Annotated in this window: 45 protein-coding genes and 1 pseudogene (2 of these 46 running past the window's edge); 29 read left to right on the top strand and 17 right to left on the bottom strand. The window is 72.1% G+C overall.

Annotated features, from left to right (window positions below; translation table 11 throughout):
* Together N8I87_RS04515 and N8I87_RS04510 are read right to left on the bottom strand one after the other, a co-directional pair.
* On the bottom strand, positions 1-310 hold the 5' portion of the coding sequence (locus N8I87_RS04515; RefSeq protein WP_263205672.1) for a hypothetical protein. The gene continues 242 nt to the left of window position 1, outside the view; the window shows 310 of its 552 coding nt (coding positions 1-310); it begins with the start codon at positions 308-310; its stop codon lies off the left edge, out of view.
* Between the two features lie 193 nt (positions 311-503).
* Positions 504-1496 (bottom strand): fibronectin type III domain-containing protein, encoded by a 993-nt coding sequence (locus N8I87_RS04510; RefSeq protein ID WP_263205670.1) that lies wholly within the window; start codon positions 1494-1496, stop codon positions 504-506.
* A gap of 350 nt (positions 1497-1846) precedes the next feature.
* Between N8I87_RS04510 and N8I87_RS04505 the strand changes: the two genes are divergently transcribed.
* Positions 1847-2545 (top strand): glycoside hydrolase family 75 protein, encoded by a 699-nt coding sequence (locus N8I87_RS04505; RefSeq protein ID WP_263205668.1) that lies wholly within the window; start codon positions 1847-1849, stop codon positions 2543-2545.
* A gap of 218 nt (positions 2546-2763) precedes the next feature.
* On the opposite strand, the gene N8I87_RS04500 is transcribed toward N8I87_RS04505, so the two are convergent.
* The 4 genes from N8I87_RS04500 to N8I87_RS04485 form a co-directional block, all read right to left on the bottom strand.
* Positions 2764-3174 (bottom strand): PTS sugar transporter subunit IIA domain-containing protein, encoded by a 411-nt coding sequence (locus tag N8I87_RS04500; RefSeq protein ID WP_263205666.1) that lies wholly within the window; start codon positions 3172-3174, stop codon positions 2764-2766.
* Positions 3167-3766, bottom strand: a complete 600-nt coding sequence (dhaL, locus tag N8I87_RS04495; protein WP_263205663.1) for a dihydroxyacetone kinase subunit DhaL — start codon at positions 3764-3766, stop codon at positions 3167-3169. Before dhaL ends, N8I87_RS04500 begins: the two co-directional genes overlap by 8 nt.
* 46 nt (positions 3767-3812) lie before the next feature.
* Positions 3813-4805, bottom strand: coding sequence for a dihydroxyacetone kinase subunit DhaK (gene dhaK, locus N8I87_RS04490; protein ID WP_263205661.1), 993 nt, complete (start codon positions 4803-4805; stop codon positions 3813-3815).
* Positions 4806-4912: 107 nt separating this feature from the next.
* Positions 4913-7234 (bottom strand): SpoIIE family protein phosphatase, encoded by a 2322-nt coding sequence (locus tag N8I87_RS04485; RefSeq protein WP_263205659.1) that lies wholly within the window; start codon positions 7232-7234, stop codon positions 4913-4915.
* A gap of 327 nt (positions 7235-7561) precedes the next feature.
* Here N8I87_RS04485 and N8I87_RS04480 point away from each other — a divergent pair, with 327 nt between their 5' ends.
* Complete coding sequence (locus N8I87_RS04480) at positions 7562-8008, top strand: pyridoxamine 5'-phosphate oxidase family protein (RefSeq protein WP_263205657.1); 447 nt, start codon at positions 7562-7564, stop codon at positions 8006-8008.
* A gap of 7 nt (positions 8009-8015) precedes the next feature.
* Here N8I87_RS04480 and N8I87_RS04475 read toward each other — a convergent pair whose 3' ends face one another.
* Positions 8016-8426, bottom strand: coding sequence for a pyridoxamine 5'-phosphate oxidase family protein (locus tag N8I87_RS04475; RefSeq protein ID WP_263216297.1), 411 nt, complete (start codon positions 8424-8426; stop codon positions 8016-8018).
* A gap of 493 nt (positions 8427-8919) precedes the next feature.
* On the opposite strand from N8I87_RS04475, the gene N8I87_RS04470 reads away from it, so the two are divergent.
* The 3 genes from N8I87_RS04470 to N8I87_RS04460 all read left to right on the top strand — a co-directional run bounded on the left by N8I87_RS04470 (position 8920) and on the right by N8I87_RS04460 (position 11594).
* Positions 8920-10668, top strand: a complete 1749-nt coding sequence (locus tag N8I87_RS04470; protein ID WP_263205655.1) for a sensor histidine kinase — start codon at positions 8920-8922, stop codon at positions 10666-10668.
* 113 nt (positions 10669-10781) lie between these two features.
* Positions 10782-10937, top strand: a complete 156-nt coding sequence (locus N8I87_RS04465) for a hypothetical protein (RefSeq protein ID WP_263205653.1) — start codon at positions 10782-10784, stop codon at positions 10935-10937.
* A 42-nt stretch (positions 10938-10979) separates the two neighbouring features.
* Positions 10980-11594: an Rv1733c family protein gene (locus tag N8I87_RS04460; RefSeq protein WP_263205652.1), complete on the top strand. Its 615-nt coding sequence runs from the start codon at positions 10980-10982 to the stop codon at positions 11592-11594.
* Positions 11595-11889: 295 nt separating this feature from the next.
* Here N8I87_RS04460 and N8I87_RS04450 read toward each other — a convergent pair whose 3' ends face one another.
* A complete protein-coding gene (locus tag N8I87_RS04450; RefSeq protein WP_263205650.1) occupies positions 11890-12255 on the bottom strand; it encodes a DUF6479 family protein in 366 nt (121 codons plus the stop codon).
* A gap of 117 nt (positions 12256-12372) precedes the next feature.
* Between N8I87_RS04450 and N8I87_RS04445 the strand changes: the two genes are divergently transcribed.
* The 8 genes from N8I87_RS04445 (at position 12373) to N8I87_RS04410 (ending at position 22517) form a co-directional block, all read left to right on the top strand.
* Complete coding sequence (locus tag N8I87_RS04445) at positions 12373-12741, top strand: four-helix bundle copper-binding protein (protein WP_263205648.1); 369 nt, start codon at positions 12373-12375, stop codon at positions 12739-12741.
* Between the two features lie 146 nt (positions 12742-12887).
* Entirely contained in the window at positions 12888-14066 is a 1179-nt protein-coding gene (locus N8I87_RS04440) for an acyl-CoA dehydrogenase family protein (RefSeq protein WP_263205645.1), read from the top strand.
* A gap of 9 nt (positions 14067-14075) precedes the next feature.
* The gene (locus tag N8I87_RS04435; protein WP_263205643.1) at positions 14076-14945 is read left to right on the top strand and encodes an oxygenase MpaB family protein; all 870 of its coding nucleotides are present in this window, start codon (positions 14076-14078) and stop codon (positions 14943-14945) included.
* A gap of 116 nt (positions 14946-15061) precedes the next feature.
* The gene (locus tag N8I87_RS04430; protein ID WP_263205640.1) at positions 15062-17290 is read left to right on the top strand and encodes a serine/threonine-protein kinase; all 2229 of its coding nucleotides are present in this window, start codon (positions 15062-15064) and stop codon (positions 17288-17290) included.
* A 59-nt stretch (positions 17291-17349) separates the two neighbouring features.
* A complete protein-coding gene (locus N8I87_RS04425) occupies positions 17350-18912 on the top strand; it encodes a phytoene desaturase family protein (RefSeq protein WP_263205637.1) in 1563 nt (520 codons plus the stop codon).
* 5 nt (positions 18913-18917) lie between these two features.
* Positions 18918-19751, top strand: coding sequence for a class I SAM-dependent methyltransferase (locus N8I87_RS04420; RefSeq protein ID WP_263205636.1), 834 nt, complete (start codon positions 18918-18920; stop codon positions 19749-19751).
* Positions 19752-19857: 106 nt separating this feature from the next.
* On the top strand, positions 19858-20970 hold the full coding sequence (locus N8I87_RS04415) for an NAD(P)H-dependent flavin oxidoreductase (protein WP_263205634.1): 1113 nt from the start codon (positions 19858-19860) through the stop codon (positions 20968-20970).
* Positions 20967-22517 (top strand): acyl-CoA synthetase, encoded by a 1551-nt coding sequence (locus N8I87_RS04410; RefSeq protein ID WP_411577193.1) that lies wholly within the window; start codon positions 20967-20969, stop codon positions 22515-22517. The genes N8I87_RS04415 and N8I87_RS04410 overlap by 4 nt, the downstream gene beginning before the upstream one ends.
* Before the next feature lie 92 nt (positions 22518-22609).
* Here N8I87_RS04410 and N8I87_RS04405 read toward each other — a convergent pair.
* Positions 22610-23083: pseudogene (locus N8I87_RS04405) on the bottom strand (penicillin acylase family protein); the annotation flags it as partial.
* 110 nt (positions 23084-23193) lie between these two features.
* On the opposite strand from N8I87_RS04405, the gene N8I87_RS04400 reads away from it, so the two are divergent.
* The gene (locus N8I87_RS04400; protein ID WP_263205633.1) at positions 23194-24690 is read left to right on the top strand and encodes an acyl-CoA synthetase; all 1497 of its coding nucleotides are present in this window, start codon (positions 23194-23196) and stop codon (positions 24688-24690) included.
* Between the two features lie 15 nt (positions 24691-24705).
* Here the strand turns inward: N8I87_RS04400 and paaK are convergent, their stop codons facing one another.
* Positions 24706-26004, bottom strand: a complete 1299-nt coding sequence (gene paaK, locus N8I87_RS04395) for a phenylacetate--CoA ligase PaaK (RefSeq protein ID WP_263205630.1) — start codon at positions 26002-26004, stop codon at positions 24706-24708.
* A gap of 179 nt (positions 26005-26183) precedes the next feature.
* Here paaK and N8I87_RS04390 point away from each other — a divergent pair, with 179 nt between their 5' ends.
* Positions 26184-27020, top strand: a complete 837-nt coding sequence (locus tag N8I87_RS04390; RefSeq protein ID WP_263205628.1) for an alpha/beta fold hydrolase — start codon at positions 26184-26186, stop codon at positions 27018-27020.
* Positions 27021-27074: 54 nt separating this feature from the next.
* Here the strand turns inward: N8I87_RS04390 and N8I87_RS04385 are convergent, their stop codons facing one another.
* Complete coding sequence (locus N8I87_RS04385) at positions 27075-28910, bottom strand: alkaline phosphatase family protein (protein WP_263205626.1); 1836 nt, start codon at positions 28908-28910, stop codon at positions 27075-27077.
* A 156-nt stretch (positions 28911-29066) separates the two neighbouring features.
* Positions 29067-30686, bottom strand: a complete 1620-nt coding sequence (locus tag N8I87_RS04380) for an acyl-CoA synthetase (RefSeq protein ID WP_263205624.1) — start codon at positions 30684-30686, stop codon at positions 29067-29069.
* Positions 30687-30874: 188 nt separating this feature from the next.
* On the opposite strand from N8I87_RS04380, the gene N8I87_RS04375 reads away from it, so the two are divergent.
* From N8I87_RS04375 to N8I87_RS04340, 8 genes are all read left to right on the top strand, one after another.
* Complete coding sequence (locus N8I87_RS04375; protein WP_263205623.1) at positions 30875-31675, top strand: crotonase/enoyl-CoA hydratase family protein; 801 nt, start codon at positions 30875-30877, stop codon at positions 31673-31675.
* A 22-nt stretch (positions 31676-31697) separates the two neighbouring features.
* Complete coding sequence (locus tag N8I87_RS04370; protein ID WP_263205622.1) at positions 31698-32666, top strand: Zn-ribbon domain-containing OB-fold protein; 969 nt, start codon at positions 31698-31700, stop codon at positions 32664-32666.
* A 14-nt stretch (positions 32667-32680) separates the two neighbouring features.
* A complete protein-coding gene (locus N8I87_RS04365; protein WP_263216295.1) occupies positions 32681-33730 on the top strand; it encodes a thiolase family protein in 1050 nt (349 codons plus the stop codon).
* Positions 33727-34893, top strand: coding sequence for a thiolase family protein (locus N8I87_RS04360; RefSeq protein WP_263205620.1), 1167 nt, complete (start codon positions 33727-33729; stop codon positions 34891-34893). Before N8I87_RS04365 ends, N8I87_RS04360 begins: the two co-directional genes overlap by 4 nt.
* An 82-nt stretch (positions 34894-34975) precedes the next feature.
* Positions 34976-35218 (top strand): DUF397 domain-containing protein, encoded by a 243-nt coding sequence (locus N8I87_RS04355; protein ID WP_263205617.1) that lies wholly within the window; start codon positions 34976-34978, stop codon positions 35216-35218.
* A gap of 151 nt (positions 35219-35369) precedes the next feature.
* A complete protein-coding gene (locus N8I87_RS04350) occupies positions 35370-36272 on the top strand; it encodes a universal stress protein (RefSeq protein ID WP_263205615.1) in 903 nt (300 codons plus the stop codon).
* 165 nt (positions 36273-36437) lie between these two features.
* Positions 36438-39350, top strand: a complete 2913-nt coding sequence (locus tag N8I87_RS04345) for an ATP-binding protein (protein ID WP_263205613.1) — start codon at positions 36438-36440, stop codon at positions 39348-39350.
* Positions 39351-39399: 49 nt separating this feature from the next.
* On the top strand, positions 39400-39897 hold the full coding sequence (locus N8I87_RS04340) for a hypothetical protein (RefSeq protein WP_263205611.1): 498 nt from the start codon (positions 39400-39402) through the stop codon (positions 39895-39897).
* 9 nt (positions 39898-39906) lie between these two features.
* Here N8I87_RS04340 and N8I87_RS04335 read toward each other — a convergent pair whose 3' ends face one another.
* Positions 39907-41886 carry an N-acetylmuramoyl-L-alanine amidase gene (locus tag N8I87_RS04335; RefSeq protein WP_263205610.1) on the bottom strand — a complete coding sequence of 660 codons (1980 nt, stop codon included), beginning with the start codon at positions 41884-41886 and terminating at the stop codon, positions 39907-39909.
* Positions 41887-42148: 262 nt separating this feature from the next.
* Entirely contained in the window at positions 42149-43288 is a 1140-nt protein-coding gene (locus tag N8I87_RS04330; protein WP_263205608.1) for an aminoglycoside phosphotransferase family protein, read from the bottom strand.
* A gap of 257 nt (positions 43289-43545) precedes the next feature.
* Here N8I87_RS04330 and N8I87_RS04325 point away from each other — a divergent pair, with 257 nt between their 5' ends.
* Entirely contained in the window at positions 43546-45042 is a 1497-nt protein-coding gene (locus N8I87_RS04325; protein WP_263205607.1) for a DNA-binding protein NsdB, read from the top strand.
* A 54-nt stretch (positions 45043-45096) separates the two neighbouring features.
* On the opposite strand, the gene N8I87_RS04320 is transcribed toward N8I87_RS04325, so the two are convergent.
* Entirely contained in the window at positions 45097-46536 is a 1440-nt protein-coding gene (locus tag N8I87_RS04320) for a PP2C family protein-serine/threonine phosphatase (protein ID WP_263205605.1), read from the bottom strand.
* A gap of 361 nt (positions 46537-46897) precedes the next feature.
* Between N8I87_RS04320 and N8I87_RS04315 the strand changes: the two genes are divergently transcribed.
* Positions 46898-47311 carry an SsgA family sporulation/cell division regulator gene (locus tag N8I87_RS04315; protein WP_263205603.1) on the top strand — a complete coding sequence of 138 codons (414 nt, stop codon included), beginning with the start codon at positions 46898-46900 and terminating at the stop codon, positions 47309-47311.
* A gap of 139 nt (positions 47312-47450) precedes the next feature.
* On the top strand, positions 47451-49514 hold the full coding sequence (locus tag N8I87_RS04310; RefSeq protein ID WP_263205601.1) for a phosphocholine-specific phospholipase C: 2064 nt from the start codon (positions 47451-47453) through the stop codon (positions 49512-49514).
* Here the strand turns inward: N8I87_RS04310 and N8I87_RS04305 are convergent.
* The gene (locus tag N8I87_RS04305; protein WP_263205599.1) at positions 49504-50529 is read right to left on the bottom strand and encodes a Gfo/Idh/MocA family protein; all 1026 of its coding nucleotides are present in this window, start codon (positions 50527-50529) and stop codon (positions 49504-49506) included. The two genes, N8I87_RS04310 and N8I87_RS04305, sit on opposite strands and share 11 nt — an antisense overlap.
* A 59-nt stretch (positions 50530-50588) precedes the next feature.
* A complete protein-coding gene (locus N8I87_RS04300; protein ID WP_263205597.1) occupies positions 50589-51683 on the bottom strand; it encodes a baeRF3 domain-containing protein in 1095 nt (364 codons plus the stop codon).
* 110 nt (positions 51684-51793) lie between these two features.
* Between N8I87_RS04300 and N8I87_RS04295 the strand changes: the two genes are divergently transcribed.
* The 3 genes from N8I87_RS04295 to N8I87_RS04285 form a co-directional block, all read left to right on the top strand.
* On the top strand, positions 51794-52261 hold the full coding sequence (locus N8I87_RS04295; protein ID WP_263205596.1) for a hypothetical protein: 468 nt from the start codon (positions 51794-51796) through the stop codon (positions 52259-52261).
* 194 nt (positions 52262-52455) lie between these two features.
* A complete protein-coding gene (locus N8I87_RS04290; protein ID WP_263205593.1) occupies positions 52456-54192 on the top strand; it encodes a fatty acyl-AMP ligase in 1737 nt (578 codons plus the stop codon).
* Between the two features lie 190 nt (positions 54193-54382).
* Positions 54383-57671 carry the 5' end (the start) of a type I polyketide synthase gene (locus tag N8I87_RS04285; RefSeq protein WP_263205591.1) on the top strand. The gene runs 10871 nt beyond the window's last position, so 3289 of the gene's 14160 nt are visible here — the first part of the coding sequence; the start codon lies at positions 54383-54385; the stop codon falls past the right edge of the window.

Genomic DNA, 57671 nt, shown 5'->3' with positions numbered 1-57671 from the left:
AGCAGACGACCACGACGGTGTACGTCCCGGGGGCGATGCCCGACCAGGCGGCCGACTGGCTGACGGTCGTGCCCGCGAGGGCCGCCTGGCGGCCCTGCGCGAAGTTCGCTTGATTGCTGCCGAGCAGGGACGCGTTGCCCCAGCTGCCGTTGATCTGGGTGCAGGCGCTGGTGACGACCGACACGGTGGATCCGATGGTGCTCACGGAGATCCCCGAGGCCGCGGCGGACGGCCCGGCGAGCGCAGTCGGAAGGGCGGCGGCGGCCGCCAGGGTCAGGCCGGAGCGGAGGAGAAGACGATTAGTGCGCATTGGGCTGCCCTCCGGCGGCACGGTCGGCGGAACGTCCCATGCGCCGCCGAGGGTCGGGAAACGCCCGTGCTGCCTCGTCAGTAGCCAATGCGCCCCGGGCCCGTCCCGCATGCGGACCGCCCCCGACCGGGTGACGGATGCCTCCGTCAGGGGGTGGGCGCGGTGGCCGAGGACGCCTGCGGGCCTTCCGCCGTCAGGACCCGGCGCCGCCGCGCGCCCCCGTCGTCACCGTCCGCTCCGCGGAGAACCCGCCCCACGTACCGTCCGGCAGCCGCGCCCGGATCCGCACCCGGTGGATGGCCCCGGCGTCCCGACCCGCGTAGAAGCTGTACCTCGCCCGGCCCCGCGGCGGTGTACCGCCCCAGACCAGGGACGTCGCCGGGCTGCCGTCGAGTCGGATCTGGTACTCCGTGATCACCCCGTCCGTGCGGGGCGGGAGCCAGGACAGGTCGATGTAGTACGCGCCGTCGGCACGGTGGGTCGTCGCACGGAATCCGGTGGGTGCCGTGTTCCGGCCGTCGTCGGTGCCCGGTGTGGTGAGCCGGACCGGGGCGCTCGCCGGGGAGAGGTTGTCGGCGGCGTCACGGGCGCGGACGGTGAAGGTGTAGTGGGTCGCGGGGCGCAGCCCGGTGACGACCGTCGCGGTCTGGCCGCCGCCGACGCTGTGGATCCTCGTCGTGCCCTGGTAGACGTCGTACGAGACCACCGCCCGGTCGTCCGCCGACGCCGCCCAGGACAGCTGGACCGCCCGGGCGGCGACCGTGCGGCCCGCCGCATCGCGCGGGCGGGTCGGCGGTGAGTGGTCCGCCGTGACGACAGCCGGGGTCGTCGCGCGGACCTCCCGGCTGCTCGGGCCGAGGCGCCCGTCCTTGTCCCGGGCCCGCACGGTGAAGACATACATGGTGGACGGCCTGAGCCTGATGACGTCCACCATGTGTTCCGAACCTGGCACTTCGTGGACCTTCGTGGTGCCGCGATACACCTCGTACGCATGGATGCCGGGGCCGTCGGTCACCGCGTTCCACATGACGTGGACGCTGGTGGCGCTTCCGGCCGTGGCGGTGAGGCCCGTCGGCGCGCCGGGCATCCGCCCGCTCTCGCCGTCGGCCGCACCGCCCCATCCACAGGACGCGACCAGCAGCAGGACAGCGGCGGCCACGTATGGCGGAACGTCAACGCGTCGCACCGCTCTGCCTCCCCGAGGACGGCATGATGACCCGTGACAGCAAAGGTCCGGACCAATATGACCCCGTCGATGCGATCGCAGCAAGAGGGCGGCCGCATTGGTGACGACCCGGGAAAGTTACGTATGCTGAGGTTCCTCTCGGCTGAACTCCCGCAGAGGGCAGAGGAGTTCATGCCTGTGGCGCGGAACGCTGTCGTCGCTGGTCCCGCGCCGACGCGGGTGGCCGGGGTGGCCTGGGCCGACATCGGCTCAGGCCCCCGGCCCCTGTCGTTGATTGACGGGACATCAGATTTACCCGTACCGGATCGGGCCGGGTGGCCGTCAACGTCCCGAGGAGAGGTTTCCGCATCGTGCGTGTCCAGTCGCTGACGCTGGCCGCGGCCGGCGCCGTCCTGCTCGTCCCGGCGTCACTTCCCGCTCCCGCCTCCGCAGGCCCACGCCGGGAGCCGCCGGCGCGCGGCGTGGGCCTGGTCCGCGCAGCCGACCTGCTGGCCCGGGTGCGGCACTGCAATCCCGTCTCGCGCGGCCGCTACCGCACCGACGAGGGGGCGTCCGCCACCGTCCGGGTCTGCGGCACCCGCGGTGCCGTGTTCTGGAAGGCCGACATGGACATCGACTGCGACGGGCGGTCCACCGTCCACTGCAACCGCCGCACCGATCCGATGTTCTTCGCGGCCACCGCCTTCCAGCAGTCCGACGGCCGCCATCTGAACGCCGAACGCCTGCCGTACATCGTGGTTCCCGCCCCGAGCGCCGTCTGGGACTTCCGTGCGCACGGCGTCCGCGGCGGTGCCGTCGTCGCCGTCGTCTACCGCGGCCGGGTCCAGTACGCCGTCGTCGGGGACACCGGCCCGCGCGGCATCATCGGCGAGGCCTCGTACGCCACCGCCCGGGGCCTCGGCATCAGCCCCGACCCACGCCGGGGCGGGGTTTCCTCGGGCGTCACCTACATCGTCTTCAAGGGCTCCCGGGTCAGGCCCATCGAGAGTCATGCGGCGGCCGTGGCGACCGGCCGACGACTGGCCGGCCGGTTCGTACGGGGCGGCTGAACCACCCCCGCCGCTGTCCACGGGCACGCGGCTCACGCCGCCGAGGCACGGGCAGAGTTCGACAGCCGTGTGCACGGCCGCGCTGAACCCTGCCGCCCGGATCATCGGCCGCCGATTGTCGGTGGCAGTCCGGCGAGCTCGGCGGCCCGACGAAGTCCCTCGCGGTGCCTCACCGCGCCTGGCGCAGTGCCCCGGACAGACCCCCGGAGCTTCCGGCGTCACACCTTCCGGTAGCCGTACGCCTCCGTGGCCGCCGCCTGAACCGCGTCGAGGCCGGCCCCGGTGGCCGCCGTGACGACCGCGGCCACCGCGCCCTCCACGAACGGGGCGTCCACCAGACGTGTGCCGTCGGGCAGTTCGCCGCCCTCCGCGATCAGCGCCTTCACGGTGAGCACCGCGCTGCCCAGATCGGTGAGCACGGCGATGCCGGCGCCCCGGTCGACCGCGGCGGCCGCGGCACGGATCAGCTCGGCGCTGGTACCGAGCCCGCCGCCCTCGGTGCCGCCCGCCGTCGCGACGGGCACCGCCGCGGCGCCGCCCGCGAGACCCTTCGCCAGCTCGGCGACGGACGAGGCCACTTCGGCGCTGTGCGACACCAACACGATCCCGACCAGTTTCTCGTCACTCACCTGCGGCCTCCGCGAGCGCGGCGATGAGCAGCGCCGAGCTGGTGGCTCCCGGGTCCTGGTGTCCGATGCTGCGCTCGCCGAGATAGCTCGCCCGGCCCTTGCGGGCCTGCAGCGGGATCGTCGCCACGGCGCCCTCCTCGGCCGCGGCCCGAGCCGTGGCGAAACCGTCGCCGAGCGCGTCGACGGCCGGTACCAGGGCGTCGATCATGGTCTTGTCGCCGGGCGCGGCGCCCCCGAGGGTCATGACCCCGTCCACGCCCGCCCGCAGCGCCTCGGCCAGCTGCCCGGCACTGACCTCGGAATCATCCCCGAGCGCCTTGCCCGTACGCCGCAGCAGCGTGCCGTACAGGGGCCCGGACGCGCCGCCCACCGTCGAGATCAGCAGGCGTCCGGCGAGGGTCAGCACGGCACCCGGAGTGTCCGGCGCCTCCTTCTCCAGCGACGCCCGCACGGCGGTGAACCCGCGCTGAAGATTGCTGCCGTGGTCGGCGTCCCCGATGGGTGAGTCGAGAGCGGTGAGCCGTTCCGCCTCGCGGTCGACGGACGCGGCGGTCGCCACCATCCAACGGCGGAAGAAGTCGGCGTCGAGCACTGAATCTCCTTGCGTGGTAGGAACGTTGGTCGCCGCTGCCGCCGTGTCACATGCCCCAGCGCAGGGCCGGGGTCTTCACCGGCGCGTCCCACAGCCGCAGCAGTTCCTCGTCGACCTGGCACAGGGTGACCGAGGCGCCCGCCATGTCCAGGGAGGTCACGTAGTTGCCGACGAGCGTGCGGGCCACGGTGACGCCGCGCTCGCCGAGCACCCGCTGCACCTCGGCGTTGAAGCCGTACAGCTCCAGGAGCGGGGTCGCGCCCATGCCGTTGACCAGGACGAGGACGGGGTTGCGCGGGGGCATGTCCTCCAGGATCGCGTGCAGCGCGAAGTCGGCGATCTCGCCGGAGGTCATCATCGCCCGGCGTTCCCGGCCCGGCTCGCCGTGGATGCCGATGCCCAACTCCAGCTCGCCGGACGGCAGGTCGAAGGTGGGGGTGCCCTTGGCCGGGGTGGTGCAGGCGCTGAGGGCGACTCCGAAGCTGCGGGAGTTCTCGTTGACCTGGCGCCCGATCGCCTCGACCCGCTCCAGCGGCTGTCCCTCGGCCGCGGCGGCGCCCGCGATCTTCTCCACGAACAGCGTCGCGCCGGTGCCGCGGCGACCTGCCGTGTAGAGGCTGTCGGTGACCGCCACGTCGTCGTTGACGAGCACCTTCGCGACCTGGATCCCCTCGTCCTCGGCGAGCTCGGCCGCCATGTCGAAGTTGAGCACGTCGCCGGTGTAGTTCTTCACGACGAACAGCACGCCGGCCCCGCTGTCCACGGCCGCCGCCGCACGCGCCATCTGGTCCGGCACGGGTGACGTGAACACCTCGCCGGGACAGGCGGCCGAGAGCATGCCGTGGCCCACGAACCCGCCGTGCAGCGGCTCGTGCCCGGAGCCGCCGCCCGAGACGAGTCCCACCTGCCCGGCCACGGGGGCGTCCCGTCGTACGATCACCCGGTTCTCGACGTCGACGGTCAGATCGGGATGTGCGGCCGCGATTCCCCGCAGCGCGTCCGCCACCACGGTCTCCGGAACGTTGATGAGCATCTTCATCGGTACCTCCTGGTGGGCCCGGCAGGTAAGCCTCCGGCCCGTGTTCTCCCAGGACCGATGCCGACCTGTGCCTACTCTCGGAAGTATCGACCTTGTGCGGGTGATCGTCACCTGTCCCGGGGCGTCCGGACGCTCTTGAGGCTGAACCACGTCGTCTTGCCCTCGTCCGTCGGGCGCACGCCCCAGTCGTCGGCGAGGGCCCGTACCAGGAGGAGCCCCCGGCCCGACTCCGCGTCCTCGGCCGCCGTGCGGGGCTGGGGCAGCTGAGGACTGCGATCACCGATCTCGACCGTCAGTTCGATGTCGGTCCGGCAGATGTGCAGTCCGATGGGCCCCTGGGCGTGCTGTACGGCATTGGTGAGCACCTCGGACAGCAGGAGGCACGCGTCGTCCGCCCGTTCCGTGAGCCCCCACTCGTCGAGCACACGGCCGAGGAAGTCCCGGCCCGCCGACACGGACTGCGGCAGCGCGGGCAGGTCGGTGCCGGCCGTGGCCAGCGGGGCCGCCGGCAGCTGTGTCAGCAGCAGGGTGACGTCGTCGTGCCCGTCGGCATCGGGCAGCAGGGTCACCAGGACGTGGTCGGCGACGAGCTCGAGGTCGGGACAGCCGGTCGCGAGCTTGTCCAGCGTGTTGATCAGCTCGGTGAGCTGGTCCTCGATGTCACCACCGGGAGTCTCGATCAGACCGTCCGTGTAGAGCACGAGGGTGGCGCCGCGCGCGAGCGTCGTGCGGCACTGCTCGTAGATGACGTCGCCCACGCCGAGCGGCGCGTTCACGGGCGCGGGGAGTGTCTGCACGCCCTCGCCGGGGACGGTGACCAGGACGGGCAGATGGCCCGCGGAACAGACGGTCACCTCCCCGGTGTCGGCGGCGATGACCAGATAGCAGCAGGTGACCAGTTGGTCAGGGACGCCCAGGTCGGCGACGACGGTGTCGAGGGCCTGCATGAGCTGACGGGGCTGCATCCCGGTCTTGGCCAGGGCGTGAGCGGCCGACCGGAGCTGACCCATGACCGCGGCGGCCTCCAGGCCGCGGCCCATCACGTCGCCGATCAGCACGCCGACCCGGCCGGCCCCCAGCGGGATCAGGTCGAACCAGTCCCCGCCCACGCCGGCGCCCTGGGTGGCGGGCAGATAGCGGCTCGCGGTGGCGAGGCCGGGTATCGCGGGCGGGGTGCCCATGAGGCTGCGCTGCAGGGTCAGGGCGATGTGCCGCTGCTGCTCGTACAGCTCCGTCAGTTCCGCCTCGGCGCGCTTGCGGTCGCTGATGTCGCGGACGATGGCGCACGCCCCGATCACCGTGCCGTCCGGGGCCCGGGTGGGCCACAGGGTCACGTCGACGTCCAGCATTGCGTCCGAACGGGTGAGGCGCAGGGTCTCGAAGTGCTCTACCTTCTCGCCCCGGCACAGCCGCTCCAGGAGCTGACTGATCTCGTGCCCCCGATCGGGCGGGGCGAGCATCGACACATGGCGCCCGACCGCCTCCGCCGAGGTGTACCCGTACAGCCGCTGGGCGGCGGCGTTCCAGTACGTGATCCGGCCGTCGAGGGTCTTGGCGAGGATCGCGTCCTGCGAGGACTCGACCAGCGCGGCGAGTTCGTTGATGCGTTCCTCGGCGGCCTTGCGTTCGCTGACGTCGCGGACGGCGGCGGAGACGAGGAGGCCGTCGGCGGTTTCGAGGGGGCTGAGGCTGATCTCGACGGGGAACTCGGTGCCGTCCTTGCGCAGGCCGTAGAGGTCGAGTCCGGCGCCCATGGGGCGTACCTGCTGGTTGTGGGCGTAGTTGTCGCGGTGTTCGGTGTGGTGGGCGTGGAAGCGGCCGGGGACGAGGAGTTCGACGGGGCGGCCGAGGAGTTCTTCGCGCTGGTAGCCGAAGAGTGCTTCGGTCTGGGCGTTGACGAGTTTGATCGTTCCGGTGTCGTCGACGATCACCATCGCGTCCGGAGCCGCCTCCAGCAGTCCGCGGAAACGTTCCTCGGCGGCTTTGCGTTCGCTGACGTCGCGGACGGCGGCGGAGACGAGGAGGCCGTCGGCGGTTTCGAGGGGGCTGAGGCTGATCTCGACGGGGAACTCGGTGCCGTTCTTGCGCAGGCCGTAGAGGTCGAGTCCGGCGCCCATGGGGCGTACCTGCTGGTTGTGGGCGTAGTTGTTGCGGTGTTGGGTGTGGTGGGCGTGGAAGCGGCCGGGGACGAGGAGTTCGACGGGGCGGCCGAGGAGTTCTTCGCGCTGGTAGCCGAAGAGTGCTTCGGTCTGGGCGTTGACGAGTTTGATCGTTCCGGTGTCGTCGACGATCACCATCGCGTCCGGAGCCGCCTCCAGTAACCCGCGGAAGCGCTCCTCCGCCGCGCGTGGGCCGCCCGCCGCCGCGCGTGGGCCGCCCGCCGCCTCGCCCGCGCCGCACCGGCACCCTCCTCGACCACGTCGGCGCAACCGGGCGGCACCACTTCGGCCAAGTCGCTCATGTTCATCCTCGATCCGCGGCTCACGATGAGAGGGGCCATCTCAGCGCAACTCGGGCGCATCCGCACCGACATGTCGCCAAGTGGCCGCAGCACGCCCGAACCTGCCCACCTGCGATGCCGTCCATGACAGCTCCGCCGCCAATGGGGGCCCCTGTGCCCGACCGGTGGTACGCGGAGGACCGGCCCGGGTCGTTCTCCGGCCCGGTGGGGACCGATGGCCCTCGTGCCCGCTGCCTGCCGGGCCGAGGATGAAGTGAGGCAGTAGCGCTGCATCAGGTGAGGGACGGGACGGCTGATGTACCCCAACGACGGATTCCGCGAGCTGGGCCGGGAGGAGTGCCTGCGGCTGCTGGCGAAGGTGCCCGTGGGCCGCATCGTGCACACCCGACGGGCCCTGCCCGCCGTGCTTCCGGTGAACTTCGCCCTGGACGCGGACGGTGCGGTCGTGCTGCGGACCTCCGCGGCATCGGAACTGGCGCGGGCGATCGACGGGACCGTGGTCGCGTTCGAGGCCGACGAGGTCGACGCGGTGGCGCAGTCCGGCTGGAGCGTGGTCGTCACCGGTTTGGCCACGGTGGTGACCGACGCGGCGGAACACGAGCGGCTGATGCGCGGCGGGCCGCGCTCCTGGGTGCCCGCGCCGCGGGAGGTCTTCGTCCGCATCGAGCCGGAGCTGGTCACCGGCAGGGAACTGGTCGGCGGCCGCACCCTCTACGGAGTGGACCTGCCCCGGACCGGCTGATTCGCCCTCACACGTCGTCCGGCCCCTCGTCGGCGATGAGCCGGACGCCTGTGACCAGATCGGGGCGGATCCGGACCGCGTAGTCCATGGTCTGTTCCACCCAGGGGCGCAGCAGCGCCCGGTAGCGGATCAGCTGCTCCGGGTCGGTCACCAGCTGCGCGTAGCCCGTGACCACCACGCTCCAGCCGAGGTGGGTGTCCGGGTCGATGGTGTCGGCCTCGTAGGCGACGACGACGCCCGAGCCCTCACCCTGCCGGGCGTGCGAGGTCAGGGCGGCTCCCTCATGGGTGCGGATGACGATGTCGCCGTCCATCAGAACGTGGTTGACCGGGCGGACGGTCGGCAGCGCGTGCCGGGTGAACACGACTCTCCCCAGCGAGACGCTGCCCAGCAGGCGCAGTGCCTCGGCACGGCCGATCTCGACGCTCCGGTGAGGCCTTCCGGCCGCCGACGGGGCGTGGTCGGCGGGAAGTACGTTGGGTCGGGATGTGTCACTCACGTCTCTGCGTCTCCGGAAGCCACGGGCGGGCTCTGTCAGGTCATTGCAGCCGGACGGTCGGCCGTCGTGCAAGGGCCGTTCGGCCTCGGCGGACGTCCGGCCGGACCGGGCCGCCGCCGCGGAACAGGTGAGGTGCGCCGTACAGTACTCGCGCCCCGCCGGCCGGGCGGGGCGCGCACGGGCGGAGCGACACCGCGGGGGATCGGTGCCGCTCCTCTTTCCACTGTGCCTCGGTCCGCGCTCGAACGGGAGTGCCGATCGGTCCGGCGGGAGGGCCGAAAGGCCCACGCAAGATCCGGAACCGTGGTCCCGCGGACCTGCCCGGAAGCCGGTGCGGGGCCGGGTCGCCGACCACTACCGTGGCAGATGACCGGACCATGTCCATGAGCAGAGGGGACCGGGAGGAGTGCAGGTGACAAGCCCCGAGGAGGCGCGGATACGGCTGCCGCAGCTGAGGCTGGACGAGTTGCTGGAGGAGCTGCAGGCCCGCCTGGACGCGGCCCGCGGCACGCGCGACCGGGTGCACAGCCTGCTGGAGGCGGTCCTCTCGGTCGGCCGGGAACTGGACCTGGAACAGGCCCTGAACAGCATCGTCGAGTCCGCCGCGGCCCTGGTCGACGCCCAGTACGCGGCACTCGGGGTGATCGGGCCCGACGGCAAGCGGCTGTCGGCCTTCTACACGGTCGGGGTCACCCAGGAGCAGATCGCGAGCATCGGCCCGTATCCGGAGGGCCACGGCATCCTGGGTGAGCTGATCCGCCACCCGGAGCCGCTGTGCCTGGCGAATCTCTCGGAGCACCCGGCGTCGTACGGCTTCCCGCCCCACCACCCGGCGATGAACACCTTCCTCGGCGTCCCGATCCGCGTGCGCGACCAGGTCTTCGGCAATCTGTACCTGACCGAGAAGCGGGGTGGCGGCCAGTTCGACGAGGAGGACGTCTCGGTCACCCAGACCCTGGCCGTGGCGGCCGGTGTCGCGATCGACAACGCGCGCCTGTACGCGGAGTCCCGGTTGCGCGAGCGCTGGCTGCGGGCCAACGCGGAGATCACCAACAGCCTGATGTCCGGGGCCGGTCAGGCCGAGGCCCTCGCCCTGATCGCCGAGCGGGCCAGGGAGATCACCGGTGCGGCCCTGGCCGTGGTCGCGACGCCCATGGCGGACACCGACTCGCTCACCGTGGAACTGGCCCTCGGTCAACAGGCCGACGCCCTGCGAGGACTGGTGCTGCCGATGGACGGCACCCTGATGGGGGAGGCGGTCACCGGCGCCGCCGCCGTCACCAGCGAGGACGTCACCCACGACGCACGCGTCTCGGCCGGCCCGCTGCGGTTCACCGGGCTCGGCCCGGCCGTGGCGGTCCCCATCGGCACGGGCGAGGGCGGCGTCCGCGGCGTGGTCATGCTGGTCAGGGAGACCGGGCGGACCCTGTTCACGGGCAAGGAGACCGAGCCCCTGCAGGTCTTCGCGGCGCAGGCGGCGATCGCCATCGAACTGGCGGAGCGACGCCGGGACGCGGAGACGATCGCGGTGCTCAAGGACCGGGACCGGATCGCCCGGGACCTGCACGACCTGGCGATCCAGCGGCTGTTCGCCACCGGCATGACGCTGCAGAGCGCGGGCCGTTTCATCGAGCACGCGGGCGCCAACGAGCGGGTGCTGCGGGCCGTGGACGACCTGGACGAGACCATCAAGATCATCAGGTCGACCATCTTCGGCCTCCAGGCACGCGAGGGCACCGCGGGAACAGGCCTGCGGGCCCGTGTCGTAGGCGTGGTGGGCGAGGCGACGCCCGTGCTGGGATTCGCCCCAAGCGTGCGGATGGAGGGCCTGGTGGACACCGACGTGCCGCGGGACACCGCCGACCACGCGGTCGCCGTCCTCTCCGAGGCCCTGACCAACATCGCCCGGCACGCCCGTGCCGACCGCGCCGACGTGATCCTGAAGACCGACGGACGCGAGCTGTCCCTGACGGTCACCGACAACGGCGTGGGCATCCCGCCCGAAGGGCGGCGCAGCGGGCTGCGCAACATGCAGGAGCGGGCGCAGCAGCTCGGCGGCCGTCTGGAGTTGCGCAGCCCCGAGGACGGAGGTACCACGCTGGTGTGGCAGGTGCCGGTGGCCGGTCAGGAGGGCCACGACACACCCGGCCAGGACGCGTAGCCGCCGGGCGGCCGACTGGTCAGGGCCGCTCGGACTATGCGCTCGCCGGACTTCTGCTCCAAGCTGAAGAGGACGATGTCGTACGCGGGCACCTGAGCACTCTGGAGGTCGCCATGCGCGACACTTGGTACGTCGCCGGCACGCTTGCCGCGCCCGGCGACGTCGTGACGGCGGCCGGTCCCCTCCGTGAGACCCCGTACACCGGACCGAACCGCCGCCGGGACCTCGACCCCGACCTTCCGGACACCGAAGGAGCCCGGCCCGTCTGACACACCGAGGACGGCCGGAGCGCGGGAAGGAGGCGACGGCCGATGGCGAGGACACGTCGCAGGAAAGCGACCGGGGTGTGGTTCCGGCGCTGGCGCTGGAGGTGGCGGAGCAATCCGCTCCACCGCCGCAGCGACACCGTCGAGGCCTGGGTCGTGCTCGCCGCCTGGATTCTCGCCCTCCTGGGCGCGGTGTTCGCGGGCGTGGCGGCCGCGATGGTGGTGGACGGCAACCTCAGCGCACGCCGCGCGCAGGTCCACGCCGTCTCGGCCGAGCTGACCGAGAACTCGGCGAACGCCGCACCCGCGGCCGGCGGATACGACGACAGCCGGGTGTGGGCGACGGTGCGCTGGAAGGCGGAGGACGGCTCCGCGCACACCGACCGGGCGAAGGTCGCCCCGGGCATCGCCGCCGGCTCCCGGGTCACCATGTGGACGGACGGCACGGGCCGGCTCGTCTCCAAGCCCCTCGACGCCACGGAGTCCTGGCTCCAGGCGGCCGTGACCGGTGCGCTCGTGGCACCGGCCGTCGGGTTCGCGGTGTGGGGCGGTGGTCGGCTGGTGTGCGGACACCTGCTGCGGCGACGCCTCGCGGAGTGGGACGAGGAGTGGAAGCGGATCGGTCCGCAGTGGCGGAACCTCAGCGGGGGACGCGGCTGATCCCGTAGCCAGACCCGCCACGCCGTCGGCCGACCCCGAACAGGCAAATCGTTGCCTGCGGGGTCGGCCGACGGCGTGGCGTCGTCAGTGGGCAAGGTGCCAGGCGAGCCAATGTCCTCGCCCTCGGTCTGCGTCTGATCCCGGAGCCGGTCCTCGAGGAGATCCTGGACGCCCGGCTCACGTCCTCGCCCGGCGGCGGCCCCGAGTATCGCGGCAAACGCGGCCCACGTCGGACATCTCGATGCCGACCGGCCGGGTTCGCCCCTGCCGGTCGGTCACCGGAGTCGTCAACGGGTCAGTGGGCGCCCAGCCCGCCGCCGCCGAACGAGCCGCTCGAGCCCTTGCTCCAGCGCGGGCGGTCCTTCGACGCGCTCGGCCGGGTGTCCATGTTGCTCAGCTCGTACGGGGTCAGCGGGCGACCGCCCTCGGGCATCTTGGGTACCTCCTGGGACTCCCGGTTCTCCCGGATCTCGTGCACCGCGCCCTCGGGCGGCAGGTGCGGCTGCTCTTCGGGACGGGGCCGGGGCGACTCCTGGTACTTGACCCGGGAGTTCAGCCAGAAACCGCCGGCGAGCAGCGCCAGGACGGCCAGGGCCACCAGGAAGAGCACAAGACTCATGAGGCCGCTCGCCGCGGCCAGCTGCATGGATGCGGTACTCATAGCACAGGAATACCCCACCCAGAACGGGGTGAATCAGACACCTTCCGTGACCGTCGGTCGCATACGGCGACAACGGGTCCGGGGTTTGATCCGACCGGTGCCGGTTACCCGCCGGATGTGACACCGGCGAATTTCCATCAGGAGCCGTACCGGTTCCTGGAGGACCGTTTCGCGTGCGCGCAGGCGTGCGCGGAGTGCGCGCGGGTGTGCGCACTGGGGGCTAGCGCCATGGGCCCCGACGGGGCCGACGGCGAGGAGCGGATACGGCGGCAGGCCGTCTTGTGTGCTGAGGTGTGCGACACGACCTGCCAGGTGCTCGCCGAGAGCCAGGAGGAGAAGGCCATCCGCATCCAGCTGGAGTGGTGCCGCTCGGTCTGTCTCGAATGCGCGCGTGCCTTCGAGGGGCGGCTCGACGCCGCCGGGACCGCCGAGGCGTGCCTGGCGTGCGCCCGGGCCTGTGCGGGCTTCGTCGAGACGCTCGCCTGAGCCGTCGAACCGGCGCGCACCGGGTGCGAGCCGTCGAACCGGCCTGCGCCGGGCACTGCCGGGTTTGCGGCTCGGCATTCCCAATTTCTGGAACACGTTCTACGGTGTGCGCCGTCAGGACCGGCCATCGCGAGCCTGGAGGCGCCGTGCATCTCGACCACACGCCCGAGCAGCAGCGACTGCGCACCGAACTGCGCGCCTACTTCGCCGACCTGGTGCCGGACGACGTGTACACCCGCTACACCGACCCGGCCGCGCAGAAGCGCTTCTACCGCGACACCATCCGGCGGCTGGGCACGGATCGCTGGCTCGGTGTGGGCTGGCCCGAGGAGTACGGCGGTCGCGGTCTGACCCCCATGGAGCAGTTCATCTTCTTCGACGAGGCCGCGCAGGCCGGCGTACCGCTGCCGCTGATGGCGCTGAACACGGTCGGCCCGACGATCATGCAGTTCGGCACCGACGAACAGAAGGCCTACTTCCTGCCCAGGATCCTCTCCGGCGAGATCGACTTCGCCATCGGCTACAGCGAACCCGACGCGGGCACGGACCTGGCCTCCCTGAAGACCCGGGCCGTACGGGACGGAGACGCGTACGTCGTCAACGGCCAGAAGATATGGACGACCAACGGCGACACCGCCGACTGGGTGTGGCTGGCGGTCCGCACCGATCCGGACGCCCCCGCGCACAAGGGCATCACCATGCTCCTCGTGCCGACCTGCGACCCCGGCTACTCCTGCACCGTCATCAACACCCTCGCCTCGCACGACACCACGGCGAGCTACTACGAGAACATCCGCGTCCCCGTCTCCCGCCGGGTCGGCGAGGAGAACCAGGGCTGGCGGCTGATCACCAACCAGCTCAACCACGAACGCGTCACCCTCGCCGCCCACGGCACCATGGCGATCCGCGCGCTGCGGGACGTCCAGCGCTGGGCGATGGAGACCAAACTCGCCGACGGCCGCCGGGTGATCGACCTGCCCTGGGTGCGCGGGCGGCTCGCCCGCACCCACACCCGGCTCGACGCGATGAAGCTCCTCAACTGGCGGATGGTCACCGCCGTCCAGGAGGGCACACTCACCCCGCAGGACGCCTCCGCGGTCAAGGTGTACGGCTCCGAGACCCGCCGGGACGCGTACGCCTGGCTCATGGAGATCGTCGCCGCCGCCGGACCACTGAAGGAGGGCTCCGCGGGCGCGGTCCTCCACGGCGACCTGGAACGCGGCTACCGCTCGGCGGTGATCTTCACCTTCGGCGGCGGCAACAACGAGATCCAGCGCGAGATCATCTCCTGGATCGGTCTGGGGATGCCGCGGGTACGGCGCTAGCCTGCGGGTATGTCCGTGGCAGGGGAAGAGTTCCGGCCGGGTGACCCGGGGCTGTTCACCCCGCGGTCGGTGACCTGGCAGATGCACGGTGACCCGATGATGTGGGTCGCCGGGATACGCGCGCTCTATCTGCAGGCGCTGCACCCGCGCGCGGTGCGCGGTGTCCTGCAGAACTCCGACTTCCGGCAGGACGCCTGGGGCCGGCTGATGCGCACCGCCAACTTCGTCGGCACGACGACGTACGGCACGACGGAAGCCGCCGAGCGGGCGGGCGCCCGGGTGCGGAAGATCCACAGCAGGCTGGGGGCGACGGATCCGGACACCGGGGAGCGGTACGGCGTCGACGAACCCGAACTGCTGCTGTGGGTGCACTGCGCCGAGATCGACTCCTATCTGCACGTGATGCGCCGCTCCGGCTACCCGCTCACCGACGCGCAGGCCGACCGCTACATCGCCGAACACCGCATCAGCGCCCGGCTGGTGGGCCTCGACCCGGACGCCGTACCGGCCGACCGGGCCGAGCTGGCCGCGTACTTCGAGAAGGTGCGGCCCAAACTCGCCGCGGGACCCGAGGCACGCGAGGTGGACGACTTCCTGCTCCGCCCGCCGACGCACCCCCTCCTCGTCCCGGCGCGCGAGCTGCTGTGGCGGCGCGTGGCCCATCTGGCGTACGCCTCCCTGCCGCCGTACGCCCACGAGCTGTACGGCAGACCGGCCCCCGCACGCGACACCGTCACCCGCCGACTGCGCGCCACGGGCTGCCTGCTGCGGTGCATACCCGCACGTCTGCGCTGGCAGCTGCCGCCCAAACACATCCTGCGCGCCATGGCCCGGCTCGGCCCCGACTCACGCCCGGCACCGTACAAAGTCGGACGATAAGCCGCCATACTTGGACGAGCAGGGGGGTGTGTCACGGATCGGACCGGCTTGGCGCGGCCGCACCTTGACGGCAACCCCAGGGGTGGGGCGTACGGCGACGGGGGCGACGGCGGACGATGGCGGACACCAGACTGGTCCAGGGCCGGTACCGGCTGCTCGATCCGATCGGGCGGGGCGGGATGGGCGAGGTGTGGCGGGCCCGGGACGAGTCTCTGGGGCGGCATGTCGCGGTGAAGTGCCTCAAGCCGCTCGGCCCGCACCACGACCACTCCTTCACCCGCGTCCTGCGGGAACGGTTCCGCCGTGAGGCCCGGGTGGCCGCCGCGCTCTCGCACCGCGGGGTGACCGTCGTCCACGACTTCGGCGAGTACGACGGCATCCTCTACCTCGTCATGGAGCTCCTGGAGGGCCGCAACCTCGGTCAGCTCCTGGAGGACAACAAGCACCACCCGCTGCCCGTCCCCGACATCGTGGACATCGCCGACCAGGTCGCCGCCGCCCTCGCCTACACCCACCAACAGGGCATCGTGCACCGCGACCTGAAACCCGCGAACATCATGCGGCTCACCGACGGCACCGTGAAGATCTGCGACTTCGGCATCGCCCGCCTCGGCCACGACATCGGCTTCACCTCCCGGCTGACCGGCACCGGCATCGCGATGGGCACCCCGCACTACATGTCGCCCGAGCAGATCAGCGGTTCCGAGGTCGACCACCGCAGCGACCTGTACTCGCTCGGCTGCGTGCTCTACGAAATCGCCACCGGCGCACCGCCGTTCGACCTCGACGACGCCTGGGCCATCCTCATCGGCCACCGCGACACCCAGCCCCGCCCGCCGCGCGGCCACCGCGCCGAGATCCCCGAGTACCTGGAGAAGGTGATCCTCGACCTCCTGGCCAAAAGGCCGGAGCAACGCCCGTACGACGCCAGTGAGTTGGCACGCCGTATCACCATCGGCCGTACGACACCCGTGTATGTGCCGACCGTGGTGAGCCCCCAGCCCCGACTGCTGCCCGTCGAGCCCTTGTCCGGCGCGGCGCGGCTGCCCTCCTGGACCCGGGGCATGACCACCGGCCACAAGGCGACCGGCGCCGGGCTGCGCACCACGCCTCCGGATGCCGCGGCCGGTCTCACGGGCGAGCGGATCTCCCGGCCCGCGACCGGCCCGGCACCCCTGCCGGTGCCGTCCGCCCCTTCCCACGAGGCCGTCACCGCGCTCGCCGGACGGCACAACGCGGGCCTCAGTCTGGGGCGGCTCGGCCGCTGGGCCGAGGCGGGCGACGTGCACCGCGCGGTCGCCGCCGAGCGCACCCGCCTGCTCGGCCCGGACCACCCCGACACACTCGCCAGCCGCTACGAGATCGCCTTCACCCTCAACCGCACCGGCCGCGCCGCCGACGCCCTGCGCGAGTACACCGAGGTCGCCCGGTCCCGAGACCGGGTACTGGGCGCCGACCACCCCGACACGCTCGCCGCCCGCCAGGAAACGGCCTATGTGCTCGGCCAGTTGGGCCGCCACTTCGACGCCCACCAGACATACACGTCGGTGCTGGCCGCCCGGGAGCGCACCATGGGCCCGGACCACCCCGACACCCTGCGCTGCCGCCACAACCTCGCCTTCAACCTCAGCAGGCTCGGCCGCCTCGACGACTCGTACCGCATGGCCCGCGAGGTGGCCGTCGCGCGCGCCCGGGTGCTCGGCCCGGACCACCCCGACACCCTGGTGACCCGCTACGAAGTCGCCTACGCACTCGGCCAGCTGGGCCGCTGGGAGGAGGCACTGCGCACCTACCGCGAGGTCGCCGACGCCCGCGCCCAGACCCTCGGCCCCGACCACGCCGACACCCTCGCCGCCCGCTACGAGGTCGGCATCAGCCTCGGCCGCCTCGGCCGCAGCGCGGACGCCCTCACGCTGTACCGCGATCTGATCGACGACCGCACCCGGGTGCACGGCGGCGCCCACCCCGAGACCCTGCGCGCCCGCCACGGCCTCGGGGTCAACCTGGGCCGTCTCGGCCGCTGGGAGGAGGCCCTCGCCGAGTCCCGCGACGTCTGCGCCATCCGCCAGCGCGTCCTCGGCCCCGAGCACCCCGACACCCTCGTCAGCCGCCGCGAGGTCGCCGTCAGCCTCGGCTGGCTCGGCCGCTGGCCGGACGCGCTGAGCGAGTACCGCCGGGTCGCCGGCGCCCGCGAGCGCGTCCTCGGCCCCGACCACCCCGACACCCTGGCCAGCCGCAACGACGAGGCCCACTGCCTGGAACAGCTCGGCCGCGGCGCCGAGGCCGTCGAGCTGTACCGCCGGGTGGCGGTGCTGCGCCAGCAGCGCGCGTCCGGCGGACGCTGAGGCGGGGCAGGCACGGCATGCCTCTGGCAGCCGTAGATCATCACGTGTTACGAAGAACCATGCCTGCTCACGAGGGATCCCGGACGTACGACGCCGTCATCGTCGGCGGCGGCCACAACGGCCTGGTCGCGGCCGCCTATCTGGCCCGGGCCGGCAAGTCCGTGCTCGTACTGGAGCGCCTGGACCACACCGGCGGCGCCGCCGTGTCGACCCGCCCCTTCGCCGGTGTCGACGCCCGTCTGTCGCGCTACTCCTACCTGGTCAGCCTGCTGCCCAAGAAGATCGTGCGGGACCTGGGCCTCGCCTTCCGGGTCCGTGGGCGCACCATCTCGTCGTACACCCCGGTCGAACGGGACGGACGGCCGACCGGACTGCTCGTCGGCGGTGGCGAACGGCGCACCCGCGAGGCCTTCGCCCGGCTGACGGGCGGCAGCCGCGAGTACGAGGCCTGGCAGCGCTTCTACGCCATGACCGGCCAGGTCGCCCAGCGGGTCTTCCCCACCCTCGTCGAACCGCTGCCCACCCGTGACGAACTGCGCCGCCGCATCGACGACGAGGACGCCTGGCGGGCACTTTTCGAGGAGCCGATCGGTGCCGCGATCGAGCGGAACTTCACCGACGACCTGGTACGGGGCGTGGTCCTCACCGACGGCCTGATCGGCACCTTCGCCGACGCCCACGACCCCTCCCTGCGGCAGAACCGCTGCTTCCTGTACCACGTCATCGGCGGCGGCACCGGCGCCTGGGACGTGCCCGTCGGCGGCATGGGCGCCCTGACCCACGCGCTGGCCGCCGCCGCGCGTGCCGCGGGCGCGGTCATCGCGACCGGGCACGAGGCGGTACGGATCGCGACGGACGGGCAGAGTGCCGAGGTCACCCACCGCACGGCCGACGGCGAGGGCATCGCCACCGCCCGGCACGTCCTCGTGGGCGCCTCGCCGCAGGAACTGGCGGCACTGACCGGCGACCCGGCGCCGACGCCCGCCGAAGGCGCCCAGCTGAAGGTGAACATGCTGCTCAAGCGGCTGCCGAGGCTGCGCGACGGCTCCGTCGACCCGCGCGAGGCCTTCGCCGGCACCTTCCACATCGCCGAGGGCTACGAACAACTGGCCGCCGCCCACACCCAGGCCGCGTCCGGCGAGCTCCCCACGGCACCGCCGTCCGAGATCTACTGTCACTCCCTCACCGACCCCACGATCCTCGGCCGGAACCTGGTCGACGCGGGCTATCAGACCCTCACCCTCTTCGGCCTCCACACGCCCGCACGGCTCTTCGACCGGGACAACGACGCGGTACGCGACGAACTCCTCAAGTCCACGCTCGCGCAGCTCGACGCCCACCTCGCCGAACCGATCGCCGACTGCCTCGCGACCGATGCCGAGGGCCGGCCCTGCATCGAGGCGAAGACGCCGCTCGACCTCGAACGCGACCTGCGGCTGCCCGGCGGCAACATCTTCCACCGTGACCTGTCCTGGCCCTATGCCCAGGAGGAGACCGGACGCTGGGGCGTGGAGACCCGGCACGGCAACGTCCTGCTGTGCGGGGCGGGCGCGGTGCGCGGCGGAGGGGTGAGCGGGGTACCGGGGCACAACGCGGCGATGGCGGTGCTGGAGCGGGAGTGACGGCCATGTCCGACACACCCTCGCTCCCGCCCTCGATCCGTGACTTCTACGACCGGCTCGCCCCCGACTACCACCTGATCTTCCCGGACTGGGACGCGAGCATGGCCCGCCAGGCCGCCGCGCTGGACGGCCTCGTCGGCGCCCGGCTGGGCCCGGGACCGCACCGGATCCTGGACTGCGCCTGCGGGATCGGCACCCAGGCGATCGGGCTCGCCCTGCGCGGCCACCACGTCATCGGCACCGACCTGAGCCCGGTCGCCGTCTCCCGGGCCGCCACCGAAGCCGCCGCGCGTGGCGCCGCACTGCCGACCGGGGCGGCCGACATGCGCGCACTGCCGTTTCGCTCCGCCGCCTTCGACGTGGTCGTGTGCGCCGACAACTCGCTCCCGCACCTGCTCACCGACGAGGACCTCGATGCTGCCCTGGCGGGCATGCGACGGGTCCTGCGGGACGGGGGACTCGTCGTGATCACCGTGCGGGACTACGACGAACTCCGCCGCGACCGCCCGGCCTCGACGCCGCCCCAGGTCTCTGGGACGGGCGACGACCGGGTGGTCACCTTCCAACTGTGGCACTGGCACGACGACGGCGAGCGCTACGACCTGGAACACTTCCAGCTGCTGCCCGCCAGGACCGGCTGGGAGGTCCGGGTCCGGCGCACCGCCTACCGGGCCCTGACCCGCGCCCGGCTGACTCAGGCACTGACAACCGCCGGCTTCACCGACGTCACCTGGCTCGAGCCGCCGGTCACCGGCTTCTACCAGCCGGTCGTCACCGCCGCGCCCTGGTCGTCCGACGGTGCCCACCCGGCCGCCGTGATGCGTCGGATGTGTCGATGAGGCGTACGCGTACCGCGGGAGCCGGGACCCAGGAATCCGACGGGAAATCTGACGGAGCATCAGAAAACCTCTTCCGTCGTCCGGGGGACTGCGGCATTCTGCGCCCATGCAGACGGAGCTGAGCAAGCAACTGGGAGTCGAGCACGCCGTCTTCGGCTTCACGCCGTTCCCCGCTGTCGCCGCGGCCATCAGCCGGGCCGGCGGCTGCGGAGTGCTCGGCGCGGTCCGCTACACGGCCCCCGACGACCTCAAACGCGATCTCGACTGGATCGAGGCACACGTCGAGGGGCGGCCCTACGGCCTGGACGTCGTCATGCCCGCGAAGAAGGTCGAGGACGTCACCGAGGCGGATGTCGAGGCGATGATCCCCGAAGGACACCGGCAGTTCGTCCGGGACACCCTCACCAAGTACGGCGTGCCCGAGCTCGCCGAGGGCGAGGCCTCCGGGTGGCGCATCACCGGCTGGATGGAACAGGTCGCCCGCACCCAGCTCGACGTCGCCTTCGACTACCCGATCAGACTGCTCGCCAACGCCCTCGGCTCCCCGCCCGCCGACGTCGTGGCCCGCGCCCACGACCGGGGTGTGCTCGTCGCCGCGCTCGCGGGCAGCGCCCGGCACGCCCGCAAGCACCAGGAGGCGGGCATCGACATCGTCGTGGCGCAGGGCTACGAGGCGGGCGGCCACACCGGCGAGATCGCCTCCATGGTGCTGACTCCCGAGGTCGTCGACGCCGTCGACCCGCTGCCGGTGCTGGCCGCGGGCGGCATCGGCAGCGGACAACAGGTGGCGGCCGCCCTGAGCCTCGGCGCCCAGGGTGTGTGGCTGGGCTCCATATGGCTGACCACCACAGAAGCCGACCTCCACTCGCCCGCGCTGACCCGCAAGCTCCTCGCCGCCGGGTCCGGCGACACCGTCCGCTCGCGCGCCCTGACCGGGAAGCCCGCACGTCAGCTCCGTACCGAATGGACCGACGCCTGGGACGACCCGGGCGGGCCCGGCACCCTGCCCATGCCGCTGCAGGGCCTGTTGGTGGCCGAGGCGGTCTCCCGCATCCAGAAGCACGAGGTCGAGCCGCTGCTCGGCACACCCGTCGGCCAGATCGTCGGCCGGATGACCAGTCAGCGCAGCGTCCAGGCCGTCTTCGACGACCTCACCCGGGGCTTCGAGCAGGCCGTCGACCGCATCAACCACATCGCCGGAAGGAGCGGCCGGTCGTGAGCACCCCCCCTGTCGGCTTCTGGGCCCAGGCCGCCCAGGACCCCGAGCGCATGATCCTGGTCGCCCCCGACGGCGAGCAGTGGACCGCCGGCCGGCTGCACACCGCCGCCAACCGCCTGGTGCACGGCCTGCGCGCCGCGGGCCTGGAACGCGGCGACGCCTTCGCGGTCGTGCTGCCCAACGGTGTCGAGTTCTTCATCGCCTACCTCGCCGCCAGCCAGGCCGGCTTCTATCTCGTCCCCGTCAACCACCACCTCGTCGGCCCGGAGATCGCCTGGATCGTCTCCGACTCCGGCGCGAAGGTGCTGATCGCCCACGAACGGTTCGCCGGACCCGCCCGGCACGCCGCCGACGAGGCCGGCCTCCCCGCCACCCACCGGTACGCGGTCGGCGAGGTCGAGGGTTTCCGGCCGTACGCCGAACTCCTCGACGGGCAGCCCGGGTCGGCGCCCGCCGACCGCACCCTCGGCTGGGTCATGAACTACACCTCGGGCACCACCGGCCGCCCGCGCGGCATCCGCCGCCCCCTGCCCGGCAAGACCCCCGAGGAGGCCTATCTCGGCGGCTTCCTCGGCATCTTCGGCATCAAGCCGTACGACGACAACGTGCACCTCGTCTGCTCACCGCTCTACCACACGGCCGTGCTCCAGTTCGCGGGCGCGTCCCTGCACACCGGCCACCGGCTGGTGCTGATGGACAAGTGGACGCCCGAGGAGATGCTCCGCCTCATCGACGCCCACCGGTGCACGCACACACATATGGTCCCGACACAGTTCCACCGGCTCCTCGCACTCCCGGAACACACCAGGCAGGCGTACGACGTCTCGTCCATGCGGCACGCCATCCACGGTGCCGCCCCCTGCCCCGACCATGTGAAACGGGCCATGATCGACTGGTGGGGGCACTGTGTGGAGGAGTACTACGCCGCCAGCGAGGGCGGCGGTGCCTTCGCAACCGCCGAGGACTGGCTGAAGAAGCCCGGCACCGTCGGCAAGGCCTGGCCCATCAGCGAACTCGCGATCTTCGACGACGACGGCAACCGGCTCCCGCCCGGTGAACTCGGCACCGTCTACCTCAAGATGAACACCGGCGGCTTCTCGTACCACAAGGACGAGGCGAAGACGAGGAAGAACCGCATCGGTGACTTCTTCACCGTCGGCGACCTCGGCTGTCTCGACGAGGACGGCTATCTCTTCCTGCGCGACCGCAAGATCGACATGATCATCTCGGGCGGAGTCAACATCTACCCCGCCGAGATCGAGTCCGCGCTGCTCGCCCACCCCGCCGTCGCCGACGCCGCCGCCTTCGGCATCCCGCACGACGACTGGGGCGAAGAGGTCAAGGCCGTCGTGGAGCCCGCCCCGGGGCACGAACCCGGGCCGGACCTCGCCGCCGCCCTCGTCGACCACTGCGCGCAGCGCCTCGCCGGCTACAAACGGCCCAGGAGCATCGACTTCATCGCCGAGATGCCGCGCGACCCCAACGGCAAGCTGTACAAGCGACGGCTGCGGGACCCGTACTGGGAGGGCCGCACACGACCCGTGTGAGCCGCACACGGTGTCCGGAGCAAGGGTGTGGTCCCGCCCCATGGGGGCCGGGACCACACCCTCGGGGCCGTCAGCGGTCGGAGACCCTCACCACCCTCAGCGACGGCGACGACCGCGTCGGTCGGGCCGAGCGGCGTCGGCTCGGCGAACAGCCCGCGTACCGTCCCGGCGTCCCGCACCCCGCGGAAGTAGAGGTCACTGGCGAGGTTCGTGGTGGCCGAGGAGAGGGAGAGATCGGTGGCCGCGTCCGGTCCGAAGTACCGGGAGCGCTCCCCGCGCAGGGTCACGAAACCGTCGGCCAGTGTGCGCACCTGGTCGGCGGCCTGCGCCCAGCCGGTGCCGAAGCCCAGATCGGCGTAGTTCTTCGCGAGCATGTGCGGAATGCCGTACTCGGTGTAGCGGATGACGGCGGACAGGCCGCCGTGGGACGGGTGTTCCTGTCGCTGTGTCGGCTGCGCGGCCGTCGCCGGCAGTGCGGCTGTGGTGGTGAGCAGGGCGGCTGCCGTGACGGCGAGCCGTCTCGACGCGAGCCGTTCTAACGCGAGCCGTCCTAAGCGGATGCGCATCGTGCCTCCCGACGTCATTGAGGGAAGGAGCGGTAGAGCGTACCAACGGGTATGTGTGCGGGCTCCCGAGTTCTTGACCTCCTCGAGCGGGGGACAGAGGATCATGTGCCATGACGCAGGGACAGGGCAGCACGGTTGACGGGGTGCTGCGGCGCAGCGCCCGGCGCACCCCCGCGCGCGTCGCGGTCGAGTACCGCGAGCGCAGGTGGACGTACGAGGAACTGGACGACGCCGTCTCCCGCGCGGCGCGTGTGCTCCTCGACCAGGGCCTCGCCCCCGGCGACCGGGTGGGCGCCTACGGCCACAACTCCGACGCCTACCTCATCGCCTTCCTCGCCTGCGCCCGCGCGGGCCTCGTGCACGTGCCGGTGAACCAGAACCTGACCGGCGACGACCTCGCGTACATCGTCGGCCAGTCGGGCAGCACGCTCGTGCTGGCCGACCCCGACCTCACCGCCCGACTGCCCGAAGACGTACGGGTGTTGCCGCTGCGCGACGCCGACGACTCGCTCCTCGCGGGACTCGCCTCGGCACAGCCGTACGAAGGTCCCGAACCGCGCACCGAGGACCTCGTGCAGCTGCTGTACACCTCGGGCACCACCGCGCTGCCCAAGGGCGCGATGATGACCCACCGGTCCCTGGTGCACGAGTACCTGAGCGCCATCACCGCCCTCGACCTGAGCGCCGGCGACCGGCCCGTGCACGCGCTGCCGCTGTACCACTCGGCCCAGATGCATGTGTTCCTGCTGCCCTGCCTCGCGATCGGCGCGACCAACATCATCCTCGACGCACCGGACGGGGACACGCTCTTCGACCTGATCGAGGACGGGCGCGTGGACAGCCTGTTCGCACCGCCCACCGTGTGGATCGCGCTCGCGAACCGCCCCGACTTCGCGACCCGGGACCTGAGCGGTCTGCGCAAGGCCTACTACGGCGCGTCGATCATGCCGGTGCCCGTGCTGGAGCGGCTGCGCGACAGGCTGCCCCGGCTCGCGCTCTACAACTGCTTCGGCCAGAGCGAGATCGGCCCCCTCGCCACGGTGCTCGCACCCACCGAGCACAAGGGCAGGCTCGACTCCTGCGGCCGCACCGTGCTGTTCGTGGACGCGCGGGTGGTGGACGAGGACGGGGTGGACGTGCCCGACGGCACGCCCGGTGAAATCGTCTACCGCTCACCGCAGTTGTGCGAGGGTTACTGGGACAAGCCCGAGGAGACCGCCGCCGCCTTCCGCGACGGCTGGTTCCACTCCGGCGACCTCGCGGTGCGGGACGCGCACGGCTACTTCACGATCGTCGACCGGGTGAAGGACGTCATCAACTCCGGTGGTGTGCTGATCGCTTCACGGCAGGTCGAGGACGCCCTGTACACCCACGAGGCGGTCGCCGAGGCCGCCGTGATCGGCCTTGCCGACGAGCGGTGGATCGAGGCCGTCACGGCGATCGTCGTCCTGCGCGGCGAGGTCACCGAGGCCGAGCTGATCGCCCACGCGCGCGAGCGGCTCGCTTCCTTCAAGGCACCCAAACGCGTGCTGTTCGTGGAGGAGCTGCCGCGCAACGCCAGCGGGAAGATCCTCAAGCGCGAGCTGCGGGACCGCTTCGGCGGCTGACCTCCGACCCGGCTCCTACCGCGGACGCAGGTCCACGATCCGGCGGAGCTTGCCCACCGAGCGCTCCAGCGACTCCGGTTCGACGATCTCGACGCCGACGGACACGCCGATCCCGTCCTTCACGGCCGCGGCGATGACCCGCGCGGCCTCCTCCCGCGCCTCGGGCGTGGCGCCGGGGCGCGCCTCGGCCCGTACGGTGAGCGCGTCGAGACGGCCCTCCCGGGTGAGGCGCAGCTGGAAGTGCGGGGCGACGCCCGGTGTGCGCAGCACGATCTCCTCGATCTGGGTCGGGAACAGGTTGATCCCGCGCACGATCACCATGTCGTCGCTGCGCCCGGTCACCTTCCGCATCCGCCGGAACACCCGTGCCGTGCCCGGCAGCAGCCGGGTCAGGTCACGGGTCCGGTAACGGACCACCGGCATGGCCTCCTTGGTGAGCGAGGTGAAGACCAGCTCGCCCTCCTCGCCGTCCGGGAGCACCTCGCCGGTGATCGGGTCCACGACCTCCGGGAAGAAGTGGTCCTCCCAGATGTGCAGCCCGTCCTTGGTCTCCACGCACTCCTGGGAGACACCCGGCCCGATCACCTCGGAGAGCCCGTAGAGGTCGACGGCGTCGATCGCGAACCGCTCCTCGATCTCGCGCCGCATCTCCTCCGTCCACGGTTCGGCACCGAACACACCGACCCGCAGCGAGGTCCCGCGCGGGTCGACGCCCTGCCGTTCGAACTCGTCGAGCAGGGTGAGCATGTACGACGGGGTGACCATGATGATCCCGGGCCGGAGGTCCTGGATCAGCTGGACCTGGCGGGTTGTCATACCGCCGGACGCGGGGACGACCGTACAGCCAAGCCGCTCGGCACCGTAGTGGGCGCCCAGACCGCCGGTGAACAGCCCATAGCCGTAGGCCACATGCACCGTGTCGCCGGCGCGCCCGCCCGCCGCCCGGATCGAGCGCGCCATCATGTCCGCCCACATGGAAAGGTCGTTCTCCGTATAGCCGACCACCGTGGGGCGTCCCGTGGTGCCGCTCGACGCGTGGATCCGGCGAATACGGTCGCGGGGTACGGCGAACATCCCGTACGGATAGTTCTCCCGCAGGTCGGCCTTGGTGGTGAAGGGGAAGCGGGCCAGGTCGGTCAGGGAGCGGCAGTCCTCCGGCCGGACTCCGGCCTCGTCGAAGGACTGCCGGTAGAAGGGCACGTGCTCGTAGGCGTGCCGCAGGGAGGCGCGCATCCGCTCCAGCTGCAGTGCCGCGAGCGCCTCCGCGTCGAGCCGTTCCCCCGCGTCGAGCAGCTCCGTCGCACCATCAGCCATGGGGCACCTCTCCTCGCCGCGCATCGATTCGGGGCAACCGATCATTCGGTCGCCCCATCCGGGATCAGTAATCCAGGCCGCCGTGGCCGGGGCAAGAGCGCCACCAGGATTCTCCGCCCGGTCGGGCTCCGAGGGAACTCCGTTGCGACCGGTCCCGGTCCACCCCGATGATCGGCGGCATGCCGACCTTCACCGCACCCGACGGGACCGAGCTCGCCTATCACCTGCGCGGCGAGGGCGAACCCCTCGTCGTCCTGCCCGGGGGACCGATGCGGGCCTCCGTCTACCTCAAAGACCTGGGGGGACTCACCGCCCACCGCCGACTGATCCTGCTCGACCTGCGGGGGACCGGCGACTCCGCGGTCCCGGCGGATCCGGCGACGTACCGCTGCGACCACATGGTCGACGACGTGGAGGCATTGCGCGCCCACATGGGGCTGGAGCGGATGGATCTGCTCGCGCACTCGGCGGCCGGGAGCCTGGCGATCCTGTACGCGGCACGGTATCCGGCACGGGTGCGGCGGCTCGCGCTGATCACCCCCAATCCGTCGGCCCTCGGTATGCGGGCCACCGTCGACGACCGGCTGGCCGCGGCCCGGCTGCGCGCGCACGAGCCGTGGTTCGAGAAGGGGTTCCCGGCGCTGGAGGCCTGGCTGACGGGGCGGGCCGACTTCGACCCGGCGCTCGCCCCCTTCTACTTCGGCCGCTGGGACGACGCCGCCCGTGCACTCGACGAGGCGACCGAGGAACAGACCAACGAGGAGGCGGAGGGCCGCTATTTCGCCGACGGCGCCTTCGACCCGGACGCGACCCGCGCCGCACTCACCGCCCTGACCGCCCCGGTCCTCGTGCACGCGGGCGAACTCGACGGCGGCCCCCGCCCCTACCTCGCCCGCCGCGCCGCCGAGGCCTTTTTGAACGCCGAGCTCACCGTCCAGCCCGGCGCCGGGCACCACCCGTGGCTGGACGACCCGGAGTGGTTCGTACGCCGGGTCGTCACCTTCCTGGAACGGTGAGTCGCCGTCCTGCTGGACCGGTGAGTCGTCGCCTTCCCGGATCGGTCAGGGGGATCAGCCGGCGTTCGGGCCGTACGCCGTCATGAAGCGGTCTCGGAACTTGTTCATCGCCCAGACCGGCGCGTCCTTCGCCGGCTTGAGCCCCTCGGTCCAGCCCCAGTCGGAGATCCGGTCCAGCACCTTCGGGTCATGGGCGACGATCGTGACCGGTACCTCGCGGCTGGTGCTGCCGGCGGTGACGGTCGGCACGGGCTGGTGGTCGCCGAGGAAGACCAGGACCGTGTTCTTGTCGCCGTACCGCTCCATGAACTCGGTCAGACTGCGCAGCGAGTACTCGATGGCGCCCCGGTACTCGGTGCGCACGCTCTCCGCGTTCTTCCAGACCTCCTTGGGGTCCTTGCCCTCCTTCTTGATCTGTTCGAAGACCGAGCCGTCGCCGAGGTCGTTCCAGTCGATCATGTGGGCGACGGGCGCCCAGGGGTTGTGGCTGGAGGCGAGGATGATCTCCGCCATCAGCGGGCCCCGGTCCTTCTTGCCGAACTCCAGCCGCTGGAACGCCTCCAGGCTGAACTGATCGGGCACGGGGGTCCAGCTGAAGTACGGGCCGTGGTAGCCGAGGTGCTCGGAGTCGTAGATGTGGTCGAGGCCGAAGAACTTCCCCTCGGGCCAGGCCCGGCGCACCCCGGGCACGATGCCGACCGTGTTCCAGGCGCCGGTCCTGCGGAAGTAGCGGGTGAGGGTCATGCGGTCACTGGACGTCAGGTTCCGGTAGCGCTGCTGGTTCTTGATCCACAGGCCGGACAGGAACGTGGAGTGGGCGAGCCAGCTGCCGGCACCCGTCACCGGTGACCTGAGCCAGCCGCTGCGCGACTCGAACCCGGCCGCCTCGAGGCCGGCGGTGCCCTCCTTGAGGACCTCGTCGATGCGTGGGGCCATCGCCGGGTCGTCGATCGCCGTACGGCCGTAGCTCTCGATGAACGTGAACAGCACGTCCTTGCCGCGCAGTCCGGTGAGCAGCTGGTCGGGCGGTGTCTTCGCGAAGGCGTCGACGGCGGCCTGCCGCTGGAAGACACGGGCGTCCTGGAGACCCGCCCGCACCTGCTGGATCCGGTTGTCGATCAGCTCGGCGTCGAGCTTGGCGGCGACGGGGGTGTCGCCGAACTGCACGCCGACGGTGACGCAGGTGATCCAGGCGGTGCCGAGGATCAGCGTGGTGCGGGCGGCCACCGGGCGGTGCCGGACCATCAGGTTCGACAGGCGCACCATCGCGAGCGTGGTGAGGACGAGGACGGCGACGACGAGGACGAGCACCGCGGCGATGGCGAACATCTCGCCGCTGGGGCCGAACGACTCCCTCATCCACTCCGCGGCGGAGTCGAGCAGGACCCAGTCGAGGACCAGGTCGAAGGGGCGCACCAGCACCTGGTAGAAGCCCATGTCGACGCACTTCAGGATGGTGAGCAGGCCCAGCAGCACGCCCACAACCACCGCCGTGACCCGCCTCGGCCGCGACGGCAGCGCGAGCAGCAGGCCCGCGAGGAGGATTCCTTCCGCGGGGATGCGCAGGAACGCGGAGACCGTGAGCCGGTCGAGCTGGTTCGGCAGCAGCAGCGCGCCGAGCACGAGGGCGGCGGCGAGCACCGTGGTCCCGATGGACACACCGCGCGCGACCCGCGGGTACGTGCGGCGCCAGCCGAACCAGCCGGGGGAGACGGGGTCGCTCTGCGGGGCCGCTGAGTCCTCCGGGCCTGCTGAGTCCTGTGGGGCGGGCTCGGCCTCCGGAGCGCCCTCGGTGTCCGGTGCGTCGCTCCCCTTGGCTTCCGCGTCCGTATCCGCGTCCGAGTCCGTCTCGGTGTCCGGCAGTTGACGAGGAGGCGTGAGGTGCGACACCCGAAGGTCCTTCCGTGCGTGGCCCGGTGCTCGTGCGGTGGACCAGGCTCGGGAGGCCGGGCCCGTCATCACCCGTACGGCCGACCGTCACCGTTTGTTCAACACCGGGTCGACCGTCCGCACAGAGTACGCTGCTCAGGCCTGCCGCCCGTCGGCCTACCGGTCCGCGGCCACCGCCACCTCCCGCGCCCACCGGTAGTCCGCCTTGCCGCTCGGCGACCGCTGGATGGAATCGGTGATCACGAGCTGGCGCGGGATCTTGTAACCGGCCAGCTGCGCACGGCAGTGATTCTGGAGGTCGGTCAGGGACAACCGGTCCGCGCCCTTGCGCAGTTGCACCACCGCCGCCACATGATTGCCCCACTTGGTGTCCGGCACCCCGGCCACGAGCGCGTCGTACACGTCCGGATGGGACTTGAGCGCCTGCTCGACCTCCTCCGGGTACACCTTCTCGCCCCCGGTGTTGATGCACTGGGAGCCACGGCCCAGCACGGTGACGACGCCCTCTTCGTCGACGGTCGCCATGTCGCCCAGCAGCACCCAGCGCCGGCCGTCCCTCTCGAAGAAGGTCTCCGCCGTCTTCCGGGGGTCGTTGTAGTAGCCGAGCGGTACGTGACCGCACTGGGCGACCCGGCCGACCTCGCCCACCGCGACCGGCTCGTACGTGGCCGGGTCCACCACCTGCGTACGCGAGTTGACGCGGATGCGGAACCCGCGCTCGGGACCGGAGTCGTCCGTGGCCGTGCCGTTGAAGCCGGACTCGGAGGAGCCGAAGTTGTTCAGCAGCAGGGCGTTCGGGACCAGCTCGCGGAACTGCCTGCGCACCGTCTCCGACATGATCGCGCCCGACGAGGACACGCTGAACATGGACGAGCAGTCGGTGCCCTTCATGGGCCCGCTCAAGGCGTCGATCAGCGGCCGCAGCATCGCGTCGCCCACCAGCGACATGCTGGTGACCTTCTCCTTCTCGACGGTCCGCAGCACCTCCTCCGGCACGAACTTGCGGTGGAGCACGATCCGTTGCCCGAAGTGGAAGCCGATGAACGCGGTGAGGGTGGAGGTGCCGTGCATCAGCGGGGGCGTGGGGAAGAAGGTGATCCCCGAACCGCCGGCCGCGACCCGCTCGGCCAGTTCCTCCGGCTTCTTCACCGGCTCACCGGTCGGTGCCCCGCCGCCCAGCCCCGCGAAGAACAGGTCCTCCTGGCGCCACATCACGCCCTTGGGCATCCCGGTCGTGCCGCCCGTGTAGATGATGAACTGGTCGTCCGCCGAGCGCGCGGGGAAGCCGCGCTCGGGCGACCCCGCCGCCTCGGCCTGCGTGAACGCCACGGCCGGCACCTCGCGCGCCCCCGGCGCCGGGCTCCCCACCCGCACCACGTGCCGCAGCTTCCGAGTCCGCGGCAGCGCCGCCGCCACCCGGTCGGTGAACTCGGCGTCGAAGACCAGGGCCGCCAGGTCCGCGTCGCGGTAGAGGTACACCAATTCCTCTTCCACATAGCGGTAGTTGACGTTGACCGGGACGATCCGCGCCTTCAGACAGGCGAGCACCGTCTGCAGGTACTCGATCCCGTTGTAGAGATGGAGGCCGAGGTGCTCGCCGGGGCGTATCCCGCTGTCGATCAGGTAGTGGCCGATGCGGTTGGCGGCGGTGTCCAGCTCCGCGTAGGTGAGCCGGCGCTCCGTGCCCGTGCCGGGGCGGTCGATGTACACGAGCGCCTCGCGGTCCGGGACCACGTCGACGACCGACTCGAACAGGTCGGCAAGGTTGTACTCCACCGCTCCTCCTGACCCTGTCGCAGCGCGCGGGCGTGCCTGGCATCCGACGGTTCGCCGGTCATCAGAGCAAAGGGCGCGGCAAGTGGGAAGGGCCCGCGCCAAGAAATCTGACTATCTGTCAGAAAACCCTTGAAGTGCCCACGCGCCTACTGCAACCTGTTCTCGTTATTTCAGAGGGGAGACGGTCAATGGGTGGGACGGAACACCTCACCGTGCAGCGCGAGGGCGCCGCACTGGTGCTCACGCTCAACAGGCCCGACGCCAAGAACGCGCTCTCGTTGCCCATGCTCGTGGGCCTGTACGACGGCTGGCTGGAGGCCGACGAGGACGACACGGTCCGCTCGATCGTGCTCACCGGGGCCGGGGGCGCCTTCTGCACCGGGATGGACCTCAAGGCGCTGGCCGGCCGGGGCATGGCGGGGGAGCACTACCGCGACCGGCTCAAGGCCGATCCCGACCTGCACTGGAAGGCGATGCTGCGCCACCATCGCCCGCGCAAACCGGTGATCGCCGCCGTCGAGGGGTACTGCGTCGCGGGCGGGACGGAGATCCTGCAGGGCACCGACATCCGGGTCGCGGGCGAGTCCGCGATCTTCGGCCTGTTCGAGGTCAGGCGCGGGCTCTTCCCGATCGGCGGCTCGACCGTCCGGCTGCAACGGCAGATCCCGCGCACCCACGCGCTGGAGATGCTGCTCACCGGGCGGCCCTACAGCGCCCGCGAGGCCGCGGACATCGGGCTGATCGGCCATGTCGTCCCCGACGGCACCGCGCTCGGCAAGGCCCTGGAGATCGCCGAACAGGTCAACGCCTGCGGCCCGTTGGCCGTCGAGGCCGTCAAGGCCTCGGTGTACGAGACCGCGGAGATGACCGAGACCGACGGGCTCGCCGCCGAACTGGCGCGCGGCTGGCCGGTCTTCGACACCGCGGACTCCAAGGAAGGCGCCCGTGCCTTCGCGGAGAAGCGACCCCCCGTCTACAAGCGCGCCTGACCCGCGAAGGAGAGAGCCTTCCATGCCCGAAGTCCTGAGCGCCCCGCTGGTCGTGGAGTTTCCCTTCACCCGATCCCTCGGCCCGGTCCAGAGCGCCTTCCTCACCGGCCTGCGCGAGCGCGTCGTGCTCGGCGTGCGGACCGGCGACGGCCGCGTCCTCGTGCCGCCCGTCGAGTACGACCCCGTCACCGCCGAGGAGATACGCGACCTCGTCGAGGTCGCCCCGACCGGCACCGTCACCACCTGGGCCTGGAGCCATGACCCCCGCCGCGGTCAGCCCCTCGGCACCCCCTTCGCCTGGGTCCTTGTCCGGCTCGACGGCGCCGACACCGCCCTCCTGCACGCCCTGGACGCACCCGGCCCCGACGCCGTGCACACCGGCATGCGGGTGCGCGTGCGCTGGGCCCAGGAGCGCTCCGGCGCCATCACGGACATCGCCTGCTTCGAGCCGTACGAGGACGAGACGGGCGAGGTGACCGAGGCGGGCGAGAGCGCCGAAGCCGAGGCGCACAGCGGCGAGTTCGAGGACCCGGTCACCGGGATCGTCGCCGCCGCCCGCCTCGACTACACCTACTCGCCCGGCCGCGCGCAGTCCGCCTACATCGCCGCCCTCTCCGGACGGCGCACCGTCGGCGAGCGCTGTCCGTCCTGCCGCAAGGTGTACGTCCCGCCCAGGGGGGCGTGCCCCACATGTGGTGTCGCCACGGCCGAACAGGTGGAAGTGGGTCCCCGCGGCACGGTCACCACCTTCTGCATCGTCAACATCAAGGCGAAGAACCTCGACATCGAGGTGCCCTACGTCTACGCGCACATCGCCCTCGACGGTGCCGGTCTCGCGCTGCACGGTCGTATCGGCGGCATCCCGTACGACCAGGTGCGGATGGGGCTGCGCGTCGAGCCGGTGTGGACGGACGGGGCCCGCCATCCCGACCACTACCGGCCCACCGGCGAACCCGACGCGGACTACGACGCCTACAAGGAGCTGCTGTGAGGCAAGGAGCCGCCCTGACGCGGGACATCGCCGTCGTGGCCTTCGCGCAGACCGACCACCGGCGCACCAGCGACGAGCTCTCCGAGGTGGAGATGCTCATGCCGGTGCTGCACGAGGTCCTCGGCGAAACCGGCCTGAAGGCCGCCGACATCGGCTTCACCTGCTCCGGCTCCAGCGACTATCTGGCCGGCCGGGCCTTCTCCTTCACCCTCGCCCTCGACGGCGTTGGCGCCTGGCCGCCCATCTCCGAGTCGCATGTGGAGATGGACGGCGCGTGGGCGCTGTACGAGGCGTGGACCAAACTGCTCACCGGGGACGCGGACACCGCACTCGTGTACGCGTACGGCAAGTCCTCGCCCGGCTCGGTCCGTGACGTGCTCTCCCGGCAGCTCGACCCGTACTACGTCGCCCCGCTGTGGCCGGACTCCGTGGCGCTGGCCGCGCTCCAGGCGCAGGCGCTCATCGACGCGGGGGACACCGACGAGCCCGCGCTCGCCGCCGTCGGGGCACGCAGCCGGGCGGCCGCCGCGGACAACCCCCATGCGCAGCTGCGTGGCCCGGTGCCCCGGGGCGACTATCTGGTACGGCCCCTGCGTACCGGCGACTGTCCACCCGTCGGTGACGGTGCCGCCGCCGTGATCCTCGCGGCCGGCGAGCGGGCCCGGGACCTGTGCGCCCGGCCCGCCTGGATCCGGGGCCTCGACCACCGCATCGAGGCGCACGCACTGGGCGTGCGCGACCTGACCGACTCACCCTCCACGCGTCTTGCCGCGGAGCGCGCGGGTGCCTTCGAACGGCCCGTCGACACCGCCGAGTTGCACGCGCCGTTCGCCTCCCAGGAGGTCGTCCTGCGCAAGGCGCTGCGGCTCGACGACGGAGTGCGCGTCAACCCGTCCGGCGGCGCCCTGGCCGCGAACCCGGTCATGGCCGCCGGTCTCGTCCGGATCGGCGAGGCGGCCGCCCGGATCCATCGCGGAGAGTCCGACCGGGCGCTCGCCCACGCCACGTCCGGCCCCTGTCTGCAGCAGAACCTGGTCGCCGTACTCGAAGGGGATCCACGATGAGCAAGGAGCCCGTGGCCGTCACAGGGATCGGCCAGACCAAGCACGTGGCGGCGCGCCGGGACGTGTCGATCGCCGGACTCGTCCGCGAGGCCGCCCGGCGGGCCCTGGACGACGCCGAGCTGACCTGGTCCGGCATCGACGCCGTCGTCATCGGCAAGGCGCCCGACTTCTTCGAGGGCGTCATGATGCCGGAGCTGTACCTGGCCGACGCGCTCGGCGCGGTCGGCAAGCCCCTGCTGCGGGTGCACACGGCCGGCTCGGTCGGCGGGTCCACCGCGCTCGTCGCCGCGGGCCTCGTCGCGGCACGTGTCCACGGCACGGTCCTCACCCTCGCCTTCGAAAAGCAATCCGAATCCAACGCCATGTGGGGCCTGTCCCTGCCGGTCCCCTTCCAGCAGCCGCTGCTCGCGGGCGCGGGCGGGTTCTTCGCGCCCCATGTGCGCGCGTACATGCGGCGCAGCGGCGCCCCCGACACGATCGGCTCGCTGGTCGCCTACAAGGACCGGCGCAACGCCCTGAAGAACCCGTACGCCCATCTGCACGAGCACGACATCACCCTGGAGAGGGTCCAGGCGTCCCCCATGTTGTGGGACCCCATCCGCTACTCGGAGACCTGCCCGTCCTCGGACGGCGCCTGCGCCATGGTCCTGACCGACCGGGCTGGGGCCGCCCGCGCGCCCCGGCCGCCCGCCTGGATGCTGGGCGGTGCGATGCGCAGCGAGCCCACGCTGTTCGCCGGGAAGGACTTCGTCTCGCCGCGGGCGGGCAAGGACTGCGCCGCCGACGTCTACCGGCAGGCCGGGATCGCCGACCCGCGCCGGGACATCGACGCCGTCGAGATGTATGTGCCGTTCTCCTGGTACGAGCCCATGTGGCTGGAGAACCTCGGCTTCGCCGAGGAGGGCGAGGGCTGGAAGCTCACCGAGTCCGGTGTGACGGAGCTCGACGGGGACCTGCCCGTCAACATGTCCGGCGGCGTGCTGTCCACCAATCCGATCGGTGCCTCGGGCATGATCCGCTTCGCCGAGGCGGTGCTCCAGGTCCGTGGACAGGCGGGAGAGCATCAGGTGGACGGGGCCCGCAGGGTGCTCGGGCACGCCTACGGCGGCGGCTCCCAGTTCTTCGCGATGTGGCTCGTGGGATCCGACGCGCCCGACACCTGAAAGGTCCTCCTCATGCGGCCTGTCGGCGGTCGGGGTCGATCGCTAGGCTGACCGCGGACGACGAACCGGGAGGAGCACGGACGTGGCCGAGAGCACCATCCAGCAGCAGCCGCTCGTGGGCTGGGACAAGCCGGAGCTGGACCTGAGCGGGGCCGATTGGCAGTCCAGCAGCCGAGGCCTTGGGGATGTCCAGATCGCCTTCGTCGAGGGATTCATCGCGATGCGCAACAGCGGCCGTCCCCAGAGCCCTTCCCTGATCTTCACACCCGCGGAGTGGGGCGCTTTCGTGTCCGGGGCAAGGGAAGGGGAGTTCGACCTGACCTGAGCCCGGGGCGCCGCGAGCGGCGCCGACGAGCCGACCGGTGGGTGTTCCCTCCCGTTTTCCGGACACGCGACCTGTGGTGCCCCTGCGCGGCGGCCGCCTCGGTGAGGCTGGCCCCGGACAGGGGGAGGTTGCCTTCCGGAGGTGAGGAACGATGAACACTGCGCCGGTCGTCGCCGCGGTCGACGGTTCGGACGACAGCCTGCGTGCCCTGGACTGGGCCCTCGCGGCCGCCCGCAGACGCACCGCCCCGCTGCGGGTGGCGCACGCGTGGCAGTACGCCGCCTGGGCCCAGCCCGACGTCCTGGTCGCGGGGCCGCCCGGACCGGACGACGATCCCGTCCTCGACCGGGCGCGCGACCATCTGGCGGGCCGCGGCGAGGGCCTCGACGTGGAGTACGACGCCCCGGTCGGGGCGCCCGCCGTCGTACTGCCCGAACTCAGCTCGTCCGCACAGCTGTTGGTGCTGGGCTCCCGGGGGCGCGGCGGCTTCGCCAGCCTGCTGCTCGGCTCCAACAGCCTTGCCGCCGCCCGTGACGCCGAGTGCCCCGTCGTCGTGGTGCCCCGGCCCGGCCGGGAGGTTCACGGCGAGCCGTCGGCCGAGCCCGGGCCCCGGGTGGTCGTCGGCATGAACGTGGACAGCCCCGACGAGGCCGCCCTGGCCTTCGCCCTGGCCGAGGCCGCCCTGCTCGGCGCCCGCCTCCGGGTGGTCGCCGCCTACCCGTGGCCGGTGACGAGCCTCGCGGCCCCCGGCGAGGTGTTCCCGCCCCCCGTCGACCAGAGCGCCGTCGAGCACGAGACACGGACCCTGGCCGAGGGCTTCCTCGCCCCGCACCGCACGGCGCACCCGGACGTCCGCTGTGACGTCGACGCGCTGCCCGGTGACGCGGCCGGCCACCTCGTCGCCGCCTCCGGGAACGCCGCGCTGGTCGTCGTCGGTCGCCACCGCCGACGCCTCCTCGCGCCGGCCCGCATGATGGGCTCCGTCACCCAGGCGGTCCTGCTGCACGCGGCGAGCCCGATCGCGGTGGTACCCCCCGCACCCCCCGAAGAGTGAGCCGCGCCCCCTCCGTACGGGGGGAGCCGAAACCCGCGCCGGCCTGTTTCGAGCAGTACCCCTCGATCATGCTCACGCGGTCCCGGTGAGGCGTACGCTGGGGTGCCTGACAGCCACGCTGCGTGCCCGCTCCCCGTGTGGGCGCGACTGTGGCGGGGGGTAGTGATGGAACATCGGATCGTTCGGAACCGGCGAACGCTCCTCGAACGAGAAAGCGAACTCGCCGCGGTCGACGAGGCGTTGGGCGAGCTCACCGGTCTGCGCGCAGACGGCGCCGAACAGCCCGCGCCGCCGCGCGGCGCACTGCTGGCCTTCGCGGGCCGCGCCGGAATCGGCAAGACCACCCTCCTCGCCGAGGTCCGCCGCCGCGCCACCGCACAGGGCTGCACGGTGCTGTCCGCCCGCGGCGGCGACCAGGAACAGCGCGTCGCCTTCCATGTGGCCCGCCAGCTCCTGCAACCGCAGCTCGCGGGCGTGCCGGAGGCCGAACTGCGCTCCTCACTGGGCAGTTGGTACGACATCGTCGGCCCCGCCCTCGGCCTGTGCGCCCCCACCGAGGGCGCCCCGCCCGACCCGCAGGGCCTGGGCGACGGCCTCGACTGGGTGCTCACCCATCTCGCCGTGCGCCGCGCCCCGATGGTCCTGGTCCTCGACGACGCCCACTGGGCCGACCCCGAATCCCTGCGCTGGCTGGCCGCGTTCGCGCCCCGGGCCGAGGAACTCCCGATGCTGGTCGTCGTCGCCTACCGGCCCGACGAACTGCCCGACCACGCCGAGTCGTTCCGCAAACTGCCCGGACGCGCCGGCGGACGCCCGCTCGGCCTGGAGCCGCTCAGCGTGGCCGCCGTGGCCCGACTGGTGCGGGAGACCCTCGGCGAGCACGCCGACGACGCGTTCTGCCACGAGTGCTGGGCCGTCACCGCGGGCAACCCGTTCGAGACCGTCGAGCTGTCCGCCAAGGTGCGCGACCGCGGTCTCACCCCGACCGAGGCCGGGGCACCCCTGCTGCGCGACCTCGCCGCCGCCGTCAAGGGCAGCGGTCTGATCACCCGGCTCGAACGCCTCGGCACCTCCACCGTCCGCTTCGCCTGGGCCTGCGCGGTCCTGGGCACCGAGATCCATCCGGAGCTCGCCGCCGCCGTAGCCGGACTCGGCCCCGAAGAGGCGGCCGACGCCGCGGACGCGCTGCGCGGTGCCCGCATCCTCACCGGCGACGTGACCGCCGAGGGCACCCTGGAGTTCGTCCATCCACTGATCGCCACCGCCGTCTACCGGGCCATTCCGACCGGCGTCCGGGTCGCCCTGCACGGACAGGCCGCCTGGTGCGTGATCAACGACGGACAGGGGGCCTCCGCCGCCGGCCGCCACCTCCTGGAGACCCACCCCGACGGCGACACCTGGGTCGTGCAGCAACTGCGCGCCGCCGCCGGCGAGACCCTCAGGGCCGGCGCCCCCGAGGCCGCCCGCGGCTACCTCGCCCGTGCGCTGCGCGAACCCCCGCTCCCGGCCGACCGGGCCGCCGTCCTGTACGAGCTGGGCTCCGCCTCCCTGCTCACCGAACCGGCGACCACCGTCAACCATCTGCGCGCCGCGCTCGAGGAGCCCATCGCCGACCCCGACCTGCGGCACCACATCGTCTACCGCCTCTCCCAGGTCCTCGCCCACAGCGACCACCTCGCCGAGGCCTCCGACACCCTCGCCCGTGAGATACGGCTGACCGGCGACGCCCGGGTCAGGCTGCGCATGGCGGCCGAGCAGTTCATGTGGGACGCCTTCCGCGCCGACGAGCCCGACCATCCCGCCCGCTCCCGCCGCCTCGCCCGGCTCGCCGACCGGCTCAAGGGCCGCGACCTCACCGAGCGCTACGTCATCGGACTGCGCACCTGGGACGCGGTCCTGCGCGGCGAACCCGCCCCCGTCGCGCTCCGCCACGCCGAACGCGCCCTGTCCGGCGGCCTCCGCTGGGCCGAGCCCGACCGCGGATTCGAGGTACCGGTCCTGGTGGCCATGGCCTTCATGTACGCCGACCGGCCCGGCCGCACCGAGGAGCTCTTCGCCGCCGGGATCGCCGACTACGAGCACCAGGGCTGGCGCGGCGGCCACCTCTCCTTCGCCTACACCCTGCTGGCCTACGTCCGCTATCGCCGCGGGCGGCTCGCCGAGGCCGAGGACTTCGTCCGCGCGGGCCTCAGGCTCGCCGAACGCGTCGGACCCGGCACCCCCGCCCACTGGTACGCCATGGGCATCCTGATCGAGGTCCTGCTGGCCCGGGGCCGGGTCGCGGAGGCCGCCCGGACCGCCGACGCCTTCTGCTTCGGGGAACCCTTCCCGGCGGCCGTCGTCTTCCCCGACGTCCAGACCGTGTACGGCGAACTGCTCCTGGCCCGCGGCCGGACCAAGGAAGCGGTCGCCGCGCTCACGGCCGCCGGAAGGCGCCTCGACCCGCGGGGCATACGCAATCCGGCCTGGTGCCCCTGGCAGCTGCACCTCGCCCGCGCACAGAGCCACGACGACCCCGACCGGGCCCTGGACACCGCACTCGAGGCGGTGGGCCGCGCGCGCCAGTTCGGCGCCCCGTCCGCCATCGGACAGGCCCTGCGGACGGCCGCGGAGGTGTCCTCCGGCTCCGCCCGGGTCAAGTACCTGGAGGAGGCCGTCACCTATCTGGACCGCTCCCCGGCCGCCTACGAGCTCGCCTGCGCACTGGTCGCCCTGGGCACCGAACTGCGCCGCAACGGCCGCACCAGGGAAGCCGCCGACCATCTCTACCGGGGCCTCGACACGGCGCTCCAGTGCAGTGCCGACGGCCTCGCCGAGGCGGCCCGCGACGAGCTCGCCGCCGCCGGACTGCGCCCCCGCCGTCTGCACAGTGCCGAGACCGACACCCTCACCACACAGGAACGCACGGCCGCCACCCTCACCGTCGCCGGCCGCACCGAGCCGGAGATCGCCGCGGAACTCCACACGGACGAGCAGACCGTCGTATGCCTGCTGTCGGCGGTCTACCGGAAGCTGGGCACCGACCCCTCCGGACTGGCGGCGGCCCTGGGGGAAGGGAGGGGATCCGGCACCCGTTGAGACGGCTCCCGCACGTCACCGATCGCGTCCAGGCACGTACCATGGCCGCATGTCGTTCCTCCGCCGCCGCAGCGCCACTCCCGCCGGGCCCGACTTCGACGTACTGGCCATGGATCCGGGCGACTGGCCCGGCAATCTGGGCGCGGGCCTGCTGCCCGCCCCCGACGGCAGCTGCCAGGGCGTCTTCCTGCGCTACGACCTGTTCGGCGGCCGCGGACCCGCCATGATCATCGGCAATCTGCCCGAGGGCTCCCCGGCGCGCGACATGGCCGAGGGCGAGATCCCCTTCGAGGTGGCCCAACTGCTGCTGGCTCTGGAGAACGACGAGGAGGTGACCGTCACCGACACGGAGGACATGCCGGTGCTGCAGGGCGACAACCTCCTGATCGTGCGGCGCCTGAAGCTCTCCGAGAGCCGGATCTCCTGCGTCCAGTTCGACCGCAGCGACGGCGTGCTGGTCACCATCGCCGCCTGGGACCGCCCCATCACCGACGACCTGTACGCCCTGCTGAAGCCGCTCCCGGCGGAGCTTTTCCAGCAGGGCTGACGCGGGCGGCTAGCGGGCCCTGGAGGACTCGACGCTGACGTCCGCCGCGCGGACGAACGCCACCCGGTGGCCGTACTGGATCTCGAAGTACAGGTCCTTGCCGACCACGACCTTGTGCGAGTCCGTGGTGAAGGTGACCGCGTAGTAGTACTCGCCCGGCACCGCGTCACCGACCACGTACTTCTGATTCGCCGGCACGGTGTACGGCAGCGGCACCACCGTCTGGGCGGGCACTCCCGACGGATAGGCCTCCTTCTCCGGGTACGCGCGGCCGTACACGGGGATGCTCGTCAGACCGTCCTTCGGCGTGATCACCACACCGGAGGCGTTCACGGCCGTCGGCGCCTTCTGCGGGTTCCTGAACCACGCCTTCTGGCCCAGGTACCAGATGGCCGTCCAGTCGCCCCAGCGGTCGGCGACCGCATACTGCTGGCCGGTGGAGACCCGCGAGGACAGATCGTTCACCCCGGTGGTCGGGGTCGTGCCCAGGCCGATGTCCTTGATCAGGGGCGAGTTCTCGTCGTGGTCGGAGTACAGCCGCACCTCACTGGAGCCATGGTCCGCGCAGGGCTCGCCCTTGGCGGTGCAGCCCGTGTACTGCGGCCGGTTCGACGCGTAGTCGGGCCGGATCGTCACCAGGCCGCCCTTCTTGCCCGCGGTGCGCTTGAAGGGGTGGCCCAGCAGGTCGAAGTAGTGCCGCCAGTCCCAGTACGGGCCCGGGTCGGTGTGCATGCCGGGGATCGTCGACGTGGTCGGGCCCGGCACGTTGTCGTGGCCGAGGATGTGCTGCCGGTCCATGGGGATGCCGTACTTCTTGGCGAGGTACCTCACCAGCCGGGCCGACGACCGGTACATCGCCTCCGTGTACCAGGCGTCCGGCGCCGCGAGGAAGCCCTCGTGCTCGATGCCGACCGACTTCGCGTTGATGTACCAGTTGCCCGCGTGCCAGGCCACGTCCTTGGCCTTGACGTGCTGGGCGATCAGACCGTCCGTGGAGCGGATGGTGTAGTTCCACGACACATAGGTGGGGTCCTGCACCAGGTTCAGGACCCCGTCCCAGGTGCCCTCGGTGTCATGGACGACGATGTACTTGATGCTCTGCGACCCCGGCCGGTCACCGAGGTCGTGGTTGCCGTAGTCGTTGTCCCCGAACTCCGCGTACGGCGCCGGGATCCACTCGCAGGACACCGACGCCGGGCACTCCGTCCCGTCGTCGGACACCGTGCGCAGACCCGCGCGCCGCAGCTGCGCGGTGTCCGCCCGTAGCCGCGGCTGCGGGGCCAGCCTGACCTGCTGCCCCTCGTCCGTGGTGCGCGCCTCGCCGGTGCGCAGCACGTCGTACACGTCGTTCGCGTACGCCGCCGCGGTTGCCGTGTCGTCCGCGCCGGAGAACCGGGCCACCGCGCCGTACCAGTCGGCCGGGTCGGAGCTGAGCGGCTCTCCAAGGGTGTTCTGGGCGTCGGCGAGCAGGGCGGCACCGCCCGCCACATTGGCCGTGGGGTCGGTGCGCAGCTCCTCGGCCGGAAGTCCGGTCAGCCCGGCCGCTCTCGGCAGGGTGCTGAGGCGGGCCGGGAGCGCGGAGCTGTCCGGTACCGCGGTGTGCGGGTGCAGCGCCGCGCGCGCGTCGTCGCCGCGGGCGTCCTCGGTGCCGTCGGCGAAGTGCTCGGCCGCGGTCAGCGCGGTGCGCGCGTCGGTGAGGTGCATCGGGCCGTAGCCGCCGGTCACACTCGGCGCCCCGGCGTGCGTGTCCCAGCGGGACTGGAGGTAGGAGACGGCCAGCAGAACGCTCTGCGGCACGTGGTACTCGGCGGCCGCGCCGGCGAAGGCACGCTGCAGCACACCGGGGGAGGACTCGGCCTCGGCGGAGCCCGGGGCGGGGGCCGCGCCGAGCAGGGGGAGCAACAGGGCCGCACAGGCCACTGCGCCGGCCGTCCTCCGGGTGCGTCTGCTGCCGGGAGTCGAGGTGGGGTCGGTGGCGGATCCTCGCAATGCGGCCTCCTGTGACGGGCGGGCGTGGCGGGGCGTGCGGCGCCGAGCTGGGTCTGTGGTACCGGCTGGCCGACGATCCGTCAATGATGCCCGGAAGAAGGAGACTTCCCATGTCACAAAGGAGTTCGGCGAGTTTCGTGGCGGAGGCTCGCGGGCCTGCGGGGCGTCAGTGGCGTACACCAATGACCGCCCACCGACCGGGCCGAACATACGAAGATCCGCGGTGCGCCCGGCCTGGGCGCACCGCGGACCGACATCCCCGTCAGCGAGTGCCGACCGCCGCGCGTACCGCCCTGCGGGCCAGTTGGCAGTCGTCGTGCAGCCGCCTCAGCAGCAGCCGTTGTTCCTCGCCGGTCGGCACCGCGGCCGGATGGGCCGCGCCCGGTGCCGCCGGGGCCGGGTCGTGCATCGAGCGCTGCACGGCCGTCTCGTAGGTACGGATCTCCCGGGTGAGGACCAGCATCAGGTTCACCAGGAAGGCGTCACGCGCGGCGGGGCCCGCCGACTGGGCGATCTGGCTGATCTGCCGCCGCGCCACCGGCGCGTCCCCGAGGACCGACCACAGCGTGGCCAGGTCGTAGCCCGGTAGATACCAGCCCGCGTGCTCCCAGTCCACCAGCACTGGACCGGCCGGTGAGAGCAGGATGTTCGAGAGCAGCGCGTCACCGTGGCAGAACTGGCCCATACCCTGCCGGCCCGCCGCGTGCGCGATGCCGTGCAGCAGCTTCTGCAGGTCGCCCATGTCCCGGTCGGTGAGCAGCCCCAGCTCGTGGTAGCGGGAGATGCGGGCCGCGTAGTCCAGCGGGGCGTCGAAGGTGCCCGCCGGCGGCCGCCAGGCGTTCAGCCGGCAGATCGCGCCGAGCGCAGCCCGGATGTCCGCGCGCGGCGGGGCCTCGGCCGGGTGCCGCTGGAACGCCGCCACCCGGCCGGGCATGCGTTCCACCACCAGGGTGCAGTTGTCCGGGTCCGCCGCGATCAGCCTTGGCGCCCGGACCGGTGGCCGGTGCCGGACGAACGAGCGGTAAGCGGCTATTTCGTGCCGGTACCTCTCGGCCCACGCGGGGGAGTGGTCGAGCAGACACTTGGCGACGGCCGTGCTGCGCCCTGTCGTCCCGACGAGGAGCACGGACCGCCCGCTGCGGCGCAGCACCTGCACCGGAGCGAACTCCGGGCAGATGCGGTGCACCGAGGCGATCGCGGTGCGCAGCTGGGCGCCCTGGGGGCCGGACAAGTCGAGTCTCCCGCTGAGCGGTTGGGTACCGATGCCCGCGGCACGCCGGGGCCGGCCCACGACCGGCACGGGCGCCCCCGGACGCGCGGGGTCGAGGTAGGGGCCGCTGCCCGCCGGACGGGTGCGCAGCGACCGGGGCGGGGCGGACACGGAGGACGATGCTGCGTACATGGGCGATACCCATCCCTTCGTGTGCCTGCATGCCTGCCTGGTGAGTCCTCGCGCCCACCCGGCCCGGCCGCCCGGGCGCATCCTGGGGAATGTGCCCGTTGTGACGAGTGGCGACCGGGTCGGGGTGGCGCGTTCCTACCTGACACCCGATGCCCAGTGGCACACCATCTGGCGCACCCTGGCGAACCGTGGCGAATAGTCGCCCGGCAACTCTCACCGGGCTACTGTCAACTCAGCCGAGAACCTGGGGGCTTGACGTGAGCGGACAACCCAACACCCGGCTCGCGGATCTGTTCGGCCTGGCCGGCTGGTCCAAGGGCGAACTCGCGAGGCTGGTCAACAAGCAGGCGGCGGCCATGGGCCACCCCCAGCTGGCGACCGACACCTCCCGGGTGCGGCGGTGGATCGACATGGGAGAGATCCCGCGCGATCCGGTGCCGCGGGTGCTGGCGGCTCTGTTCACCGAGCGTCTCGGCCGTGTCGTGACCATCGAGGACCTCGGTCTGGTGCGGCACGGGCGTACAGGGAAACGGCCGGGCGGCGGGATTGCGGAACATCCCGACGGCGTGCCGTGGGCGCCCGAACGTACCGCCGCGGTCCTCACCGAATTCACGGGAATGGACCTCATGCTCAACCGACGCGGCTTGGTGGGCGCGGGTGCCGCGCTCGCCGCGGGATCCGCACTCAGCAGCGCCATGTACGACTGGCTGCACAACGACCCGGCACTCAAGGCCGACGCCCCTGCCCTCGACGACCCCCTGCACGCCGACCCCGTCGGGTTCGACCGGTACGAGGCCGCCCCCATCGGATCGCAGGAGATCGAGGAGCTGGAGCGCTCGGTCGAGGTGTTCCGGGCCTGGGACGCGGCCCGCGGCGGCGGGCTGCAGCGCAAGGCTGTGGTGGGTCAGCTCAACGAGGTGGGCGGCATGCTCGCCTACCGTCACCCCGACCATCTCCAGCGGCGCCTGTGGGGCGTCGCGGCCAACCTCGCCGTCCTCGCGGGCTGGATGTCGCACGACGTCGGCCTGGAACCCACGGCCCAGAAGTACTTCGTCATCGCCGCCCATGCGGCCCGTGAGGGCGGTGACCGGCCCCGCGCCGGGGAGGCGCTCTCCAGAGCAGCTCGCCAGATGGTGCACCTCGGCCGGCCCGACGAAGCACTCGACCTGATGAAGCTCGCCCAGTCCGGCTCGGGCCACGAGGTGCTGCCGCGCACCCGGGCGATGTTCCACACCATCGAGGCCTGGGCGCAGGCGTCGACGGGCAAGGGCCAGGCGATGCGCCGCACCCTCGGCCAGGCGGAGGACCTCTTCGTCTCCGACCGGGGCGATGTGCCGCCGCCGAGTTGGATGCAGATGTTCAACGAAGCGGATCTGTACGGCATGCAGGCCCTGGCCTACCGCACACTGGCCGAGCACGACCCGAGCGCGGCCGTACACGCCCAGCACTACGCGGAGAAGGCCCTGACGCTCAGGGCCGGCAGTCGGCAGGAGCGGTCTCAGATCTTCGACTTCCTGTCCATGGCCTCCGCCTGCTTCATCGCGGACGACCCCGAACAGGCGGGCCACTACGCGCGGTTGGCCCTGGTGTCGATGGGATCGAACTCCTCCCACCGCACCTGGGACCGGCTGCGCCAGATGTACCGGCTGACCGCCGAGTACTCCAACTACCCGAAGATCCAGCAACTGCGGGAGGAGATCAGGCTCGCCCTGCCCAAGCCCAAGGGCAGGGGCGGCAACAGCGCACAGGCATAGGGGGCCGGCGCGCTGCTCGGCCCACGCCGAACCATCCGTCCGTCTCGGCTGTTCTTATTCACTCACCTTGGCGATGAGCACGCAGGCCTCGTCCTCGCGGCCGGTCTCGCCGAGTTCCTCGACCAACGCCCGTACGCAGTCCTGAGCGGTGTCCGCCGTTTCGAACCGCGGGGCCAGGCCGAGGAGACAGTCGAGGGAGTCCGCTTTGCTGTGCCCGGGCACCAGTCCGTCGGTGTGCAGCAGGAGCAGGTCGCCCGGTTCCAGGGTCACTTCGACCTGCCCGTAACCGGCTCCCGAGGTGGCGCCGAGCAGCACGCCGGCCGGCGCGCTGAGCACGCACCCCGTCCCGCCGCGGAACAGCAGCGGGGCGGGGTGTCCTGCTTGCGCCCACACCAGGGTGCGGGTCGCGGGCCGGTAGCGACAGCAGACGGCGCTGCCCAGGGCCGGTTGCTCGGTGGCGTCCAGTAACTGGTTGAGCCAGGCCATCAGCTGACCGGGCTCGGTGCCCGCCATCGCCATGCCGCGCAGGGCGCCCAGCAGCATCGCCATGCCCGAGGTGACGCTCACGCCGTGCCCCGTCAGATCGCCGACGCTGAGCAGTGTGTCGCCGTCGGACAGTTCGATCGCGTCGTACCAGTCGCCGCCGGTCCGCGTGTTCGATGCGGACGGCAGTTGGCGGCCCGCGAGGTCGAGGGTCTGTGGCCCCGGTCGCGGGAGCCGCAGGGAGCCGCGCCACGGCGGCAGCTCGGCTTCCTGCGGCTCTACCACAAGCCTGTGCTCGGTCTGGGCCTGGTGCCGGTGGCGCTGCAACGAGTCACGGGTCTCGCGCACCGTCCGCTGACTGCGGCGCAGTTCACTGACGTCGCGCAGCACGGCCCACATCGAGGCGGTGCTGCCGTCGGCGTCGAGCACGGGCTCGCCCATCATGTGCACGGTCCGCGTGAGTCCGTCGGGCCGTACCACGCGGAACTCCCCGTCGATCGGTTTGGCGTCGACCAGACAGTCCGTCACTATCGCGGTCAGTTTCGCCCGGTCGTCGTCGAGCACCAGGGACGGCAGTTCGTCGAGGGTGAGTGCGGGTGCGGCCGGGTCGAGGCCGAGGATCTGGTAGAGCTCCCCGGACCAACTGGCCTCGTCCGTCAGCAGGTTCCACTCGGCGCTGCCGACGCGGCTCAGCAGGGAACCGCCGACCGTGTTGCCGGACGCCGCGGGCACGGCGGCCGTCGGTAACGGCTCGGCCGTGGCCGGCGCCACCGGCAGTGGTCCGTCCCGCAGCTGGGCCAAGTGCTCGTCCAGATCGTCGAGTTGGTGCAGCGCGAGGTCGTACAGTGCGCGCTGCCATCGCTCCTCGGGGTCCGAACCGTCGCTCTGCGCGTCCCGCCGTACGGCGTCCACCTCGCCCTTGAGTCGCCGCGCCTGTGTTATCAGCGCCTCGACCGAGCCGCGCCCGGGTGGCTGGGCGGCTGGTCGGTCCGCGGAGAGATGGGACGGCATGACGCACTCCGATGCGGGGACGGGACGGCCAAGGAGGACGGGGGACCGGTTACGACTGTCGCACAGCCCGCGACGCCCTGTAAGGGATTTGGCAACACACGATCCGGTGGTGCTTCCGGCATATGCCAGAGTCTTCAATGTGTGGTTGGCCGGTGCGAATGGCGTACGCGACGAGGTGGGCAAGTCGTAGACGGCATACGTGTGTTGACCGACCAGAAGGGGGCCGGGTGTAGCGCTCATGCGCATGTTCGACGTGCCTGTGTTCTATGCCCCCTGCCGTCTCAGTGGGGCATGGCGCGCTCCGCACCAACTATGTCCGAATTTCGCGCCATGCGAACGGCCGCTGCGGACTCGTAAAGGCATGGACACCACGTTCGAGCAGCCCGCCCGTGCCCGTCTCGTCACTCCCGAGGACCGTGAGGTCCCCGTGCCCGCCCTGCTGCGGTACACCTCCGAGGATCCGCTGGCCGTGTTCTTCGACTTCCCGCCCGAGTCCACCCTCGACGGCGCCTGTGTCACCTGGACCTTCGCGCGTTCCCTCCTCGACGAGGGGCTGAACGCCCCGGCCGGACACGGCGATGTGCACGTCTGGCCGTGCGGCCGGACGCGTACGGTCCTCGAGTTCCACTCGCCGTACGGCATCGCCCTGCTCCAGTTCGACACCTCGGCGCTGCGCCGCTTCCTGCTGCGCACCTACGCCCTGGTGCCGGCCGGGCAGGAGGACGTCGGGGCGGTGGTCGAGCGCGGGCTGAGCGCCCTGTTCGGCGGCGTCTGACGCCACCCGGCCACCCCGGACGGGGCTTTGACTCTTATTCACCTCCGTCTCATCGCACGGGCAGGGCCCTCGACGAACACCCCATGCACGCTTGCAGGCGGTGTGCCACCGGGGCACCCCTGTGACGAGGACGGGGCGAATGACACCGATCAGCCGAAGAGGCTTCGTCGGGCTCGGCGCTTCCGTGGCGGCGGGTGTGGCGGTTGGCGCCGGTACGATTCCCCGAGCTCTCGACTCCGCTCGAGCAGGGGGTACCCCCATGGCGGCCACGGCCCGGAGCGCGGCGACCGGCACGATCAGGGATGTGCGGCACGTGGTGATCCTGATGCAGGAGAACCGCAGCTTCGACCACTACTTCGGGCGCCTCAAGGGTGTCCGCGGCTTCGACGACCGCAGCGGCATCGTGCTGAGCGGCGGCCGCTCGGTCTTCGGCCAGCCGAACGGGCGGGGCCGGCAGTACCCCTGGAAGCTCAGCGCGACCCCGGCCGCGGGCGGCAAGGACGGCGAGACGCTCGCCCAGTGCAACGGCGAACTCCCGCACTCCTGGTCCTCGCAGCACTCCGCCTGGAACAAGGGCCGCCTCGACAACTGGGTCCCGGCCGTGGGCAGCGTCCGCTCCCTGGGCTATCTGGACCGCTCCGACATCCCGTTCCACTACGCGCTCGCCGACAACTACACGGTCTGCGACGCCTACTTCTGCTCCAGCCTCAGCGCCACCGGCCCCAACCGCACCTACCTGTGGAGCGGCAAGGTCGACCCCGCCAGCTACGACGGCGGCGACGAGTCGGGCCTGACCTGGCAGAACTACGCCGAGGCGCTGCAGGCCGCCGGGGTGAGCTGGAGGGTCTACCAGAACGCGGCGGACAACTACGGGGACAACGGCTGCGCCTACTTCAAGAGCTTCGCCGACGCCAAGGCCGGCGACCCGCTCCACGACCGGGGCATGTCCTCCGTGCCGAAGGTGACCGGCTCGACCCCGGACGACATCGCCGCCGCGATCAAGGCCGACGTCGTCGCGGGCACGCTCCCGCAGGTCTCCTGGGTCGTCCCCGACCAGGGATTCTCCGAGCACCCGTACGCCCCGCCCGGCGACGGCGCCCACTTCGTGAACCTCGTCTACCAGGCCCTGGCGGCGGACCGCGACGTCTTCGACTCGACCGTCCTGTTCCTCAACTACGACGAGAACGACGGCTTCTTCGACCATGTCCCGCCGCCTGCCCCGCCCGCCGGAACGGCCGGTGAGTTCCTGAACGGCGTGCCGTACGGCTTCGGCTTCCGCGTCCCGATGATCGTCGTCTCGCCCTGGACACGCGGCGGCTGGGTCTCCTCGGAGGTCTTCGAGCACACCTCGGTTGCGCGCTTCCTGGAGACCTGGACCGCGGCCATCGGCAGGCCCGCGAAGTGCCCCCACATCAGCGCCTGGCGACGCGCGGTCAGCGGCGACCTGACCGGCGTCTTCGACTTCGCCAACCCGGTTCACGGCCCGGTGTCGCTGCCCGCGACCGGCGTCATCGGCATGGCCGCCTGCGCTCCGCTGCCCGACCCCGTACCGACGGACAACGCCCTGCCCGCCCAGGAGCCCGGAACCCGCCCGGCCCGCGCGCTGCCGTACCAGCCGAACGGATACCTCGACCACCTGGACTTCGTGGCCACCGGCGAGATCCTCGCCTGGTTCACCATGGCCAACCAGGGCGCCCCGGCGGCGCGGGCGGCCCATTTCTCCATCCATCCGAACGCCTACCGCGACACCACGCCCTGGCAGTACACGGTCGACCCGGGCGGCACCGCCTCCGACTACTTCAACATCGGGCCCGCGTACGGCGGCGGCAAGTACGACCTCACCATGGTCGGCCCCAACCGCTTCCTGCGCCGCTTCCAGGGCGACGCGACGAAGGCCGGCAAGTCGGCCGAGGTGAGGACGCGTTACGCCGTGGAGCCCGGCACCGGCGAACTCGCCGTCTACTTCAGGATGACCAACTCGGGTTCCTCGTCGGTGAAGTTCACCATCACCTCGAACCACTACCGCGGTGACGGTCCCTGGACGTACACGGTCGCCGCGGGCGCGTCGACGGAGGACCGGTACGACGTGGTGGCCCGCCAGTGGGGCTGGTACGACTTCACGGTCACCGTCGACTCCGACACGACCTGGTCGCGCCGGTTCACCGGGCACCTGGAGACCGGCGCGCCGAGCGTCAGCGGCTGAGCCATGCGTACAGGTCCGGGCGCGGCGCGAGTTCGACGACCGCCCGGCGGCCGCTCTCCAGCGCCCGGACCCCCGCCTCGGCGACCACGGAGGCCGCGTACCCGTCCCAGACGCTGGGGCCGGTGACCGTTCCTCGCCGGGTGGCGTCGACCCACGCCTGGACCTCGCGGTCGTAGGCGTCGGCGAACCGGACGAGATAGTCCTGCGCCACCTCCTCCCGCGCGCTGCCGCGCGAGGTCACGACCATGGTGTGTTCGTCGCCGATGCGGGCGCTGCCCGCCTCGCACACGGCCTCGCAGCGCACCTGGTAGCCGAAGCCGCAGTTGACGAACACCTCGACGTCCACCAGGGCCCCCCGCTCGGTCTCGAAGAGCACGAACTGCGGGTCGACCAGGCCCTCGGGGGCGCCCGGCGAGGACGCCGGGCGCAGCACGGTCACGGCGGTCAGCTCCTGGCCCAGCAGCCAGCGGGCCGCGTCGATCTCGTGCGAGACCGAGCTGTTGACCAGCATGGCGCTGGTGAAGTCGGGCGGGGAGGAGACATTGCGGTGGACGCAGTGCAGCATCAGCGGGCGCCCCAGGGTGCCGCCGTCCAGCAGGGCCTTGAGACGGCGGTACTCGCTGTCGTAGCGGCGCATGAACCCGATCTGCGCCAGCCGCCGCCCGAGCCGTGCCTCCGCCTCCATGACGCGGAGCGCTCCCGTGGAGTCCGGCACCATGGGCTTCTCGCACAGCACCGGCAGTCCACGTGCGAACGCCGCGAGCAGCGCCTCCTCGTGCGCGGGGCCGGGCGAGGCGATCAGGACGGCCCGCACACCGGGCGCGTCCAGCGCGGCCACCGCGTCCGTGTGCACCGAGGCCCCGTCGAGGCCGGCGGCCGCCTCCTCGGCGCGCGCGGCGTCGGGGTCGGCGACCGCGGCGACCCTGGCTCCGCTCACCACGTGCTCGAGGCGTCGTATGTGATCGGCGCCCATGTGGCCGGCACCCAGTACGGCCACGCCCAGCAGGTCACCCACGTGCGCACTCCCTCCCGGCCGGTGATCACGCCGTAGCGTACGCCGCCCAGAAGTCGTGCTCAGTAGCGCAGTACTCCGGCGATCCCGTTCTCGTCGCCCAGGGTGCCGTCCGGTACGAAGCGGACGTCGGCGCCGGTCTCCAGACACTGCTCGACGATCTCGTCCACGATGTCCTCGCGGGCGTCGAGGTCGCCGCTCTTCGCCGGGATCAGATGGTCACCGTCGTCACGCACGGTGATGCGGTAGTTCTCCTCGACGGCGAGCAGCCGGATGCGGCCCTCGCGGGCGCTCTGCCAGACCTCGTCGACACCGGCGGCGAACGCCTTGCGTCCCCGGGCGGTGGACAGCTCCCGCGCCACGGCGTCGGCGTTCCTGCGGGCCTCCGCGTCGACGATCGGCCGTATGGCCTGCCACACCGCGTCGGGGGTGCCGTTCGCCAGTCCGCCGTGCGGGACGTGCACGGCTTCCCTGATCACCATGCCGACCTCGTCCATCGCGGACAGGGCCGCCTGCTCGCCGGTGACGTACAGAGGCCGCGGGTCGGTGCGCAGCACGGCCGTCAGCGCCGTGTCCGCGTCGCGCAGGAAGTGACGGGTGCCCTCGTCGCGGAACGTGCTCGGCGTGTCGCCGATCTGTTCCCGGCGCTCCGCGTCGAAGTTCTCGCGCGTCCTGGTCATCGGGAAGCCGCCGGAATGGTCCTCGACGACGCGTTCGGGCCCGCCGTTCCACAGCGTGACGCGGTCCGCGGAGACCGAGAGCACCCAGAACGGCCGCTCGGCGGCCTGTGCGGAGACGAGGTTGCGGGTGAGGAAGGTGTCCGAGAGGACGACCCGCTCGGGTACGGTGCGGCCGAGCGACCACACCTGGTGCTCACCGGGTGCGGCGAAGATCACCAGGCCGTCCTCGGCGTGCGCCAGGTCCACCTCGGACAGGGCCCGGTCGAGCTGGTCGACGACGTCGACGCGCCGCTCCCGGCTGACCGAGGGATCGGACTCCAGCTGCTTCTTGGCCTCGGCCACGACATTGCGCAGCCGGACCGGATCCTGGGCGTTGTAAGGCTCTCGGCGATGCGTCGGCGTCAGCACGGACACCGCGGGATACGGGCGCGGACGCCGCAGCTCTGCGAGGGTCACGGGACTGAGTGCGTGCTCCATAACAGCACGATAGGGCCGATTCACCGATCGGGCATTTGGGGTAATCGACGGCGTTTACGGGTGGATCTCCGGTCGGCCATGGGCACAGATGCGCCCAGGAGGTGGTCGCGGTGGCCCGGCTCGTCGTCGACGGGGAGGACGTGGTCCTCCGTCTCGCCCTGTCCGAGCGCCTGCTGGCCCGGCGCCGCGAGGTCCGCCTGCCGCTCACGGCGGTCCGCGCGGTGAGCGTCGAGCCGGACTGGTGGCGTGGGCTGCGCGGGCTGCCGCGCTCCGCCCGCTGGCGGCCCGACCGGTTCTGTCTGGGCGAGTGGCGGCACGCCGAGGGCCGGGACTTCGTCGCCGTGCGGGCGCACGGTCCCGTCGTCCTCGTCGAGCTGCGGCCGTCGGCGCCCTTCGACCGCCTGGCCGTGTCGACGGCCGATCCCGAAGGAGTCGTACGGGCCATCCGTCAGGTGGCTCAATCCCGTTGCCGGGCCGGGCGGGTTCACCTGGCCGTCATGTACCGTCGGCCCACCGAGACCCCGAGTACGCAAGCAATTTACCCACGTTCGGCATTTCGATCAGTTGAGAGTTGCTAGGGTGCTACCCGTCGGTAGCAAACCGAAGCGGGGATCATCTGGAGTCGCTCGACCCGTGGCTCCGACGACGGGGGTGCCGAGCCCGACGACCTGGCAAGGGGGCCTGGTCGGGCAGGGCTTGTGCGGTTGCGCGAGACGCGTCCCTCGAGCGTCAGTTCCCTGCTCACCAATTCAGACAGGTGAGACTCGTCAAAATGGCACGTTCCCTGGTCGATTTACTGACCACGCACGCCTCGACCCACCCTGATCGGACCGCTTACCGCTACCTCGTCACGGGCGACAGCGACGGACAGACGCAGGAGCTCACCTACGGGCGCCTCGCCGACCGTTCGCGAGCCATCGCCGCCTGGCTGCAGGAGCGCGGACTCGCCGGGTCCCGCGCCATGTTGCTCCACCCGCCCGGCCTGGAGTTCATCTGCGCCTACCTCGGCTGCCTCTCGGCCGCGGTGGCCGCCGTTCCGGGCGTCCCCCCGCAGGGCCGGGCACAGAACCACCGTGCCCTGACCCGTATGAAGCGCCTGATAGCCGACGCGGACGCCAAGGTCATCCTCGGCGGCCGCGAGGTGATCGCCGCCCTGGACACCATGGCGGAACACCTCCCCGAACTGGACGGCATCGCCCGCGTCGCCACCGAGGACATCCCCGACGAGGCGGCCGCCACCTGGCGCGAACCCGAACTCACCGCGGACTCCGTCGCGTTCCTCCAGTACACCTCCGGCTCGACCTCCGCCCCGCGCGGAGTGGTCGTGACCCATGGAAACCTGCTGGACAACGAACGGGTCATCACCGAGCGGATGGGCCACACCCCCGACACGCTCGCGGAGTACGGCCACGAACTGATCGTCAGCTGGCTGCCCGTCTACCACGACATGGGCCTGATGGGCCCGGTCCTGAACACGATGTACCTCGGCGCCACCGCCACCCTCTTCTCACCGCTGCACTTCCTGCAGCGGCCCGCGCGCTGGCTGCAGGCCGTCAGCCGCTTTTGCCCGCACACCAGCGGCGGCCCCAACTTCGCCTACGAACTGTGCCTCAAGCACGCCGGCCCGGACCTGCTCGACGGCCTCGACCTCAGCTCCTGGAAGGTCGCCTTCAACGGCGCCGAACCGGTCCGCGCCGCCACCCTGCGGCGCTTCGCCGAGACCTTCGGCGAGGCCGGCTTCCGCCGCGAGGCCTTCTACCCCTGCTACGGCCTGGCCGAGGCCACCCTCATGGTCACCGGCGGCTCCGTGGACACCCCGCCCACGCTGCTCGAACCCGCCGACAACGGGCCGCACGCCGGTGAGGCGGACGCCGCGGCCGTGGGCTGCGGACGCCCCGGCCCCGGTGTGACCGTGGTGATCGCCGACCCCGAACGGCGGGAGGAACTGCCAGAGGGAGAGGTCGGCGAGATCTGGGTCGGCGGCGCGAGCGTCGCCAAGGGCTACTGGCGCAACGCCCTCGCCACCCGTGAGACGTTCCGCGCCACGCTCCCCGACGCCCTCACCGGCGAGGAGCGCCGCTTCCTGCGCACCGGTGACCTCGGATTCCTGCGCGACGGCGAACTGTTCGTCACCGGCCGCCTCAAGGACCTGATCGTCATCGACGGCCGCAACCACTACCCGCAGGACCTGGAGCTGTCCGCCGAGCTGTCCCACCCGGCGCTGCGGCCGGGCTGCACCGCCGCGTTCTCCGTGGACTGCGGAACGGAGGGCGAACAGGCGGTCGTCGTCGCCGAGTTGTCCCCGGACGCGGTCGGCGAGGCCGAGAAGGTCACCGACCTGATCCGCAGCACGCTCGGCGAGGCCCACGGCCTGTCGGTGCGTGACGTCGTGCTGGTCCAGCCCGGCACCATCCCCAAGACGTCCAGCGGGAAGATCCAGCGCCGCGCCACCCGTGCGGCCCATCTCGACGGCACCCTCGCGGTGATCGGCGAGCCCTCCGCGGTGTGACACCGCCCGCCGCCGGCGCCCCCATCGGTGCCGGCGGCACGGCCGGGTCGCCGATGCCCGCCGCCGACCGCTGACCGTCGTACGTCCCTCGTACGACGGTCAGCCCTGCCCCCATGCCGTCGCCTGCGCCGTAGCGTGCGCGGCCGTACGGCATCCGCCTGAGCCCGAGTTCACGAGGACACCTGCCCAGATGCCTGCGAACGAGTCCCCGAAGCAGTCCCCCGAGCCGTCCCCGACGACCTCCGAGGGCGTACGGGCCTGGCTGGCGTCGGCCGTCGCCGAGGCGGCCGGGATCGACCCGCCGGCCGTCGACCCGGACCGGCCCCTCGCCGAATTCGGCATCGGTTCACGCCAGTTGGTGACCCTTGCCGCCGAGCTCTCCGAGCGGATCGGCCGGCCCCTGGAGCCGTCCCTGGTCTTCAACCACCCCACGATCTCCGTGATCGCCGAGGCCGTCCTCGAACCACCCTTCGGCGCACCGGCGTCGACGCACCCCGAGCCGGTCCGGGCCGCTGCCGCCCGTCCGGACGACGACGTGGCCATCATCTCCATGGCCTGCCGCTTCCCCGGCGGTGCCGAGAACCCCGAGGCGCTGTGGCGGCTGCTGGCCGCGGGTGAGGACGCCGTCTCCGAGGTCCCCGCGGGCCGTTGGGACACCCACGGGCTCTACGACCCCGACCCGGAGGCCACCGGAAAGGCCTACACCCTGCGCGGCGGATTCCTGGACGGCATCGACCGCTTCGACGCGCCCTTCTTCGGGATCTCCCCGCGCGAGGCCGCGGCCATGGACCCGCAGCAGCGGCTGCTGCTGCAGACCGCCTGGGAGACACTGGAGCGGGCCGGCATCGTCCCGGACACGCTGAACGGCAGCTCCACCGGCGTCTACGTCGGCCTGTACGACAGCGGCTATCTGGCCGCCGCCTCGCTCGGCCAGCTCGACGGGCACGTCGGCACCGGCTCGGCCGCCAGCGTGGCCTCCGGGCGCATCGCCTACACCCTCGGCCTCCAGGGCCCCGCGGTGACCGTCGACACCGCCTGCTCGTCCTCCCTCGTCGCGCTGCATCTGGCGGCGCGGGCGCTGGCGAGCGGCGAGTGCGACCTGGCGCTCGCCGGTGGCGCGACGCTTCTCGTGACGCCGCGCGGGCACGTCGAGTTCAGCAGGCTGCGCGGGCTGTCGCCGTCCGGGCGCTGCAGCCCGTTCTCGGCCGACGCCGACGGTGTGGTGTGGGGCGAGGGCTGCGGGCTGGTCCTGCTCAAGCGGCTCGCGGACGCACGCCGGGACGGCGACCGGGTGCTGGCCGTCGTCAAGGGCTCGGCGATCAACCAGGACGGCCGCAGCCAGGGCCTGAGCGCGCCCAACGGCCCCGCCCAGGAACGGGTGCTGCGCGCCGCGCTGGACGCCGCCGGGCTGACCCCGCACGACCTGGACCACGTCGAGGCGCACGGCACGGGCACCCGGCTGGGCGACCCGATCGAGGGCCGGGCGCTGGCCAACGTGTTCGGGCCCGGCCGCGCTGCCGACCGGCCGCTCGGCGTCGGTTCCCTCAAGTCCAACATCGGTCACACCCAGGCCGCGGCGGGCATCGCCGGCGTCATCAAGACGGTGCTGGCCCTCGGCCACGAATGCATTCCGGCCTCGCTGCACGCCGAGACCCTCACCGAGCACATCGACTGGACGGACAGCGGCCTGCGCGTGCTCGGCGACGCCGAGGCATGGCCGCGCGAGGCGGGCCGCGCGCGGCGGGCCGGAGTGAGCGCCTTCGGCATCAGCGGCACCAACGCCCATGTGGTGCTGGAGGAGGCGCCCGAGGAGCCGGCACAGGAAGGCACCGGGTCCGGCACGAGCCCCCTCGCCGGTGAACCGCACGGCACCTGCCTCTTCCCGCTCTCCGCGCGCGGACTTCCCGCCCTGCGCGGACAGGCCGCCCGCCTCCGCGCGGCACTGGAAGCCCGGCCGGAGCTGCCCCTGCCCGCCGTGGCCGCGACGCTCACCCACCACCGCACCCACTTCGACCACCGAGCCGTCGTCCGGGCGGGCCACCGCGACGAGTTGCTCACCGCACTGCGCTCACTCGCCGAAGGACAGCCCGACCCCGACCTGACCGTCGGCCCCGAGCAGACCCGGCCCGTGGGCAAGGTGGCCTTCGTCTTCCCCGGCCAGGGTGCCCAGTGGACCGGCATGGCCCGCGACCTGCTCGACCGGGACCCGGTGTTCGCCGACGAACTCGACCGCTGCGACGCCGCCCTGCGGCCCTTCACCGAGTGGTCGGTGACCTCGGTGCTGCGCGGTGAGGCGGGCGCCCCGTCCCTGGACCGGGTGGACGTGGTCCAGCCGGTGCTGTTCGCCGTGATGGTGTCGCTGGCCGCCGTGTGGCGGGCCCGGGGCATCCGGCCCGACGCCGTGATCGGGCACAGCCAGGGCGAGGTCGCCGCGGCCTGTGTCGCGGGGGCGCTCAGCCTCAACGACGCGGCCGCCGTGGTTGCCCTGCGCAGCCAGGCACTGACCGAGCTGTCCGGCACCGGCACCATGGCCGTCGTGGCCCTGCCCCACACCGAGGTGGAGACACGGCTCCCCGACGGGGTGAGCGTCGCGGCCGTCAACAGCGGCCGGTCCACGGTGATCGCCGGCGACGTGGTCCCCCTGGAAGCCTTCCTCGCCGACCTCGAGGCGGAGCAGGTCTTCGTCCGGCGCCTGGAGGTCGACTACGCCTCCCACAGCGCCCAGGTCGAACCGGTCCGCGCGACGATCCTCGACGAACTCGACGGCGTCATCAGCAGCCCGACGTCCGTCGCCTGGTACTCCACCGTCACCGGCGAGCCGGTCACCGAGGAGCTGGAAGCCGACTACTGGTACACCAACCTCCGGGAGACCGTGCGCTTCGCCCCCACCGTGGAGCGCATGACTGCCGACGGCTACCGCCACTTCGTGGAGCTCAGCCCGCACCCCTCCCTGCTCACGGCCCTGCGCACCGTCGGCGAGGACCACGGCCACGATCTGCTCGCCGTCGGCTCGCTGCGCCGCGACGAGGACGCCCGCGCCTGCCTGGACCGGGCCACCGCCGAACTCCACGTCCAGGGACGGCGGATCGACTGGCGCCGCCTGGTCGCCGGCACGGCGCCCGTGGACCTGCCGACGTACGCCTGGGATCCGCAGCGCCACTGGACCGAGCCCGAGTCCGGCACGGGCGGTCCCGGTCTGTTCGACCGCGCCGCGCACCCGTTGCTCGGCATCCAGCTCCAGTCGGCCGACGCGACCCGCTGGACCTTCCGCGACGAGTGGTCCCCGGCCACCGCCGACTGGCTGCCCGACCACGCCGTGTTCGGCCGGACCGTGGTCTCCGGCACGACCCTGGCCGAGCTGTGCCGCGCGGCCCTCGCCGTGGCCCGCCCGGACACCCCGGCCGACGTCACCGCCCTGCTCCTGCTCAGCCCCCTGGTGCTGCCGGACTCCCACACGGTCGAGGTGTCCGTCGAGGTGG

The organism is Streptomyces sp. HUAS 15-9 (assembly GCF_025642155.1).
In the GTDB taxonomy this organism is placed as follows: Bacteria; Actinomycetota; Actinomycetes; order Streptomycetales; family Streptomycetaceae; genus Streptomyces.
Note: the sequence above shows the minus strand (reverse complement) of the source record. Positions and strands in the feature narration are given on the sequence as shown.

Excerpts from the sequence above, each read along its gene's own strand:
- dhaK (WP_263205661.1), bottom strand. The coding sequence starts at position 4,805 with ATGAAGATGCTCATCAACGTTCCGGAGACCGTGGTGGCGGACGCGCTG.
- N8I87_RS04480 (WP_263205657.1), top strand. The coding sequence starts at position 7,562 with ATGTACCCCAACGACGGATTCCGCGAGCTGGGCCGGGAGGAGTGCCTG.
- N8I87_RS04465 (WP_263205653.1), top strand. The coding sequence starts at position 10,782 with ATGCGCGACACTTGGTACGTCGCCGGCACGCTTGCCGCGCCCGGCGAC.
- N8I87_RS04460 (WP_263205652.1), top strand. The coding sequence starts at position 10,980 with ATGGCGAGGACACGTCGCAGGAAAGCGACCGGGGTGTGGTTCCGGCGC.
- N8I87_RS04450 (WP_263205650.1), bottom strand. The coding sequence starts at position 12,255 with ATGAGTACCGCATCCATGCAGCTGGCCGCGGCGAGCGGCCTCATGAGT.
- N8I87_RS04435 (WP_263205643.1), top strand. The coding sequence starts at position 14,076 with ATGTCCGTGGCAGGGGAAGAGTTCCGGCCGGGTGACCCGGGGCTGTTC.
- N8I87_RS04430 (WP_263205640.1), top strand. The coding sequence starts at position 15,062 with ATGGCGGACACCAGACTGGTCCAGGGCCGGTACCGGCTGCTCGATCCG.
- N8I87_RS04425 (WP_263205637.1), top strand. The coding sequence starts at position 17,350 with ATGCCTGCTCACGAGGGATCCCGGACGTACGACGCCGTCATCGTCGGC.
- N8I87_RS04420 (WP_263205636.1), top strand. The coding sequence starts at position 18,918 with ATGTCCGACACACCCTCGCTCCCGCCCTCGATCCGTGACTTCTACGAC.
- N8I87_RS04415 (WP_263205634.1), top strand. The coding sequence starts at position 19,858 with ATGCAGACGGAGCTGAGCAAGCAACTGGGAGTCGAGCACGCCGTCTTC.
- N8I87_RS04400 (WP_263205633.1), top strand. The coding sequence starts at position 23,194 with ATGACGCAGGGACAGGGCAGCACGGTTGACGGGGTGCTGCGGCGCAGC.
- paaK (WP_263205630.1), bottom strand. The coding sequence starts at position 26,004 with ATGGCTGATGGTGCGACGGAGCTGCTCGACGCGGGGGAACGGCTCGAC.
- N8I87_RS04390 (WP_263205628.1), top strand. The coding sequence starts at position 26,184 with ATGCCGACCTTCACCGCACCCGACGGGACCGAGCTCGCCTATCACCTG.
- N8I87_RS04375 (WP_263205623.1), top strand. The coding sequence starts at position 30,875 with ATGGGTGGGACGGAACACCTCACCGTGCAGCGCGAGGGCGCCGCACTG.
- N8I87_RS04370 (WP_263205622.1), top strand. The coding sequence starts at position 31,698 with ATGCCCGAAGTCCTGAGCGCCCCGCTGGTCGTGGAGTTTCCCTTCACC.
- N8I87_RS04360 (WP_263205620.1), top strand. The coding sequence starts at position 33,727 with ATGAGCAAGGAGCCCGTGGCCGTCACAGGGATCGGCCAGACCAAGCAC.
- N8I87_RS04350 (WP_263205615.1), top strand. The coding sequence starts at position 35,370 with ATGAACACTGCGCCGGTCGTCGCCGCGGTCGACGGTTCGGACGACAGC.
- N8I87_RS04345 (WP_263205613.1), top strand. The coding sequence starts at position 36,438 with ATGGAACATCGGATCGTTCGGAACCGGCGAACGCTCCTCGAACGAGAA.
- N8I87_RS04340 (WP_263205611.1), top strand. The coding sequence starts at position 39,400 with ATGTCGTTCCTCCGCCGCCGCAGCGCCACTCCCGCCGGGCCCGACTTC.
- N8I87_RS04330 (WP_263205608.1), bottom strand. The coding sequence starts at position 43,288 with ATGTACGCAGCATCGTCCTCCGTGTCCGCCCCGCCCCGGTCGCTGCGC.
- N8I87_RS04320 (WP_263205605.1), bottom strand. The coding sequence starts at position 46,536 with ATGCCGTCCCATCTCTCCGCGGACCGACCAGCCGCCCAGCCACCCGGG.
- N8I87_RS04315 (WP_263205603.1), top strand. The coding sequence starts at position 46,898 with ATGGACACCACGTTCGAGCAGCCCGCCCGTGCCCGTCTCGTCACTCCC.
- N8I87_RS04310 (WP_263205601.1), top strand. The coding sequence starts at position 47,451 with ATGACACCGATCAGCCGAAGAGGCTTCGTCGGGCTCGGCGCTTCCGTG.
- N8I87_RS04300 (WP_263205597.1), bottom strand. The coding sequence starts at position 51,683 with ATGGAGCACGCACTCAGTCCCGTGACCCTCGCAGAGCTGCGGCGTCCG.
- N8I87_RS04290 (WP_263205593.1), top strand. The coding sequence starts at position 52,456 with ATGGCACGTTCCCTGGTCGATTTACTGACCACGCACGCCTCGACCCAC.